The organism is Luteimonas sp. A649, assembly GCF_054072735.1.
On record NZ_JBSVRQ010000001.1, the window covers coordinates 1,797,319 to 1,853,891 of the forward strand.

Here is a 56,573-nt window from a genome sequence, read left to right on the forward strand (position 1 = left end):
TGTGCGCCGCGCCGGTCGAGTCGCTGGCGCGCACCAAGCTCTCGGCCAACTGGATGGCCGCCGCCGGCCACCCGGGCGAAGACGCGCGTTTGTTCGACGCCGTGCACGCGGTGGGCATGGAGCTGTGCCCGGAGATCGAGCTGTCGATCCCGGTCGGCAAGGACTCGCTGTCGATGCAGGCGCAGTGGCAGGCCGATGGCGTCGCCCGGAAGTCGGTGTCGCCGGTGTCGCTCGTGGTCACCGCCTTCGCGCCGGTGGCCGATGTGCGCCGGCAGCTCACCCCGCTGCTCGCGCGCCAGAGCGGCACCGAGCTGTGGCTGCTCGGCCTGGGTGCGGGCAAGCAGCGCCTGGGCGGTTCGATCCTGTCGCAGGTCCACGGCGCCTTCGGTGGCGCCTGCCCGGACCTTGATGATCCGCAGCGCCTGCGCGCCTTCTTCGAACTCATCCGCGATGCGCGCGAGGCCGGCCTGCTGCTGGCCTATCACGACCGCTCCGACGGCGGCGTTTTCGCCAGCCTCTGCGAGATGGCGTTCTGCTCGCGCGTCGGCCTCGACATCGACCTCGATACCTGGGGCGACGACCGCACCGAGAACGTGTTCCGCACGCTCTTCAATGAAGAGCTGGGCGCGGTGGTGCAGATCGCAGCCGATGATCGCGTCGAGTTCGTCGACCTGGTGGAGCGCCATGGCCTGGTCGAGTGCGCGCAGCGCATCGCGCGGCCGACCACCGCGTCGTCGGTGCGCGTGCTCGCCGATGGCGAAGTGATGGCCGAGTGGGCCTGGGAAGACCTCATGGGCGCCTGGTGGTCGGTGAGCCACGCCATGCAGCGCCAGCGCGACAATCCCGACTGCGCCGACGCCGAGCGTGATGCCGCGCTGCGCTTCGATGCGGCCGGCCTGCGGCCCGAGCTCACGTTCGACCCGTCCGACGACATCGCCGCGCCCTACGTCGCCAAGGGCGCCGCACCGCGCGTGGCGGTGCTGCGCGAGCAAGGCGTCAACGGCCAGGTGGAGATGGCGGCCGCGTTCACGCTGGCCGGTTTCGAGGCGGTCGACGTGCACATGAGCGACCTGGTCGCCGGCCGCGCGACGCTCGACGACTTTGCGGGCTTTGCCGCCTGCGGCGGTTTCAGCTACGGCGACGTGCTTGGCGCCGGCCGCGGCTGGGCGACATCGATCCTCGAGCGCGAAGCGCTGCGCAGCATGTTTGAACGCTTCTTCGGCCGCGGCGACAGCTTCGCCCTGGGCGTGTGCAACGGCTGCCAGATGATGTCGCAGCTCAAGGAGATCATCCCCGGCGCCACCCACTGGCCCCGGTTCCAGCGCAACCTCAGCGAGCAGTTCGAGGCGCGCCTGGGCATGCTGGAAGTGGTGGAATCACCGTCGCTGTTCCTGCGCGGCATGGCCGGCTCGCGGATCCCGGTGGTGGTTTCGCATGGCGAGGGCCGGGCGGAATTCACCGGCGACGCCGACCACGCTGCCGCCCGCGTGGCGTTGCGCTACGTCGACGGAGGCGGTCGCCCGGCGACCGCCTACCCCGCCAATCCCAACGGTTCGGACTCCGCCGTCGCCGGACTCACCAGCGACGACGGCCGGGTGACGCTGCTGATGCCGCATCCCGAACGCACCCTGGCCACGGCCAACTTCAGCTGGGCGCCGGCGGCGTGGGCAGTCGCCTCGCCCTGGCTCAGGATGTTCCGCAACGCGCGGGTGGCCGTCGGCTGAGGGCCGGTCGACCCGTCAGAGCACGCCCAGGAACTGCTGGGCCACCGCCTTGATGCCCACGCCCGGAGGAAGTGCGCAACTCATCGCGGGATAGATGAAGTTGGCGCCCTCGTTGTCTTCCACCGACCAGACGACATCGATGTCGTCGTTGGCGGCCAGGATGACGGACTTCGGCATGTAGACGGGGTCGGCCAGGTTGCTCCGCCCGTCCACCAGCGTGCAATTGACGGTAGCAGGCGCGTCCGAGGTGTTGACCAGTATCGCGCCCACGAGGTAGCTGGACTCCGCGGCTCCGAACCGCCCTTCCAGGGCGCAGGTGATGAAGGTGACCGAGTCGCCTTCGTTCTGCACTGCGAGCGGACGCTTCCGGACCACGCCGTCGAACACGGGCAGGGCGCTCTGGCAGGCGCCGGTGGCCAATGTGATGCGATCGTCTCCCACGGTACCGGCGATTGCGGTGGCGGGCAGTGCCAGGGCGATGGTCAGGGATATCAGGGCTTTGAACATGTCGTTACCTCGGATGGGGGGCGCGAAGCATTCCGCACACTGCGGGTCAACGCGCCAGGCGGGAGCAAGCGGACAGGGCGAGGGCGCCCAGCCAGCCGGTGGCCGTGTCGCCCTGGCGTGACCTGCTAAAGTCCACGACCCACGCACGCTCGACAGATCTGCCATGAATACCGTGAGTGAGCAGGCCAGCCCGGAGCGCACCACCGACGAAGCCATCGTCACGACCCTGCTTGAAAAGGGCCGCCTGAAGGACGCCGACCTCGGCCGCGCCCGGCGCCTGCAGGACGAAACCGGCGGCAGCCTGCTGTCCCTGCTGGGCCGCCTTGGCCTGGTGTCCGAACGCGATCACGCCGAAGCCTGCGCCGCGGTGCTCGACCTCCCGCTGGTCAGCGCCAAGGACCTGCCGGAGATGCCGCCGGAAGGCACGCCGCTGACCGCGCGCTTCATGACCCAGTTCCACGTGGTGCCGGTGGCCGAGGGAGACGGCCACGTCGACGTCCTGGCCGCGGATCCGCAGGACCCTTACGCGCTCGAAGCCGTGCGCCTGGCGACCGGCAAGGACGTGCGAGCCAGCGTGGCGCTGCGCTCGGAGATTGCCGGCCTGGTCGAGCGCTGGTACGGCCAGGGCCGCAGCGCGATGGGCGCCATCATCGAGACCGCGGAAGGTGACGGCGGCGACATGGACGACGTCGAGCACCTGCGCGACCTCGCCAGCGAAGCGCCGGTGATCCGGCTGGTGAACCTGGTCATCCAGCGCGCGGTCGAGCTGCGCGCGTCCGACATCCACGTCGAGCCCTTCGAGAACCGGTTGAAAGTCCGCTACCGCGTCGATGGCGTGCTGGAAGAAGGCGAAAGCCCGCCGACCAACCTCACCGCCGCCGTGATCAGCCGCATCAAGATCATGGCCAAGCTCAACATCGCCGAGCGCCGCCTGCCGCAGGACGGCCGCATCATGCTGCGCGTACAGGGCAAGGAGCTCGACCTGCGCGTGTCCACCGTGCCCACCGCGCACGGCGAGAGCGTGGTCATGCGCCTGCTCGACCGCGAGACCGTGGTGTTCGACTTCCACCGCCTGGGCTTCACCGACGAATTCCTGCCGCGCTTCCACCAGGTGCTGCAGCAGCCGCACGGCATCCTGCTGGTCACCGGCCCCACCGGCTCGGGCAAGACCACGACGCTGTACACCGCGCTGTCCAAGCTCAACCAGCCGACGGTGAAGATCATCACCGTCGAGGACCCGGTCGAGTACCAGATCGAGGGCATCAACCAGATCCAGGCCAAGCCGCAGATCGGCCTGGACTTCGCCAATGCCCTGCGCAGCATCGTGCGCCAGGACCCGGACATCATCATGATCGGCGAGATGCGCGACCTCGAGACCGCGCGCATCGCGATCCAGTCCGCACTCACCGGCCATCTGGTGCTGTCCACGCTGCACACCAACAACGCCGCCGGCGGCATCACCCGCATGCTCGACATGGGGGTGGAGGACTACCTGCTGACCTCCACCATCAACGGCATCCTCGCCCAGCGCCTGGTGCGCAAGCTGGAACCGACCCACGCCGAGCGCTATCCGGCATCGCCGGAAGAGATCGCGAAGTTCGACCTGCGGCGCTTCCAGCCCGAAGGCGATCTCTTCCTGTACCGCCCGCGCGGCTCGGCGATCGCGCCCACCGGCTACCTCGGCCGCACCACCATCGTCGAGTTCCTGGTGATGGACGACGCCCTGCGCCGCGCGGTCATGCGCCACGCCGGCATGGGCGAGATCGAACAGCTCGCACGCGACGCCGGCATGCAGACGATGTACGAGGACGGCATCCGAAAGGCACTCGCCGGGCAGACGACGATCGAGGAAGTGCTGCGCGTCACCGAGGACGCCTGAGCATGCCGGTGTACCGCTACAAGGCGCTCAACAGCCGCGGCGAGACGCTCGACGGCCAGATGGAAGCCACCAGCGACGCCGAAGTGGTGCTGCGCCTGCAGGAGCAGGGCCACCTGCCGGTGGAGGCGAAGCTGGCCAGCGAAGGCGACGGCGAAGGCGCGCTCAAGGCGCTGTTCAAGCCCAAGGCCTTTTCGGGCGAGCGCCTGGTGCAGTTCACCCAGCAGCTGGCGACGCTGCTCGGTGCCGGCCAGCCGCTGGACCGCGCGCTGACCATCCTGCTCGACCTGCCGGAAGACGACGCCGCGCGGCGCACGATCCACGACATCCGCGACCAGGTGCGCGGCGGCACGGCGCTGTCGACCGCGCTGGAGCGCCAGCACGGGACGTTCTCGCGCCTGTACATCAACATGATCCGCGCCGGCGAGGCCGGGGGCAGCCTGCAGGACACCCTGCAGCGCCTGGCCGACTACCTGGAACGCTCGCGCGCGCTGCGCGGCCGGGTGCTGAACGCGCTCATCTACCCGGTGATCCTGGTGGTGATGGTGGGCCTGGCGCTGCTGTTCCTGCTTGGCTACGTGGTGCCGCAGTTCGGCGTGATGTACGAGAGCCTGGACGCGGAGCTGCCCTTCTTCACCAAGGTGGTGCTCGGCCTGGGCGACTTCGTGCGTGACTGGTGGTTCGTGATGTTGGCGGTCCCCGCGCTGGCCGCGCTGTGGTTCGACCGCCGCCTGCGCAATCCGGCGTTCCGCGCCCGCTTCGACGAGTGGCTGCTCGAGCGCAGGTTCGTCGGCGGCCTGGTGGCCCGGATCGAGACGGCGCGGCTGATGCGCACCCTGGGCACGCTGCTGAAGAACGGCGTGCCCCTGATCGCGGCCCTGGGCATCGGCCGCAACGTGCTGGGGAACCGCGCGCTCGCCGCCGATGTCGAAGCAGCGGGCGAGGAGGTCAAGAACGGCGTCGCGCTGTCCACCGCGCTCGCGCGCGGCAAGCGTTTCCCGCGGCTGGCGCTGCAGATGGTCCAGGTCGGCGAGGAATCGGGCGCCCTGGACACGATGCTGCTCAAGACCGCCGACACCTTCGAGGCCGAGACCGGACAGGCGCTGGACCGCATGCTGGCCGCCCTGGTCCCCGTGATCACCCTGCTGCTGGCGGTGGTGGTCATGGTGGTGATCCTGGCGGTGCTGGTGCCGATCTACGACCTCACCAATGTCATAGGCTAGGGGCCTGCCCGCGCGCCGGGCGTCCCATTCCCATCCAGAACAGGCAGGACTCCATGCACAAGCGTTCCCTTACCCGTTCCCCGCGTCCGTCCGGCCAGGGCGGCTTCAGCCTCATCGAGATCATCGTCGTGGTGGTGCTCATGGGCGGCATCGTGGCCTTTGCGGCCTCGCGCATCATCGGCGGCGGCGACCGCGCCAAGGTGCGGCTGGCCGAAGCCCAGGTGCAGACCCTGGCGGAGAAGGTCAGCCAGTTCGAGATGGACACCGGCACGCTGCCCAATGCGCTGTCGGAGCTGGTGAACTCACCCGGCGGCGTCGGCGGGTGGCTGGGCCCGTATGCCCGGTCGGCCGATCTCAACGATCCCTGGAACACGCCCTTCGAATACCGCATGCCGGGCGACAGCGGTCCCTACGACATCGTCAGCTACGGCGCCGACCGCAAGCCAGGCGGCGAAAGCGTCAACGCGGACATCCGCTACGAGTAAGAGATGCCCTGGATGAACGCCGGGCGCGGCGCGGTGGGCCGTTCCCGCGGCTTCTCACTGCTGGAAGTGTTGCTGGTGATGGTGCTGATCGCCGCCACCGGCGTGCTGGCCGCCGGCGTGGTGGGCGGCGGCTTCGCACGGATGGAGCTGCGCAGCCATGTGAGCGACATCGCGACGCAGCTGCGTTTCACGCGCGCCCGCGCGCTCGCCACCGGCGTGCCGCAGACCTTCAGCATCGACCCCGCCGGGCGCGTGTGGCAGGGCGCCGACGACAGCAGCGGCGAGGTGCCGGATTCGCTGCGCATCCACTTCACCGGCGCGCGCGAAGTGCAGCCGGCGCAGGGCGTGGGCGCGATCGTGTTCTTTGGCGATGGCGCCTCCACCGGTGGCCGGGTGCAGCTCAGCCGCGGCGAGGCGGCCTTCGACATCGATGTCGCCTGGCTGACCGGCAGCGTGAGCGTGCACCGGGCGGAGCCTGTGCGATGAGGCCGGCCGGGACCCCCTTGGCGCGCGGGCGCCAGCACGGTTACACCTTGATCGAGGTGCTGGTGGCGTTTGCCGTGCTGGCGCTCGCCCTGACCTTCCTGCTGGGCACGCTGTCGGGTGCGACGCGCCAGGTGCGCTGGTCGTCGGACGCCGGGCGCGCGGCGCTGCACGCGCAATCGCTCCTGGCCGACGTCGGCGTGGGCGAGGCGCTGCAGCCCGGGCGCGAGGAGGGCGAACTCGAGGACGGCCGCTACCGCTGGCAGCTCGAGGTCGCGCCGTACACGGATCCGCTCCTGCCCGGCAATGCCCCGCAGGATCCGTTCGCGGCCCAGCTCCTGCAGCTGCGCCTGGAACTGGCCTGGGGTGAAGGCACGCGCGCGCAGCGCCTGGTGCTGGACTCCCTGCGCCTGGTGCAGCCCGAGCCGGGGGCCGAGCCGTGAGCCGCGCCGTAAACCGCGCCCGCGCCGCCGGCTTCACCCTGATCGAAGTGTTGCTGGCCACCGCGCTGCTGGCCAGCGGCCTCGCCCTGGGCTTCGCCACCCTGCGCGCGGCCACCGCCACCGCCGAGCGTGGCGAGGCGATGGCGGCGCGCACCGAGCGCATGCGTGCGGTGGAAGGCTTCCTGCGGCGGCGGCTGGCCGCGGCGCAGGCCATTTCCTTCGCCCAGAACGAGGACACCGGCGGCGCATTGCGGTTCATCGGCGAGCCTGACCGCATCCGCTTCGTGGCGGACCTGCCGAGCTATCTCGGCCGCGGCGGCCCGCACCTGCACGACATCGCCGTGTATGGCCAGGGCAGCGAGACCGCCCTTGCGGTGTCGTTCTCGATGGTGCTGTCGGGCGAGACCATCGAGGAAGACCAGCCGCGCGCGCCGGAACCGCTGGTCGAAGGCCTGACCGGCCTGCGCATCCAGTACCGCGGACTCGACGAAGAGTCCGGGCTGAGCGATTGGCTGGACGAGTGGGACGCCTACGACACGCTGCCGCTGCAGGTGTCGATCGAGATCGAAAGCGACGACGGCGCCACCTGGCCACCGCTGATCGTGGCGTTGCCGCAGGCGGGCATCACGCCGCAGCTCGGCAGTGGGCGTTCGCGCCTTGGCCCGGCCGCGCGGCCGGGCATCCGCCCGGGACAGCGTCCGGGGCAGCGCGGCGACGGCGGTCGCGGCCGCGGCCGCCTGACCGACCCCGAGGCACGGCGGCGATGAGGGCGCAGCGGGGCGCGGCCCTGATCCTGGTGATGTGGATGGTCGCGCTGCTGACCGCGCTGATCGGCGCCTATGCGGCCAGCGCACGCATCGAGTACATGCAGGGGCGTGGCCTGCACGGCGCGGTGGTGGCCGAGTCGGCCGCGCGTGCCGGGCTGGAGTACGCGCTGGTGCGGGTGCAGGCGCACGAGCCCGAATTCGCCTGGCTGCCCGACGGTCGTCCTTATCGCTGGACGTTCGGCGCCGCCGAGGTCGAGATCCGGATCGTCGACGAGTCGGGCAAGATCGACATCAACACCGCCGACGCAGCGCTGCTGTCGTCGCTGTTCCGGGTGCTCGGCGCCGAGGGCGATCGCGCGGACGCCATCGCGGGCGCGATCGTGGACTGGCGCGATGCCGATGATCTCACCCAGGCGTCGGGCGGCGCCGAGACTCCGCAGTACCGCCAGGCCGGCATGCCCTACGGCGCCAAGAACGCGCCGTTCGAAACGGTGGCCGAACTCGAGCAGGTGCTGGGCATGGATCGCGCGCTGTTCGAGTCGGTGGCCGGGTATTTGACCGTTTTCAGCGGCCTGCCGCAGCCCGACCAGCGTTTCGCCGGTGGCCCGGTGCTGCAGGCGCTGGGCGTTGACCCGCAGATGGCCCTGCTGCAGCGCGAAGGCGGACCGGGACTGTCGCAGGATGTCGTGGGCGGCGGCACCGGCACGTATAGTATCGACAGCCGCGCGCGGCTCGCTGATGGCCGCCAGGCCGTGCTGCGTGCGGTGGTTCGCGCGGGTGGAGGCGGGTTGCCCGGTTCGGCATACCTGCCACTGCAATGGGAAGAAGGAGCCACACCGCGCTGATGGCCGTCGTAGAAGACACCGCTGGAGCAACGCCGCGTCGCCAGGCCCTTGGTCGCCTGGGCGGTTCGCTGCGTCCGCGCATGTCCGCCTCCTGGCGCTGGTGGATGCAGGCGCTTGCGACCTGGCTGCCCCTGCGCCTGCGCGAACTGTTCGGCCTTGCCCGCGAACGCCTGCTGCTGCAGGTGGACGGCGACCGATTGCGCCTGGCCATCGACGGCAGCGGCGGCACGCGTGCGCTGGGCGACCTTCCGCTGCCGCCGGCCGACGGCGTGGGCGATCCCCTGGCCGCCTTGCTGGCGCAGCGCGTTGCCCGGCTTCCGCGCTGGCTGTTGCTGCCGGCGGGCACGGCCCTGCGCCGCACCATGCCGCTGCCGGCCGCCGCGGGTGATCGCCTGCACGAAGTGCTGGGCTTCGAAATCGAACGCCAGACACCGTTTCCCGCCGCCGACGTCGAATACGACGCGCGCCTGCTCGGCCACCGCGCCGACGGTCAGATCAACGCCGAACTGGTGGTGGTGCCGCGCCACGCGCTCGAAGCGCAGCTGGCGGCGCTCGGGCCGCTGGCCACCACGCTGACCGGGGTCGACGTCGCGGCCGGCGAGGGCGAAGGCCTGGGCGTCAATCTGCTTCCCGGGGCGCGCCGCCATCGTCGCGTCGATCCCTGGATGAGCTGGAACCTGGCGCTCGGCCTGGTGGCGGTGGTCGCCATCGCCGCGGGGCTGTGGCAGGTCCTGGACAACCGCCGCGCCGCCGCCGACGCCTTCGAGGCCGAGGTCGGACAGGCCGCCACCCGTGCCCGCGGCGCGTCGACGCAGCGCCAGGCGCTGGTCGACCTGGTGGAGGGCATGGCCTTCCTGGAATCCGCGCGCGCCGCGCGGCCGACCACGGTCGAGGTGATGGACGAACTGTCGAGGCGCCTGCCCGATACGACCTATCTCGAAAAGCTTTCGATCGAGGACACGCGGATCCTGCTGATCGGCCTGAGCAACGAGGCGCCCTCGCTGGTGCAGCGCCTGGAAGGGTCGCCACTGTGGCGTTCGCCGGCGCTTGCCGGCGCCCTGCAACCCGATCCGCGCAGCGGCCGCGACCGTTTCACCCTGACCGCCGAACTGGTGGTCGCGTCGGCCCCCGCCACCCAGGACCGGGAGGCCGCCCGTGCGCGAAATCCCTGACCGCGACCGCTGGCTGGCGCTGGCGATCCTTGCCGGCGTGCTCGCCGTCGCCTACCTGGTGCTGGTGCATCCCTGGTGGACGGCGCCGATGCTCGAGGTCGGCGAGCGCATCGACGGCCTGCAGGAGCGTGACCTGCGCGTGCGCATGGAACTCGCCCAGGCGCCGCACGTGGAAGCGCGGCTGGCCGAGGTGCAGGACGTGGCCGCGCGCGTGCCGGGCTTCATGGAGGAGCGCAGCACCGAGCTCGCCACTGCCGCACTCATCGCACGCCTGGAGACGGCCGTGCTCGAGGCCAGTCCCGGCAATCGCAGCTGCGCCATCCGCAACCGTTCGCCGATGACCGAGCCGCGCCAGGGGCGCTTCCCGCGCGCGGTGGTGCAGGTGCGCCTGCACTGCGGCAATCCGGAGCTGGCCGCGGTGCTGCACTCGCTGGAGAGCGGCTCGCCGCGCCTGTTCGTCGACAACCTCAACGTGCTCGCGCCGCGACAGGTCTTCGGCCGGGGTGGCGTTGGCGCCCAGGGTGCCGGCCTGGACATCACCTTCGATCTGTACGGCTACCTGCGGGCGGTCCCGGCGGCACCGGCGACAGGAGGCGGCAATGCGCGCTGAGGCACCGGGCGCACGCACCTGGCTGCTCGGCGCCGTCGCGCTGTGGGCGCTGGCGACCTGGATGCTGGGCCTGTTCGGGCTCGGCGGCCGCATCGACCGCCTGCCGCCGGATCCGGCGCTGGTGCAGGCGCTGCCCGCCGTCCCGCAGCCCGTCGACGCCCGACTGGGTCCGCTGGCGCAGTACTCCGAGTTCGGCGACCGGCCGCTGTTCACCACTGACCGCCGTCCGCAGCCCTTCGTGATCAATCCCGAGGACGAGTCGGCGCCGGCCGAGTTCGAGTACGTGCTCACCAGCGTGCTGCGGACGCCGGGGCTCGAGGTCGCGATCGTGCAGCCCACCGGCGGCGGCGAGTCCGTGCGCCTCAAGGTCGGCGAGGCCGCCGAAGCGGCTCCCGGCTGGCACCTGGTGTCGCTGACGCCGCGCAGCGCCGTGTTCGACGGCCCGGCGGGACAGCGCACGCTGGAGCTGCGCGTGTTCGACGGCGTCGGCGGCGAAGCCCCCACGGTCATGGCGGTGTCCACGCCGCGGCAGGCCGGGCGTGGACAGCCCCCCCAGGGCCAAGGCGCGCCGCCGGACCAGGCTGCGCCCGAACCCGCCCGCACGGGCACCGGCGAGCGCCCCGTGGTGGTGACCACGTCCAGTTCGCCCGCGCCCACCGAGGTCGAAGTTCCCGCGCCGGGGCAGCCCGCACCGGACGCGGACGCACCCGTCGCCACGCCGGACGAGCAGGTCGATGCCATCCGCCAGCGCATCGAAGCGCGGCGGGCACGGCTGCGCGAGCAGGCCCAGCAAGGCCAGTAGCCGGCCCATGGATTCCCTAGAATGCCCAAGATGATCCCGACCACGACCCTCAAGACGGCGTTCGCCGCACTCCTCGCCACCCTGCTGGTCGCCTGCGCCTCGGTGCCGTCGCCCGAAGTGCGGCGCGACGCGCGCATGCCCGCGCCGGTGATCCAGGTCGACGGCGTCCCGCGCGCCGCGCAGGTCGCCGACGGCATCGTCGCGGAGCCGCTTGCCGAGGGCCCGCGCGCGCAGCTGCACCGTGGCGACGGCCGGGTGATCAACGAATCGCTGGCGGCCTCGCCGCCGCCCAACCTCGCCGGCACCACGGGCGAGGCCACGTTCAACTTCGAAGGCGAATCGCTGCACGCCGTGGTCAAGGTGATCCTGGGCGACATGCTCGGCCAGAACTACGTGATCGCACCGGGCGTGCAGGGCACCGTCACCCTGGCCACGCCGAAGACGGTCAGCCCGGCGCAGGCCCTGGGCCTGCTGGAGATGGTGCTGGGCTGGAACAACGCCCGCATGGTCTATGCCGACGGCCGCTACAACATCCTGCCCGCCGATGGTGCCGTCGCCAGCGGTGCGGTGCCCGCGCGCACCGGTACCGCCGCCGGCGCGCGCGGTTTCGAGACCCGCGTGGTGCCGCTGAAGTACATCTCGGCGGTGGAGATGGAGAAGGTGCTGCTGCCGTACGCGCGCCCCAACGCCATCGTCAACGTCGATGCCGGGCGCAACGTCATCACCGTGGCTGGCAGCCGGCAGGAGCTGCAGAACTACCTGCGCACGATCGAGATCTTCGACGTCGACTGGCTGTCGGGCATGTCGGTGGGCGTGTTCCCGCTGGTGGCGGGACGCGCGCCGGACGTGGTCGCGAGCCTGGAGACGGTGTTCGGCGAAGCCAGCAACTCGCCGGTGGCGGGCATGTTCCGCTTCATGCCGCTGGAGGGCGCGAACGCGGTCCTGGTGATCACCCCGCAGCCTGCCTACCTCGACCAGATCGAACAGTGGATCTCGCGCATCGACGGCGCCGGCGGCGGCGTGCAGCTGTTCTCCTACGAGCTGAAGTTCGTCACCGCCAAGGATCTCGCCGAGCGTCTGTCCGAGGTGTATGGCAGCCGCGGTGGCGGTGGCTCGGACGGCGGACGGCGCGGCGGTGCTTCGCTGATGCCAGGCCTGGAGCCCACCGAAATCAGCGACGGCGGCATGGATGGATCCAGCAGCGCGGGCATCGGCCGCGGGGCATCCTCCGGCGGGCTCGGCAGCGGCGGATCGCTGTCGCTGGGCGAGCGCCAGGGCGGCAATACCGCGGTCACGCTCGAGGTCGATGGCAACCAGGTCGGCATTTCGGCGGTCGACGAAACCAACACCCTGCTGGTGCGTTCCACCGGCCAGGCCTGGCGCTCGATCCGCGAGGTCATCGACCGCCTGGACGTGATGCCGTTGCAGGTGCACATCGAAGCTCAGGTGGTGCAGGTCACGCTGAGCGGCGACCTGGCGTATGGCGTGAGCTGGTTCCTCGAGAAGGGCATGACCGACAACGGCTTCCCGGTGTTTCCGGCGCCTGGCGCGGGCGGCCCGAGCCGCTGGAGCACGCTGGGCGGCAGCATCGGCGGCATCGGCGGTCCGGGCGCGGTCTGGAGCCTGGTGAAGAACGACGCCGCGGCGATCATCAACGCGCTCGACCAGGTCAGCGACGTGCAGATGCTGCAGACGCCGTCGGTGCTGGTGCGCAACAACTACGAGGCCACGCTCAACGTCGGCGACCGCATTCCGATCTCGTCGGTCACGGTGAACTCGGGCTTCGGCGGGGACAGCTCCTACAGCCAGGTGCAGTACCTTGACACCGGCACCATCCTGAAAGTGCGCCCGCGCGTGACCCGCGACGGCACGGTGTTCCTCGACATCGTGCAGGAAGTCAGCAGCCCGCAGGGCGAGCCGGACGACAACGGTAACGTGCGCATCAACACCAACCGACTGAAGACGAACGCAGTGGTGCAGAGCGGCGACACCGTGTTCCTCGCCGGCCTGATCGCCGACGCGACCAGCCGCGGTTCCAAGGGCCTGCCGGGCCTGAGCCGGATTCCGGTCATCGGCGGACTGTTCGGCCAGCAGACGTCGAACACCACGCGCAGCGAAATCGTGGTGCTGATCACCCCGACCCTGGTCCGCAACCAGCAGGACGCACGCGACCTCACCGACGAGTACGGCCGCCGCTTCCGCGCGCTGGAGCCGCTGCACGGGACCACCGACTGAGCATGGCCGGCAGGGAGGGCGCGGGCGTGCCCGAACTCCCGATCCTGCTGCTGCCGGTTGCGGTCGACGACGATGCGCTCGACGCCTGCCTGGCGGCGCTGGACGCCGGCACCCCGGCGGGCACGCGGATCTGGTTGGCCGACGACGCCCAGGCGGGTCCGCGCGCGCTGGCGATCATCGAACGCTGGCTTGCCAGCACACCGCTGCGCGCCGAGTACACGCGCAGGCAGCGGAGGCTGGGCGAGGTCGCCCATCTGGATGAAGCCCTGTCCGCCTGCGGCGACGCCGACGTGATCGTGCTCGCGCCCGACGCCGTGCCCGCGCCGGGCTGGGCGCGGCAGCTCGCGGCCTGCGCCGCGCGCGACGGCGCCATCGCCACCGCCACGCCCTGGAGCAACGCCGGCGAGACCGCGGCCTGGCCGGACTGCGGCGAGGTCTCGGCCCAGCCCGACAATGGCGTCCTCGCGCGCCTCGGACGCGCAGCCGAAGGCATGCCGCCGGTGCACCCTGAGCTTCCCGCCGCGATCGACCATGCCGTGTACATCCGTGGCCGCGCGCGCGCCAAGGCCGGCGGACTGGACGCGGCCAGCTACGTGTCCTGGTATGCGGCGCTGATCGACCTGTCCTTGCGAATGGCCGGATTGGGCTGGCGCAATGTGCTGTGCGAGACCGCCTTCGTGGCCCGCGGCGGCGAGGGCGGTCCCGCCGACGGCGACCTGGACGCGCTGGCGGCACGGTGGCCGGGCTGGCAACCGCGGCTCGCGGAATTCCTGATGCACGATCCTGTCAGGGACCGGCGCCAGGAACTGACGCGCCGCCTCGCCGACGTCGACCCGCCTTCGCAGCACGAGCTGTTCGCGCCGTGAACGCCGCGCCTGTCGCCGTGGTGGTGGTCACGCACGAAAGCGGGTCGAGCATCGACGCCTGCCTGTCGCGCCTGCGCGCGGCGGCCGGCGTCGCCGAAATCCGCGTCGTCGACAATGCCTCCGGCGACGGCACTCTTGCCGTCGTCCAGCGCCATGCGCTGGCCGACGCGCGCCTGCGCTTCATCGCCAACCCCGACAACCCGGGCTTCGCCACCGCCTGCAATCAGGGCGCGGCCGATAGCGCTGCGCCGTGGCTGGCCTTCGTCAATCCCGACTGCATGGTGGACGCGGATACCTTCGAACGCCTGCTGGGCCATGCGCAGGCCGTTGGCGGCGAACTGCTGCTCGGCGCCGACCTGGTGGACGAGGGTGGCGTGCGCGACGGCGCCGCGAGGCGCAACGATCCCGATTTCGCGGCCATGCTGCGCGGGCCGCTGCGTGCCGGACGCGGGCGTCCGCTGGACGTGGCGCTGGACAGTGATGCTGCGCTGCAGCCGGTGGATGCGGTGTCGGGCGCGCTGATGCTGCTGCCGCGCGCCCTGTTCGCGCGCATTGGCGGCTTCGATACCGGCTACCGCCTGCACGCCGAGGACCTCGACCTCTGCCGCCGCGTGCGCTTGGCCGGCGCGACGGTGGCGGTCGCCAACGACGTGCGCGTGCTGCACCTGCGCGGCGTGTCCTCGCGCGCGCGCCCGTTCTTCGTGGAATGGCACAAGCACCGCGGCCTGTGGCGCTACTTCCGCCGCTTCGAAGCGCCTTCGCGCGGCCCGCTGGTACGTGCAGGCGTCTGGATCGCGGTGTGGGCGCACTGGCTTTCACGCCTGCCGCGCATACTGCGGGAGTCCGCACGCAACGGCGCGCCATGATCCATTCGCTGCTCGACACCGACCTCTACAAGTTCACGATGATGCAGGCGGTGCTGCACCGCTATCCCGCGGCGCACGCCAGCTACCGCTTCCGCTGCCGCACGCCCGGCGTGGACCTGGCGCGTCATATCGATGTGATCTCCGACGCCATCGACGCGCTGTGCGCGCTGCGGCTCACGGACGCCGAGCTCGACTACCTGCGCGGCCTGCGCTTCATCAAGCCGGATTTCGTCGACTTCCTCGGCCTGTTCCGCCTGGACAGGAAGTACGTGCGCCTGGAGCGCTCGGACGACGAGCAGGGCGGCATCTCGCTGACCCTGTCGGGCCCCTGGCTGCATACGATCCTGTTCGAGGTGCCGCTGCTGGCGATCATCAGCGAAGCCTGGTCGGTGGGCGAGCACGGACCCGCCGACGAGGCCGAAGGCCTGCGGCGGCTGCGCGCCAAGATCGACCGCATCGACGCCGGCGTGGGCTACGAGGACTGCCGGATCACCGATTTCGGCACCCGGCGCCGCTACTCGCAGGCCTGGCAGGACAGGCTCGTGCCCGAGCTGGCGAACGGACTGGGCGCGCGCTTCGCGGGCACCAGCAACGTCGACCTCGCCCGTCGCCACGGCATGGTGCCGCAGGGCACGATGGCGCACGAATGGCTGCAGGCGCACCAGGCGCTGGGCCCGCGCCTGCGCGACTCGCAAAAGGCCGCGTTCGAGGCCTGGGCGCAGGAATACCGCGGCGACCTGGGCATCGCGCTCACCGACGTGATCGGCATGGACGCCTTCCTGCGCGACTTCGACCTGTACTTCTGCAAGCTGTTCGACGGCGTGCGCCACGACTCCGGCGACCCCATGCAGTGGGGTGAGCGCATGCTCGCGCACCTCGAAGCGCTGCGCATCGATGCGCACACCAAGACCCTGGTCTTCAGCGACGGACTCGACATCGAAGAAGTAATGCGCCTGCATGCGCATTTCCGCGGCCGCTGCCGGATGTCGTTCGGCATCGGCACCAATCTCACCAACGATGTCGGGCCGAAGCCGCTGCAGATCGTGCTGAAGATGGTGTCCTGCAACGGCCAGCCCGTGGCCAAGCTCAGCGACTCGCCGGGCAAGACCATGGTCGATGACGAAGGCTACCTGCGCTACCTGCGGCAGGTGTTCGAGGTGCCTGAACCGGGCGGTTGAGGCGACCGCTCAGGGCGCGACGACGACTTCGGCCGCCTGCGCCATGCTGCCGTCCTCGGGCGTGACCACCAGCTTGCCATTGCCGATGGACGTCACGTGCGCCGGACCGACCAGGCGCGTGCCCAGCGAGAACTCCGCCACTTGCTGCCATGCGCCGTCGACCTGGCGCAGCACGTAGCCGTTGCGATCGTAGTAGTTGGCCATGCCTTCGCAGCCTTCCATGGTGTAGAGCAGCAGCGCCTCTTCCCCGGGCGCGCCATCGAGGTCGAGCATGAACAGGCGCTCGCCTTCCGGATAGGCGCCGCAGCCGCGCTCTTCGCCTGTGGCATCGACGATGCGCCGGGCGGCGTCGCGCAGCTCCGGCGTGGCCGGGCGCGCGTCGGCGCGGACCCGCAGCAGTGCATCGCCGCTGAAATCGAAGTACTGCGTGTCTTCGGCGTCGCTGCCGGCAGTCGTTGCGACCTCGTCCGTCGCCGGTTCGGCGGGTGCGATCGCATCGCCGGTGCCGGCGATGTAATCCGTTCCCGTGCCGGGCGGCGCAACGTCCTGCGCCTCCGATGCATCCGGCGCGGTGGAAGGCGTGCACGCGGCAAGGAGTGCGGCAAGGACGGCCAGGGTCATGGACTTCATCATGGTGTTCCGGAGACGGGCCGAAAGCCCTGTGCCGGAACCATACCTGCCGGGCGTGATGCGCGTGGCAAGCCTATGTCGTGACGCATTTGAACAGCGAAGCGTAGAAGCCGCTATTGGTGAGCGAGGTGCGCACCACGTCGCCGTCCTTTTTCACATCGACGAACTTCTCGATCTCGCCGCCACCCACGTAGTTCACGGTTTCCGGCGAGTAGTAATGCACGGTCCCCCGCGAATGCTGACCCGTCCCGCGATAGGCGTCGTGCGTCCGCGCGTATGCGAAATCCACGACGGCATAGAGATAGTAGCGTCCGGGCTTGAGGTCGGTGAACTGGAAACGGCCCTTGTCGTTGGCGAACGTGGCGATGCTGGTCTTGAGCAGCTCCTCGGACTGCAACACCGCCTCGCCGCGGCGCGCCTTCTTCCGCAGGCGGACCAGCTCTTCCAGGTACGGCGTGACCGGGAGCAGGAGGATCGGGACGTTCGATGCGCGCGTGCCGGTCCGGGTCCCGGTCCAGCAGGCAGTTCCCTGGATCGTGGAGTTGCCCGGTTCCAGCGCGTGGAGCGCCGCGGCCTTGTCAAAGCGGATGCCAGGCTCGATCACGCGCTCCTGCCGCGCGTCGGCGACGCCGGGCGATACCCTGACCTGCGCATGCGCGACGCCCACGCAGGCAGCGCACGCAGAGATGGTGGCGATTGCGAAGAGTATCCCTGCGTTCATCGGTCATCCTTGGGCTGGCAGACGCGCAGGATGCTTGTCGCCGACTGGGGTGTCAGTCGGTCCGAGGCGCGTTTGGCAGTCGGGTACTTCCGACAGCGCGTTTATCGCCAGCGATTGATATCTTCGCGCAGGGTCCTGGCGGCCGTCGCTGCAGCGCTGGCGAAATCATCCCCTTCTGCATAGAGGATGGCCCGCGAGGAACTCACGAGGACCCCATTGCCGCCGGCATCCCTGGCATGCCGCATCACGGCTTCGAGGTCGCCGCCCTGCGCACCGATGCCCGGCACCAGCAGCGGCATGTCACCCACGATCGCGCGTACCTCGCGCAGCTGCTCGGGCCACGTCGCACCGACCACCAGCGCCACGTTGCCGTTCCCGTTCCACTCCGCCGCGGCCTTCGCGGCCACGTGCTGGTACAGCGGCCGCCCATCGACCACGAGATCCTGCAGATCGCCCGCGCCCGGATTGGAGGTGCGGCAGAGCACGACCACGCCACGATCGGCGCGCGCGAGGTAGGGCTGCAGCGAGTCACCGCCCAGATAGGGATTCACGGTCACAGCATCGGCGCCGTAGCGGTCGAACGCCTCCGCCGCGTAGCGCTGCGCGGTCGAACCGATGTCGCCACGCTTGGCATCGAGGATCACCGGCACACCGGGATGCGTCGAATGGATATGCGCGATCAGCCGCTCCAGCGCGCCCTCCGCGCCCAGCGCCGCGAAGTGCGCGATCTGCGGCTTGAACGCACACGCGAACTCCGCCGTGGCATCGACGATGTCGCGGCAGAAGCCGAACACCGCGTCCGGATCACCCGCGAACTGTGCCGGAAACTTCGCCGGCTCCGGATCCAGCCCGACACAGACCAGCGACCCGGACGTGGCCCAGCGCTGGCGAAGCTGCTGCATGAAATGCATCGAAGAGCTCCTTTTGCCACGGATTTGCGCGGATGAACGCGGATAGAGCGAAAGCTTTTTTGCCACGGATTTGCGCGGATTGGCGCGGATAAGAACAGGAGCAACTCAGGCATTTCGGCACTGCCTGCGATCTTGCGCCCGGAAGCGCTCTTCGCCCCGGCCTGATCCGCGTAGATCCGTGGCCAAAACCGCTCTTTACTTCAAGGCCTTGAAGCGCAAACGCTTCGGACCCGCGTCGTCGCCCATGCGACGGCGCTTGTCTTCTTCGTATTCCCGATAGTTGCCCTGGAAGAACTCCACGTGCGAATCGCCCTCGAACGCCAGGATGTGGGTCGCGATGCGGTCCAGGAACCAGCGGTCATGGCTGATCACGAAGGTGTTGCCCGGGAACTCGAGCAGCGCGTCTTCAAGCGCGCGCAGGGTTTCGATGTCGAGGTCGTTGGACGGTTCGTCGAGCAGCAGCACGTTGCCGCCCTGCAGCAGGGTCTTGGCCATGTGCAGGCGTCCGCGCTCACCGCCCGACAGCGTGCCCACCAGCTTCTGCTGGTCCTGGCCCTTGAAGTTGAAGCGGCCGATATAGGCGCGCGACTGGATCTCGATGCCGTTGATGTTGAGGATGTCCAGGCCGCCAGCGACTTCCTGGAACACGTTGTGGTTGCCGGTCAGCGCGTCGCGGCTCTGGTCGACGTAGGCGAGCTTCACCGTCGGACCGATGTCGATCGAGCCCGAGTCCGGCTGCTCCTGCCCGGTGATCATCTTGAACAGCGTCGACTTGCCGGCGCCGTTGGGGCCGATGATGCCGACGATCGCGCCGGCCGGCACCATGAAGCTCAGGTCGTCGATCAGCAGGCGGTCGCCGAACTTCTTCGAGACGTTCTTGAACTCGATCACCTTCGCGCCCAGGCGCTCGCCCGGCGGGATGAAGATCTCGTTGGTCTCGTTGCGCTTCTGGTAATCGACGGCCTGCAGCTCATCGATGCGGGCCAGGCGCGCCTTGCCCTTGGAGCGGCCGCCCTTGGCGTTCTGCCGCGCCCATTCGAGCTCCTTCTGGATCGCCTTCTGGCGCGCCTTCTCCTGCGAATCCTCGCGCTTGAGACGATCGTCCTTCTGCATCAGCCAGTCGGTGTAGTTGCCCTTCCACGGAATGCCCCGGCCGCGGTCGAGTTCGAGGATCCACTCGGCGGCGTTGTCGAGGAAGTAGCGGTCATGCGTGACCGCCACCACGGTGCCGGTGTAGCGCGCGAGGAACTGCTCCAGCCACTCGACCGACTCGGCGTCGAGGTGGTTGGTGGGTTCGTCGAGCAGCAGCATGTCGGGCTTCTGCAGCAGCAGGCGGCACAGCGCCACGCGGCGCTTCTCGCCGCCCGACAGCTTGCCGATCACGGCGTCCCACGGCGGCAGGCGCAGCGCGTCGGCGGCCACTTCCAACTGGTTTTCCAGCGTGTGCGCGTCGCCGGCGGCGAGGATCGCCTCCAGGCGCTCCTGCTCCTTGGCCAAGGCGTCGAAGTCCGCGCCTTCTTCGGCATAGGCGTTGTAGACCTCGTCCAGGCGCTTCTGCGCCTGCAGTACTTCGCCCACGCCTTCCTCGACGGCCTCGCGCACGGTGTGCTCCGGATCCAGCTCCGGTTCCTGCGCCAGGTAGCCGACCTTGATGCCGGCCTGCGGGCGCGCTTCGCCGCTGAAGTCGGTGTCGACGCCCGCCATGATTCGCAGCACCGTCGACTTGCCGGAGCCGTTCAGGCCGAGCAGGCCGATCTTGGCGCCCGGGAAGAACGACAGCGAGATGTCCTTGATGATCTGGCGCTTGGGCGGAACGGTCTTGCTGACGCCGTTCATGGTGTAGATGTATTGCGACATGGGGGCTCCGGTGCGACATCCGCCGCCACCCGGGCGGTGCACGGGCGGGAACGGGTGGATGGGGATGCGCCAATTATAGGGCCCGCGGCCGCCTGCCCAGTAGGGCTGTTGTTCAGGCGCGGCGAACGATAGTCGGCTTCGAGCCCACCGCCGGAGATGACCCGATGCAGCCCTTCAGGACCCTTGGACTTGCCGCCCTCGCGCTGGCGCTGGGCGTTGCCTTCGCGGCCCCGGCCGAAGCGCGGGACCACAACCGCCGCGGCCATGACCGCAGCCACTCCAGCCAGGACTGGCGCCGCGGCCACGACCGGCGGGCAGACCATCGCCGTGATCACCGCCGCGGCGACCGCAAGCATGACCGTCGCCAGGACCGCCGGTACGACCGCCCCGACACCCGCGTGGTCTACGTTCCCCGCCCGGTGGTCGTCCACCACCCGAGCGCCTACCGCGGCCCGCCGCCGTGGGCCCGCGGCCGCCACTACGGCTATGGCGGCTACGCGCCGACCTACGTGGTGAACGACTACCGCCCCTACGGCCTGCACCATCCGCCGCGCGGCCACCACTGGCGCCGCAGCGACGCCGGCGACTTCCTGCTGGTGGCCATCGCCACCGGGATCATCGCCGACGTGATCCTGGGTCGCTGAGACCCCACATCCGGCGGCCCCCCCCCCGGCCCGCCGGCGCTCCGGGAATGGGGCTTCGGATGGGCCTGAGCGTTCCGCCAGGCGGGCATCGAGCGGTCTGGGCCGGGCTACAATGCCGGTCTTCCCGGCCCCTGGAGCGAACATGTTCCCGCGCGACGCACGTATCGAAGGTTACGACCCTGAACTGGCCGCGGCGATCGCCGCAGAGAACCAGCGCCAGGAGGATCACGTCGAGCTGATCGCCAGCGAGAACTACGCCAGCCCCCGCGTCATGGAGGCCCAGGGCACCCAGCTGACCAACAAGTACGCCGAGGGCTATCCCGGCAAGCGCTATTACGGCGGCTGCGAGTTCGTCGACGTCGCCGAACAGCTGGCCATCGACCGCGTGAAGCAGCTCTTCGGAGCCGACTATGCGAACGTCCAGCCGCATTCCGGCTCGCAGGCCAACCAGGCCGTGTACCTGGCCCTGCTGCAGCCGGGCGACACCATCCTCGGCATGTCGCTGGCCCACGGCGGCCACCTGACCCACGGCGCCAAGGTCAACGTCAGCGGCAAGCTGTTCAAGGCCGTGCAGTACGGCGTGAACGACGAAGGCCTGATCGATTACGACGAAGTCGAGCGCCTGGCGGTGGAGCACAAGCCGAAGATGGTCGTGGCCGGTTTCTCCGCCTATTCCCAGGAGATCGACTGGTCGCGCTTCCGCGCCATTGCCGACAAGGTCGGCGCGTACCTGTTCGTCGACATGGCCCACGTCGCCGGCCTGGTGGCCGCGGGCGTGTACCCGAACCCGGTGCCGCACGCGCACATCGTGACCTCCACCACCCACAAGACCCTGCGCGGTCCCCGCGGTGGCATCATCGTCGCCAGCCGCAAGGCGATGGGCGAGGGCGCCGACGACATCGTCAAGAAGCTGCAGTCGATCGTGTTCCCCGGCATCCAGGGCGGCCCGCTGATGCACGTGATCGCGGCCAAGGCCGTGGCCTTCAAGGAAGCGCTGGAGCCCGAGTTCAAGGCCTACCAGCAGCAGGTGGTCAAGAACGCGCAGGCGATGGCGAAGGTGATCATCGACCGCGGCTACAAGGTCGTGTCCGGTGGCACCCAGAACCACCTGATCCTGGTTGACATGATCGGCAAGGGCGTGACCGGCAAGGCCGCCGAAGAGGCGCTGGGCCGCGCGCACATCACCGTCAACAAGAACGCCGTGCCCAACGATCCGCAGAAGCCCTTCATCACGTCGGGCCTGCGCATCGGCACCCCGGCGGTGACCACGCGCGGATACAGCGAAGCCGACTGCATCGCGCTCGCCGGCTGGATGTGCGACGTGCTCGACGCTCCGGACGACGAGGCCGTCATCGCCCGCGTGCGCGAGCAGGTGACGAAGCAGTGCAGGGACTTGCCCGTCTACGGCTGATCCCGTCCTTTCCAGGAGTCGCGTCGCCGCCCCATGCACTGCCCATTCTGCCAGCACGTGGACACCCGGGTCATCGATTCGCGCGTCAGCGACGATGGCGCGACCATCCGCCGCCGGCGCGAGTGCGAAGCCTGCGGCGAGCGCTTCTCCACGATGGAGACCATCGAGCTCAAGCTGCCGGCGATCATCAAGTCCGATGGCCGCCGCGAGCACTTCGACGCCCGCAAGCTGCGGCAGAGCTTCGACCGCGCGCTGCACAAGCGGCTGGCGTCGGAGGAGCAGATCGAGGCCGCGGTGCGCGCGGTGATCCACCAGCTGCGCATGACCACCGAGCGCGAATTGCCTTCGCGCCGGGTGGGTGAGTTCGTGATGGCCGAGCTGCGCAAGCTCGACCACGTCGCCTACGTGCGCTTCGCCTCGGTGTACCGCGCGTTCCAGGACGTGGCCGACTTCCGCGAGGAGCTCGACCGCCTGGAGCGCGACTTGCCGGGCGAAGGCCAGCTGCCCCTGCTTGGCGGGGGTGAGGTCGTTCCCTTCGATTCGCGCTCCGGCAAGGGCCGGAAGCGCTGAGCCCGGTGTACGCCGGCGAACCCGGGCGCTATCCGCGGCCGAAGGCAGGCGAGGCGCTGCGCCGCGCCCTGGTGCTGTCCAGCGTGGCCGCGCGTGCGGGGCTGGAGGCGCGCGCCGACGCGGCCGAGGCGCGCGACATGCACCCGCGCATCCTCGACTGGCTGCATGCCACCGGGCTGGAGCAGTCGCTGGAGCCTGATGAAACAACGCTGCTTGCGACCCCGCTGGGCGAGCTCGACGCTGACCTCGCGCTCGATGCCGGCTGGCGCGCCGAGGGTGCCTACGTGCTGGCCTGGGCGCTGGGGCGCCACGCGCCGCTGCCGCACGATCGCCTGGTCGACCCCGACGACATCGCCTGGCCGCTGGGGTTCCTCGACCTCCGCGCGCTGGAGCGTGAAAGCGAAGCCGAGCTGCGCGGCGAGCGCGAGATCGACACCTTCCTTGCCCGCCAGCTGGCGGTGCACTGGCGCCTGCGCGAGTACGCGCAGCGGCCGGGCCCGATGAATTTCGCCGCGGTGGTCGCCAACGGCGGCTGGGCGCGGCTGGACATCGACCAGGGCGCCCTGGTCGACGATGACCTCGCCATCGACGGCAGCCGCATCGACCGCGTCGACGACGCCCGCCTCGAGCGCTGCACCAGCATCGCCGGCGAGCGCCACCGCGCGGCGAGCTGGCTTGCCGGCGCCGATCCCGTCTACTCCAACGTGGAAAACATCACCTGATGCAGGGCTATTCCGAAACCGACCACGTGATGATGGCGCGCGCGCTGCGCCTGGCCGAGCGTGGCGCTTGGACCACGCGTCCCAACCCGATGGTCGGCTGCGTGCTCGTGCGCGACGGCGAGGTGGTGGGCGAAGGCTGGCACCGGCGCCCCGGCGGGCCGCACGCCGAGGTGCTGGCGATCGAAGCCGCCGGCGACAACGCGCGCGGCGCCACCGCCTACGTGACCCTCGAGCCCTGCGCCCATACCGGCCGCACCGGCCCCTGCGCGGATGCGCTGATCGCGGCCGGCGTCTCGCGCGTGGTCGCGGCGATGCGCGACCCGTTCCCGCAGGTCGACGGCAGCGGCTTCGACCGCCTGCGCGCGGCCGGGATCGAGGTCGCGCACGGCCTGATGGATGCGCAGGCCCAAGCTCTGAATCGCGGCTACGTCTCGCGCCTGGTGCGCGGGCGGCCGTGGCTGCGCGTGAAGCTGGCGATGAGCCTCGACGGGCACACCGCGCTGGAGAGCGGGGAGTCGAAGTGGATCAGCGGCGAAGCCTCGCGTCGCGACGTCATGCGCTGGCGCGCCCGCAGCGGCGCCCTGCTGACCGGCTCCGGCACGATCATGGCCGACGACCCGCAGCTGACCGTGCGCCTGGAGGATGACGCCGAGTTCGCGCCGCCGCTGCGCGTGGTGCTCGACCCCGGCCTGGCCACCATTGCCCGTGGTCGCGTGCGCGAGGGCGATGCGCCGACCCTGTACGTGCACGCCGCCAACGCCAAGCCGCCGCGCGAATTCGGCTGCGAGCGCGTGGCCGTGCCGGCCGTCGGCAACGCGCTGGACCTCGCCGCCGTGCTGCGCCTGCTGGCCGAGCGCGGCATCAACGAGGTCCAGCTGGAGGCGGGTGCCACGCTTGCCGGTGCGTTCATGCGCGCGGGCCTGGTGGACGAAGTGCTGCTGTACATGGCGCCGGTGCTGCTGGGCGCGCAGGCGCGGCCGCTGTTCGCCGGACTGCAGATCCAGGACATGACTCAGCGCATGCGGATGCGCGTGGAAGAGACCGTCAGCGTCGGTGACGACCTGCGCCTGCGCCTGGTCCCGCTGCCCCCGGTGGTCGATGCCCAAGCCGGCGCGGCGGGGTAGGGCGCCATGTTCACCGGAATCATCGAGGCCGTCGGCCGCATGGCGGGACGAGAAGCGCGCGGCGGCGACGCCCGCCTGCGCATCGCAGTGGGCGGGCTGCCCTTCGACGACGCACGGCTGGGCGAGAGCATCGCGGTCAACGGCGTCTGCCTGACCGTGGTCGCCTTCGACGGCGGCCACTTCGAGGCCGATGCCTCCAACGAAACCCTCGCCCTGACCACGCTCGGCGCGCTGGCCAAAGGCGCGCCGCTGAACCTCGAGCGCGCGATGCGCCCCACCGATCGCCTCGGTGGCCACATCGTCAGCGGCCATGTCGACGGCGTCGGCCGCGTGCTCGACGTGCGCGAGGATGCGCGCGCGCAGCGCTGGCGCTTCGCCATGCCACAGGCCCTGGCGAAGTACGTCGCGCAGAAGGGGTCGATCTGCGTGGATGGCGTCAGCCTGACCGTCAATGCCGCCGAAGCCGAAGCCTTCGAGGTCGCACTGGTGCCGCATACGGTGTCCCACACCGCGTTCTCCGCGACGCGCGTGGGTGACCCGGTCAATCTCGAAGTCGACCTCATCGCGCGTTATCTCGAGCGCCTGCAAAGCGCGCCTTGAAACGCCAGGAGCCCCAACCACCGCTGTTCGTGGGAGCGGCTATAGCCGCGATCAAACCATCATGCAGAGCGATCGCGGCTATAGCCGCTCCCACAGGTGCCAGCAGCCGCTCCACAGGCGCCAGCCGCCGCTCCCACAGGCACCAGTTCGCCGCCGGCCCCAGGCCCGCACTCCGTAATCCAACCCAGGTCGCAGTCCCATGCCTTTCGCCCCCATCCCCGAACTGCTCGAAGAGCTCCGCGCCGGCCGCATGGTCGTCATCGTCGACGACGAAGACCGCGAGAACGAAGGCGACCTGATCATGGCCGCCGAGCTCGTGCGCCCGGCCGACATCAATTTCATGGTCACCCACGCCCGCGGCCTGGTCTGCCTGTCGCTGACCCGCGAACGCTGCGCGCAGCTGGGCCTGCCGCCGATGGTCCAGTCCAACACCTCGTCGCACCACACCAACTTCACGGTCAGCATCGAGGCAGCCGAGGGTGTCACCACCGGCATCTCGGCCTACGACCGCGCGCACACGATCCGCACCGCGGTGCGCCCGAACGCGGCGCCGTCCGACCTCGCCCAGCCCGGTCACATCTTTCCGCTGACCGCGCAGCCGGGCGGCGTGCTCGCGCGCGCCGGGCACACCGAGGCGGCGGCCGACCTGGCCCTGCTCGCCGGGCTGGAGCCGGCCGGCGTGCTGGTGGAAATCCTCAACCCCGACGGCACCATGGCGCGCCGCCCGGAGCTGGAAGTGTTCGCGCGCGAGCACGGGCTCAAGATGGGTTCGATCGAAGCGCTGATCCGCCATCGCCTCGAGACCGAGCACACGGTGGAGCGCGTGGACAGCCGCGACATCGAAACCGAGCACGGCCCCTTCCGCCTGCACGCCTATCACGACCGCCTCGGCCATGCGTTGCACTTCGCGCTGGTCCGCGGCGAGCCCGATGCCGATACGCCGACATTGGTGCGCGTGCAGGTGCGCAATGCGCTGGCCGACGTGCTGCGCTGGCGCCGCCCCGATTTCGGCCCCGCGGTGGGTGACGTGCTGGCCGCGATCGCCGCCGAAGGCCGCGGCGCGCTGGTGCTGCTCGACGGCGGGCAGACGCCGGATGCGCTGCTGGAGCGCCTGCGCGCGGCGGATTCGCTGCCCGCCGGCGATGCCGCGCCCCCCGACGCGCGGGGCGGTGCGCTGGTGGAATGGCGCCGCAACGGCGCCGGCAGCCAGATCCTGGCCGATATCGGCCTGGGCAAGCTGCGCGTGCTCGGCACCGCCCGCAAGCAGGTTGGCCTGGCCGGCTTCGGGCTTGAGGTCGTGGAATACCTCGAGCCCTTGGCGTAGCGCGCGGCCAACCGACACTCCCGCAAGCTTCGCCCTTCAGTCATCTTCCCCCGCCCGGCGGGGAAGAGGGTCGGACGGTCATCTGAGAACGGCTAGAATGCGGGCCTTCCCAAGGAACACGCCATGACGCATTTCGAAGGTGACCTGCGGGCGCCGCAAGGCGCGCGCTTCGCGATCATCGCCAGCCGCTGGAACCCGCGCATCGTCGACGCCCTGGTGGGCGCGGCGCGTGCCACGTTCGAGGGCAATGGCGTGGCCGCCGATGCCGTCGACGTCGTGCGCGTGCCCGGTGCCTGGGAGATCCCCATGGTCGCCGCCCGCCTCGCGCGCAGCGGCAGCCATGCCGCGATCATCGCGCTGGGCTGCGTGGTGCGCGGCGATACCCGCCACTTCGAACACGTCGCCGACAGCTGCGCCGAGGGCCTGGCGCAGGTCCAGCTCGCGCATGGCGTGCCGGTGGCCAACGGCGTGCTCGCCGTCGACGACATGGTAGACGCCGAGAATCGCGCAGGCGGCAGCCACGGCAACAAGGGCGAGGAGTGCGCGCTGGTGGCGATCGAAATGGCCAACCTGCTGGGGAAGCTGTCGTGAAGCCGCAGCGTGGCGGCGGCGGCCGCAATGCCGGCATCGACACCGTGGCGCGCTCGCGCTCGCGCCGTCGTGCGCTGCAGGCGGTGTACGCGATGCAGCTCTCGGGCGTGGACGCGCGCAACGCCATCGCCCAGTTCGCGCACGAACAGGCGCATGAAGTCGCCGACCTCGAGTACTTCGAGGACCTGGTGCGCGGCGTGGAGACCCATCGCCGCGACCTGGATGCCGCCCTGCAGCCCTTCCTCGACCGCACCATCGCCGAGGTCGACCCGATCGAGCGCGCGATGCTGCGGATCGCCGCCTACGAGCTTCGCCACCGCATCGACGTGCCCTACCGGGTGGTGATCGACGAGGCCCTGAAGACCGTCAAGCGCTTCGGTTCGGAGCACGGCCACACCTACGTCAATGGCGTGCTCGACCACGCCGCCGCCGCGTGGCGCGCGACCGAAGTGCAGGCGTCGCGCGGCTGAGCCCGCGGCCGCCACCATGGCCGAATTCACGCTGATCGACCTGATCCGCGCGCGCGCCACGCAGGCGCGCGACGACGTCGTGCTGGGCATCGGCGACGATGCCGCGCTGCTGCAGCCGCCGCCCGGCATGCAGCTGGTGGTGGCGATGGACACGCTCAACGACGGCGTGCATTTCCCCCCGGGCACGGAGGCCGCGCACGTCGGCTGGAAGGCGCTGGCGGTGAACCTGTCCGACCTCGCCGCCATGGGCGCCGAGCCCGCCTGGTGCACGCTGTCGCTGTCGCTGCCCGACGGCGATCCGGCCTGGGTAGCGGGTTTCCTCGACGGATTCCTGGCGCTCGCCGCGCTGTACGACGTCGCCCTGGTTGGTGGTGACACCACGCGCGGGCCGCTGTCGATATCGGTGACCGTGCACGGCTTCGTCGATCCCGGGCGCGCGCTGCGTCGCGACGGCGCGCGGGTGGGCGATGGCGTGTGGGTCAGCGGCACCCTGGGCGGCGCGGCGGCCGCGCTGGAACAGTGGCGCGCGGGCGATGCGATCGATCCGGCGCTGCGTGAGCGTCTGGAGCGCCCGCGTCCGCGGATCGCGCTCGGTCGTGCGCTCGGTGGCGTGGCGACCGCCTGCATCGACATCTCCGATGGCGTGTTCGCCGACCTCGGCCATGTCTGTGTCGCCAGTGGCGTGGGCGTGCGGCTGGAGGTCGATGCGCTACCCGGGCACGAAGCGCTGCGCCCGCACATGGACGAGGACGCCGCGCGCGCCCTGCAGGCCGCGGGCGGCGACGACTACGAGCTCTGCTTCACCGCACCCGGTGGCGCCGACGCCACCGTGCGCGCGGCGGCAGACGCGGCCGCGACCGGGGTCCAGGTCACGCGCGTCGGCACGGTGGTGGCGGGGCAGGGCATACATGCCCTGGATCGCGACGGCCGGCCGTGGCTGTCCGCCCGCCCGGGCCACGAGCACTTCAATCCCTGATTCTCAGGCGTCGTCGACGCGGAACGCGTCGCGATGCCAGGTGAAGTGGGGCGCTTCGGGGTCGCCGGTGGCGTCGACCACGTCGAAGCGGCAGAAGTCCTCGGCCAGCGCCGGGTGCTGCAGCAGGAACAGCTGTGCCGCGCGCACGATGCGCCGGCGCTTGCCGAAGTCGACCGATTCCGCGCCACCGCCGTAATCGGCGCTGGCGCGATAGCGCACTTCCACGAAGACCAGGGTGTCGCCGTCGCGCATCACCAGGTCGAGCTCGCCGAGCCGATAGCCGGCATTGGCCGCCACGTCACCCAGCCCGGCGCGCAGCAGGTGCGTGCGCGCCGCGGCCTCCACGCCGGCGCCGCGGCGCCGGGCTTCGCTCAACGCGCGGCGCCCGCGAGCGGCACCACGTAGCCACCGCTGAAGGTCGACCAGGCCGGCGTGCGCAGCACGTGGCCGTCGGTGCCCATGCGCAGCACGCCGCTGGCGCTGGAGACCGAAGCCTCGGGGCTGCTGGCAAGGTGGCCAAGATAGGCCGACAGCAGCCAGGCGTCGTAGCCGAAGGCGAACAGTCGCGCGGCTGGCCCGCGCGCGGTGGGCAGCGCGTCGGCCACGCCGCGCGCCGGCGGCAGGCCCGGGACGCCGGACACCGACCAGGCATCGTTGGGGAAGGCGATGCCGTCGAGCGCAGCGTCGTCTTCGGCGTTGCCCGTGCCCGACAGCAGCTGCGACGTCGCCACCCGCGGCCGTCCGGACAGGCCGGCCGCCGACACCTGGGCGGCCGCCAGCCGCGCCTGCGGGCCACGCAGCGCCATGAACACGGCGTCCACGCCGCCCTCGCGCTGCAGCGCGGCCTGCATCGGCCCGATCAGGTCGGGCGGATCGTCGCCGACCACCGCAAGCTGCTGCACCACGCTGCCGCCCAGTTCCTGCAGGCGCGCGGTGAGCGCATCGATGCTGCGTCGCGCGCTGTCGTCGCCGGAGCTCAGCACCAGCACCCTCAGCGCGCTGCGCGCGGCAAGGAAATCGGCCGCCGCCACGCCTTCATCCTCGGGGGCGAGCGCGTAGCTGGCGCTGTTCACCGGCGGCGTGCCGGCGCGGTTGAGGGCCAGCACCGGCACCGTGGCCGTGGTCTGCGCGAACACCGCATCGACCTCGTCCCGGCCCAGCGGCCCGACCACCTGGCCCGCGCCTTCGGCCACCGCGCGCTGGTAGGCCTCCACCGCGCCCCAGGCCGTGCCCCTGGTGTCGTAAAACTCCAGGTCCGGACGACGGCGATGTTCGCCGTAATAGCCGGCCAGCAGGCCGTCGCGCACGGGGCCCGCGGCGGTGGCCAGGTTGCCGGTCAGCGGCAGCAGCACGGCCAGCTTGAGCGGCGGGCGGTAGCCGTCGCGCTCGGCGGGCGGGCGGTCGCCGGCGTCGAACTGCCAGTGGCCGGCCTCGGCCGGCGCCGGCGCCGCGTCGGGCGCGTCGGCGGGGCGCGTCACCTGCACGGTCGAACAGCCGGCAAGCGCCAGCGCGGCTAGGGTGGCGGCAAGGGCCTGCTTCCAGGGATGGCGCATCAAGGCGTTCCGGCTGCGAGAATGCCCGGATTCTACCGTCACCCCCGCAAGGACACGATGCAGCCCGCCGCCGGAACCCTCCACGTCGTCGCGACGCCCATCGGCAATCTCGCCGACCTGTCGCCGCGCGCGCTGGATACGCTGCGCGCCGTCGATGCCATCTGCGCCGAAGACACGCGGCATACGCGGCACCTGCTGGCGCACTTCGGCATCGAAAAGCCGCTGCTGGCGCTGCACGAGCACAACGAGGCCGAGGTGGCCGGGCGGCTGGTCGTGCGCCTGGCTGCGGGCGACTCGCTGGCCCTGGTGTCCGACGCCGGCACGCCGCTGGTCAGCGACCCCGGTTTCCGCCTGGTGCGCGCCGCGCGCGAGGCCGGCATCCGCGTCAGCCCGGTGCCCGGCCCGAGCGCGATCATCGCCGCGCTCAGCGTGGCCGGGCTTCCCAGCGACCGCTTTGCCTTCGAAGGCTTCCTGCCTGCGAAGGCCGGCGCGCGCCGCGAGCGCCTGGCTGTGCTGGCGGGGGATACGCGCACGCTGGTGTTCTACGAGTCCTCGCACCGCATCGTCGAATCGCTGGCCGATTTCCGCGCCGTGTTCGGCGACGGCCGCCGCGCCGTGCTGGCGCGCGAGTTGACCAAGCTTTTCGAGACCGTGCTCGACGGCACGCTCGCCGACCTGCATGCCGCGGTCGAAGCGGATGCCAACCAGCGCAAGGGCGAGTTCGTGCTGCTGGTGGAAGGCGTGGGCGACGATGGTGAAGCGAAGGTGGTGCAAGGCCGGCTGCTGTACGCCAAGCTCGCCGCCCACTTGCCGCCATCGACCGCGGCAAAGCTCGCCGCGGAACTCAGTGGCGCCCCGAGGAAAGCCTTGTACGGCGGCTGACCGCGCCGACCCTTCCCCCGCCTGCGGGGAAGAAAGCGCGCGATAGGTCGGATCGCCCCGTGCGACAATGCCCACGGCGGAGTCGGCCAGACAGTCGCGTCATCGGCCCATTTCGATGGGTTGGTGCCGAGGAAAGTCCGGGCTCCACAGGGCACGGTGCCAGGTAACGCCTGGGCGGCGCGAGCCGACGGAAAGTGCAACAGAGAGCAGACCGCCGAACGGTTCTTCGGAATGCGTGGCAAGGGTGAAACGGTGCGGTAAGAGCGCACCGCGAGTCTGGCAACAGACCGGCACGGCAAACCCCACCGGGAGCAAGACCAAATAGGGACCTAATGGCGCGGCCCGCGTCGGGTCCGGGTAGGTTGCTTGAGCGTATCGGCGACGATGCGCCTAGAGGAATGACTGTCCACGACAGAACCCGGCTTATCGGCCGGCTCCGCCACCTTCCTCATAAAAAATTGCGCACGGCCCTGGGGAGAGAGAGGGGGCCGTGCGCAAGACTCACTTGGTTTGACGGGCTTTCGTGCCCTTGGCCACAGTCTCGCGCGCGGCTCCCCGGCATGCGTTGCCAAGGCTGCGCACCGGGTTTGCCGAAGTTGCTGTTTCGGCGGCGGCTTCAGCCGCCGTTGGGGCGCAGCCGCGCCACGCCGATGTCGGTCCGGTTTTCGGTCACCACCGGCAGCACGATGTGGCGGCGGTCCGCGCTGACCTGGAATCCTCCCCCCAGGAGCAGCCGCAGCCCGCGCAGCGTGGCCAGGTGCGTGACCTCGCCATCACGCAGCGAGTGCGCCTGGAGGTCTGCGACACCGGAGCCGTCACCCTTCGACTGCAGGGACCACACGGCATCGCCGACCACCTGCCACGGCTCCTCGATGGGCAGCGGCGCGTCGCGCAGCGGGCGCAGGTCGTTTTCCGAATACAGCAACACGCGGCCCTGGCTGCCGGCTTCGGCCAGCAGCAGGACCGGGCGCCCGTCCACCGCTGCGCGCTCGACCCGGAACGCCGGAAGCCGGGTCGGCTTGCCGCTGCAACCGGAGGCATCGGCGGACCGCCGGCATGTGTGCAGGTACCAGCCGGCATCGCTCCAGCCGGCGTACCAGATCGAGCGATCGTCGCTGGCGTAGATGGCGTTGCGCAGCGATGCGCTGGCCTCGGCCACGCGCTGCGACAGGCCCCGGTCGAGGTCGAATTCGTGCAGCTCGTGACGGCCCTGCACGCGCAGCACGTACAGCACGCGGCGGCCATCGGCCGACAGCACCGGTGATTCCACCAGTCCGGCCTCGTGCCGGGTGAGCCGGGTGGCCTGGTCCGCGCTGCGGTCCAGGAGCCAGAGCTGCGAGCTGCCATCGCGGTCGCTTGCGAACACCACGCGGGTGTCGTCGGCCGACATCGCGGCAGAGAAGTCGCGCCCCGAAGACGGTGCCAGCAGCCTCCTCGGGCCGCCGTCAAGCGGATGCTCGGCGAGCGCGGAACGCCAGGCCTCGATCTGGAAGGCGAGGTGCCAGTCACGGCCGGCGACATCGGGCGAGGAAGCGTCGGCGATGCCCAGCGCGGTGATGCGGCCGTCGGCCAGTTCCAGCGCATACAGCGCGCGAGGGCCTTCGTGGTTGGACGAGAACACCAGCCCCGAGCCGTCGGGCAGCCAGTCGAAGCCGTGGATCTCCGAACGCAGCGTGGTCAGCCGCGTCACCGCGCCGCCGCCGATCGCCACCGAATACAGGTCCGACGTGGGATTGGTGCTGCCACGGAAGGCGATCCGCGTGCCATCCGGCGAGAACCGCGGATAGAGATCGGCGGCGGTTTCCAGGTCTCCGTATTCGAACGGTTCCCGTGCCCAGCCCTCGCCCCGTCGCAGCAGGGTGACGCGCGTGTCCGCGGCGCTCCCGGGGATGATCGCGGAGTAGGCGATCTGGTCGGCGTCGGCCGGGTTCCAGTCCAGGTACACGACGCTGCGCGCGGGACATTCGCCGACGGTCTGCTGGCCGCCACCGTCGATGCTGGTGATCCGGATCTCGCAGCGCGTGCCGTCGTCCGCGCGCCAGACATAGGCGATTTCGCGGCCGTCGGGCGACCACGCCGGGCGCTCGGCGTGATCGCCTCCGGCCAGCGTGATCGCCTCCGTGCCGTGCATCGACTGCAGGAACAGGCCGGGTGCGTCCCCAAGCCGGTCGCGACGGCTGTAGACCAGCCAGTCACCGCCCGGGTTGAAGCGCGGATGGTCTTCGCTGCCCGGGGCGAACGTGACCCGGCGCGCCGGTCCGGCCGTAATCCCGGTGTTCGCGGCGGCCGGCGTCGGCACCTCGGCATCCCCACGCCACGGGCCGGTCGCGAACAACGCGGCGGCTGTCAGGGCTGCCGCCGCGACGCCCAAGAGCGGCAGCCAGCGTTGCACACCGGCTCGCGGTCTCGCATTGCCCGTCCGTGCATGCAGGCCGCCGGGGATCCCGTCTGCAGCGATCGCGTCCGTCGTCGGCGCTGTCGCCCCAGCCTCGACCGCGGCCGCAGTCGGAGCTGAGTCCGACAGGGGAGCTGCCACGCCTGCCGCCATCGCCTCGGCGTCCGCGCCGTGTCCGGCTGCGTCCTGCACGGGCTCGACCACCTCGGCGATGGCCAGCCATTCCACCGGCGCGATCAGGCGATAGCCGATCCGCGGGATGGTCTCGATATAGCTGGGCCGCTCGAGGTCGTCGCCGAACGCGCGGCGCAGCGCGGTGATCGCATGCCCCACCACGCCCGGCGTGACGTGCACGCTGCCCCAGACCGCGTCGAGCAGTTCGTCGCGTGAAACCGTCACGCCCGGCTCGCGGGCAAGCGCCAGCAGCACGGCCACGGCCTTGGGCTTCAGTCGCGTGGTGTTTCCGCCGGATTCCACCTGCAGCGCACCGGCGTCGACGTGGAATGCGCCGATGCGAAGTTGCTGCCGATGGAGACCGTCGCGGCTGCGGTCGTCTGCGGCTCGGGACAAGGATCACCTGTGGTCCGCGGCGGCGAACCCGCCGGGCGCAAGCGCGGGCGGGCTGCGCGGAGCGCCGCGGAGCGTCATATGGCGGCACAGTGTAGCGCCGCGTAGCTGGCGGGCAGCTTTACGGCGCCTGTTCAGGCGGCTTCGGAGAGGTCCTGCCGGAAGCGGGTCGCGGTGAGGCCGACGCACTTCTTGAACGACCGTGCGAACGCGAACCGGCTTTCATAGCCGACGCTGGCCGCGACTTCCGAGATCGCCAGGTCGCTGTTGGCGATCAGGTCCTTGGCCAGTTCCATCCGCGTCTGGATCACCAGGTCGTGCGGGGTGATCCCGAACACGTCGCGGAAGCTGCGCAGGAAGTGCGACTTCGAGTAGCGCGCCGCCGCGGCGAGGCTGTCGAGATCGCTGCCCTCGAATGGCGAGTTGAGGATCCGGTTGCGGGCACTGAGCAGCCGCTGCACGGTCTGCCGGCGGTGGCCTTCGGTGCGGCCGCTGGCGCGCGCCACCCAGCCACGGGTGGGCGCCTGGGCATCGCGCGCAGCCTGCAGGACGCCCCCCAGCACAATGTCCAGCGCCGCCCTCGGGGCAGCCTCATTGGCCTGGCGTGCGAGCGCGACCACGGCGCGCACCAGGGCGCGATCCATCGGCATGACGGAAGGAAACAGCAGCGGGCCGGGACCCCGGTGCACGCCCACGCCGCGCAGGATCGCGGTGACCGCGGGCGGCGGCAGCGCCAGGGCCACCCAGTCCGCGCCGTCACGACCCACCCCGCGCACGGCGGTGCCGGCCGGCAGGGCCAGGAACTGGCGGCGCCGCACCCGGTAGGGTCCATCCGGACTGCCCACTTCCACGCTGCCGCGCAGCACGCACCACAGCGAGGGGGCTCCCGCCGCGACCAGGACATGGCTGCCACGGGCGGAGCCGCGTACGCAATGCACGCCATCGGCGCTGGTCAGGTCGATGCCACTGCCCTGTCCGGCACGCCAGAACTTCACTTCCACCACGTCTTGCCCCCTGTCGCTGAAGTACGTGCCCAAGGCTGCGGCTCCGCGTGCCCGAAGTCGCGAAGCCGCGCGGACGTTTCGACTTCCGGCAGGACGTATCGATGACGTTTCGACGAAACCCCGCATGGGCGCTGGCCTGGAGCGCATCTGGTGGCCTCGTGGACGCGCGCCACGGTCGCGTCGCCGGCGGGTGGCGGGGCCTCTCAAAAGCTCATGAACGGCCGGTGACAAATGCCCCGGATCGGGCCGGATGGCGATTTCGGGCACGCCGAAGCGACAGCGCGAGCACCCGGGGACGGCAGCCCCTCCCTAATGTCGACCGGTCGGCTTTCTTAACGACGCTTTAACTGTTCGCACTCATCAACCAAAGATTTTTGGAGTACTCATGAAGACAAGTTTGCTGCGGGACGCCATCCGCACGTCGCTGCTCGCTGGCGCGACCCTGGCGGTCTCGCTGCCCGCGTTCGCGCAGGACGCCACGGACACTGCCTCCGCCACGACGCTTGATCGCATCGAGGTCACCGGTTCGCGTATCCGCCAGGTCGACATGGAGACGGCGCAGCCGGTGCTGACCATCAGCCGCGCCGACATCGAGGGCCAGGGCTTCCGCACGGTCGCCGACATCCTCCAGAACATGACCGCCGCCGGTTCCCCGGCGATCAGCCGCTCCGAGGCCCTCGCCTCCGGTGAAGCGGTCGGCGGCCAGTACATCGACCTGCGCAACCTCGGCGCCAACCGTACGCTGGTGCTGGTGAACGGCAAGCGCCTGGGCATCACCACCGACGGCCTGCAGGACGTGTCCTCGATCCCGTCGGTCATGGTCGACCGCATCGAGATCCTGAAGGACGGCGCGTCGTCGATCTACGGCTCCGACGCGATGGCCGGCGTGGTCAACATCATCACCCGCAAGAACTTCGACGGCGCCGAGGCCAATGCCTATTACGGCCAGTTCGGCGATGGCGACGGCGCGAAGGAAAGCTACGACTTCATCATGGGCATGTCCGGTGACCGCGGCTCGCTCACCCTTGCCGCCGAATACCACAAGGAAGACGGCGTCTGGGCCCGCGACCGCTGGTTCAGCCGTGACTCCTACCCGGGCTTCCCGCAGCACAGCCTCAGCCCGGTCGGCCAGTGGGGCAACTACAACGCCAACAGCGGCCTGATCAAGCGCAACCCCGATGGCACGCCGCAGCTTGACGACAAGGGCAAGACCATCCCGATGGATGCCGCCTGGTACGCCCCCAACCGCGGTGGCGACACCATCGGTTCGGACGCGTTCCACCCGCAGACCGACGACGACATGAGCAACGCCGCGCAGCAGATGCACGTGCTGACGCCCCTGGAGCGCCGCTCGCTGTACGTCAATGGCCAGTACGACCTGACCGACAACGTCCGCTTCTCGACCGACATCGGCTACAACAATCGCGTCGCCAACTCGCAGATCGCGGGCTACCCGGTGCAGTCGACCGCGCTCGGCGCGGCGATGTCCGCCGACAGCTACTTCAACCCGCTCGATGACGGCCGCGCCGTCGACTGGCGCCGCCGCGGCTGGGAAAACCCGCGCACCACCGAATCCGAGCTCACCACCTGGCGCTTCACGGCGGGCCTGGACGGCGCGTTCCAGGTCGGTGACCGCTACTTCGACTGGGATGCCGGCTACCTGTACAACAAGAACGAGCTGACCAAGATCAGCAACGGCAACTTCTACATCCCCAACGTCCGCAATGCCGTGGGTCCGTCGTTCATGGACGACGCCGGCAACGTGGTCTGCGGCACCCCGGGCGCAGTGATCGCCGGCTGCACGCCGTGGAACCCCTTTGCGGGCTTCGGCACCGGCGCGGTCGCCAACTCGCTCGACGACGAAGCCGTGCGCGCCTACCTGTTCAAGCAGGAGCACGCGCTGGGCGAAACCGAGACCACCAGCTACTTCGCCAACCTTGCGGGTTCCATCGTGACCCTGCCGGCCGGTGACCTCGGCTTCGCGGTGGGCTACGAGTACCGCAAGGAGCAGGGCGGTTACACCCCGGACGCGATCTCGCAGTCGGGCGACTCGACCAACCTGGCCGCCGGTCCGACCTACGGCGAGTACGACGTCGACGAGTTCTACGTCGAGCTGAACGTGCCGGTCCTGGCCGACATGGCGTTCGCGCAGGAGCTGAGCTTCAACGTCGCCAGCCGCTACTCGGACTTCAGCACCTTCGGTGACACCACCAACAACAAGTTCGGCGTGAAGTGGCGTCCGATGAACGACCTGCTGGTCCGCGGCACCTGGGCCGAGGGCTTCCGCGCGCCGACGATCTCCGACCTGTACGGCGGCGGCTCGCAGACCTTCACCACCGGCTTCCGCGATCCCTGCGACAGCGAATACGGTACCGCGGCCGGCTCGCAGCGCTGCCTGCAGGACGTGGCGGCGGACTACCGCCAGCTGCAGCAGGGCTTCACCCCGACCGACGGTCCCGCGGCGCAGACGCCGGTGCCGTTCACCAGCGGCTCCAACGCGCTGCTGTCGCCGGAAACCTCCGAGTCCAAGACGATCGGCCTGGTCTACAGCCCGTCGTACGTGGAAGGCCTGAGCCTGACGCTCGACTGGTGGAACATCACCATCGAGAACACCCTGGTGTCCGACAGCCCGAACCAGATGCTCAGCGACTGCTACATCGCGCTGATCGAGTCGCGCTGCTCGGGCTTCACTCGTGACGCGAACACCGGCATCGTCAACGACCTCACCTATGGCCTGCGCAACGCCGGCTACCAGGAGACGGAAGGCTTCGACTTCGACGTGGCCTACCGCGTGCAGACGGGTTACGGCAACTTCGGCGCGACCTGGCAGAACACCTACGTCAGCAAGAACAACCTGAAGACCACCAACGAGGCCACCACGCCGGAGTCGGTGTACGTGAGCTTCGGCGGCAACTTCCGCCTGCGCTCGAACCTGAACCTGAACTGGGAGCAGGGCGCGTACTCGGCGAACTGGGGCATGCGCTACTACTCCTCGATGAAGGAAGAGTGCTACTTCGATTCGATCTGCAACATCCCGGACTACGCGGCGCCTGACACCCAGGGCCAGAACGTCCCGATGAACCAGACCGGCTCGAACACCTTCCACGACGTCCAGTTCGCGGTGAAGACCCCGTGGAACGCGACCGTGGCGGTGGGTGCCAACAACGTGTTCAACCACTACGCGGCGCCGGCGTTCGACCAGCCGAACTCGAACTTCGCCTACTACGGCGGCTTCGACCTTGGCCGCTTCGTGTTCATGAAGTACCAGCAGCGCTTCTGATCGGCGCTGGGGTGACACCGGCCGGGGTCCCGCAAGGGGCCCCGGCTTTTTTGTGCGCGCAGGCACGGTTCAGGTGAAGACCACGTGGTGGTTCTCAAAATTTGAGACTAAACAGCAGCTTGTGGATAAAGCTTGAACAAGTCTCTGAAGTGTTGCGCAAGTCATTGACCTGCCTGATGAAAATTCCCGCTGCCAGTTGTTGACAAGGGTGTGGAGCACTCCTAAGGTGGCGTTGCGTGGGAAGACCGGGAATATCGTGGTTTTTCCTAGCAATGAAGCCCGCCGCAGACGGGTATGGAGTGGGTAGGCGCAAGTGTTGCAGGGCGAGCACGCCATCACGATCGACGACAAGGGACGGCTGGCGATTCCGACCAGCTACCGGGACATCGTCGCGTCCGAATTCGGCAATCGGCTGGTGATCACCTACAACCCCTTCGAGAAGGGCTCGCTCTACATCTACCCGTACGCCGCCTGGGAACAGGTGCGCGATGGCGTCAACAAGCTGCCCAAGGTCAAGAAGGCCCATCGCGCCCTGCAGCTGAAGCTGGTTGGTGCGGCGACGGTGGTCGAGCCCGACGGCAACGGCCGCGTCTCGATCCCGGCCAGCCACCGCAACGCCATCGGCATTGAAAAGAAGGCCGTGCTGCTGGGGATGGGCGACAAGTTCGAACTCTGGAGCGAACAGGCACATCGCACGCAGATCGAGACGCCGCTGGGCGACGACGATTTCGGCGACGAACTGGACGGGCTGCAGTTGTGACCGCGGGTGCCGCGGATGCCCGCTCCGCGCACCTTCCGGTCTTGTTCAAGCAGGTCATGGAAGGGCTGCTCGTGCGTGGGGACGGAACCTACCTGGATGGCACCTTCGGCCGCGGCGGCCACGCGCGCGGCGTGCTGGAGGCGCTTGGGAGCGGAGGCCGGCTGCTGGTCATGGACAAGGATCCCGAAGCGATCGCCGTTGCCGAACAGGAGTTCGGGGCCGATCCGCGCGTGTCGATCCGCCGCGGCAGCTTCGCCGACCTCGGCCACTGGGACGCAGTCAGCGACGGCCTGGACGGCGTGCTGTTCGACCTCGGCGTGTCCTCGCCCCAGCTCGACGTCGCCGCGCGCGGCTTCAGCTTCGGCAAGGACGGCCCGCTGGACATGCGCATGGATCCCGATTCCGGCGAAAGCGCCGCCGACTGGCTTGCGCGCGCCTCCGCCGACGAGATCGCCGACGTGCTCTGGACCTATGGCGAGGAGCGCATGAGCCGCCGCATCGCCCGCACGATCGTCGAGCGCCGCGCCCAGGCGCCGATCACGCGCACCTCCGAGCTGGCCGAGCTCATCGCCTCGGTGATGCCGCGGCCGAAGCCCGGCCGCCACGAGATCCACCCGGCCACGCGCTCCTTCCAGGGCATCCGCATCCACATCAACCGCGAACTGGCCGACCTGGAAGCCGGCCTTGAAGCTGCCCAGGCCGCCCTGCGCCCGGGCGGCCGCCTGGCGGTGATCAGCTTCCACTCGCTGGAAGACCGCATCGCCAAGCGTTTCATCGCCGCCCGCGCCAAGCCGCCGGCCGGCAACCGTCGCCTGCCCGAGGCCGCGCCCTTCGTACCCACGCTGCGCGACGTCGGCGGCGCGATCCGGGCCGGCTCCGACGAGCTGGCCGGCAATCCGCGCGCGCGCAGCGCCGTGCTGCGCGTGGCCGAAAAGTTGGAGGCGCGACCATGACCCGCTTCCTGGTCGTCGTGCTGCTGATCGCCAACGTGCTCGCCGCGATCGGCGTCGTGCACGCGCGCCACCAGCACCGCCAGCTGTTCGTGGAGCTGACCCGCCTGGTCGACGAGCGCGACGAGCTCAACATCGACTTCGGCCGCCTGCAGATCGAGCAGGCGACCTGGGCCGAGGCCAACCGCATCGACCATGTCGCGCGCATGCGCCTGGGCATGAAGTTCCCGGAAGCCGGGGACATCGTGGTGGTGCGGCCATGAAGTTCCGTCGCGACCGCAACGGCACCGTGCGCCCCCGCGGCCGCGCGCAGTTCGACCTGCGCGGCCGGCTGAAGCTGGTGGTGGGCGTTCTGGGCGTCTGCGGCGTCGTGCTGGTGGCGCGCGCGGTCGACCTGCAGCTGATCGACAACGCCTACTACCAGCAGAAGGCCGACTCGCGCTTCCTGCGTGAGATCCCGATCCCGACCTCGCGCGGCATGATCACCGACCGCAACGGGGAGCCGCTGGCGGTGTCGTCGCCGGTGGACAGCGTCTGGGGCAATCCCCAGGAGCTGCTCAAAACGCCCGAGCGCCTGCCGCAGCTGGCCGAGGCCCTGGGCGTGCCGCTGGACCATCTGGAGCGCCGCCTGGCGCAGCGTGCGGACAAGGAGTTCGTCTACCTCAAGCGCCGCATCAATCCCAGCGAAGCGCAGCAGATCCTCGCGCACAAGGTCCCGGGCGTGTTCTCGCAGCGCGAGTTTCGCCGCTTCTATCCGCAGGGCGAGGCGCTGGCGCACGTGCTCGGCTTCACCAACATCGACGATGCCGGCCAGGAAGGCGTGGAGCTCGCGTTCGACGAATGGCTGAGCGGCATCCCGGGCGCGCAGAAGGTGATCCGCGACCGCCGCGGCCGCATCGTCGAGAACGTCGACCTGGTGCGCGCCGCACAGCCGGGCAAGGACCTCACGCTCAGCATCGACCGCCGCATCCAGTACCTCGCGCACCGCGAGCTGCGCGCCACGCTGCAGCGCACCGGCGCGGTCGCGGGATCCGCCGTGGTGCTCGACATCGCCACCGGCGAGATCCTCGCCATGGCCAACCTGCCCACGTTCAATCCCAACGCGGTCACCGGCGAGCACCGCGATGCGCGCCGCAACCGTGCGGTCACCGACCTGATCGAGCCCGGTTCAACGATCAAGCCGATCACCGTGGCCGCCGGGCTCGAGGCCGGCGTGATCACCGTGAACACGATCTTCGACACCAACCCGGGCTGGATTCCCAACGGGCGCTACCGCACCACCGACCACCGCAATTTGGGCGTGCTCGACACCACGGGCGTGATCACCAAGAGCTCCAACATCGGCACCTCGATGATCGTGCAGAAGCTGGACAACCAGTACTTCCACGATTTCCTGTCGCGGCTGGGCTACGGCAAGAGCACCGGCAGCGGCTTTCCGGGCGAAGCGTCGGGCCTGCTGCAGCCGGCCGCCAGCTGGAGCGGCACCACCAAGCAGACGATGAGCTACGGCTATGGACTGTCGGCGACGCCGCTGCAGATCGCCCATTCCTACGCCACCCTCGCCAACCACGGCCGGGCGGTGCAGCCGACCCTGGTCAAGGGCCAGCATTCGGAATCGCGACAGGTGATCTCCGCCGAGATCGCCGACACCGTGCTGCGCATGATGCAGACGGTCACCGAGCCCGGTGGCACCGCCATCCAGGCGGCGATTCCCGGCTACCACGTCGCCGGCAAGACCGGCACCGCGCGCAAGGCATCCGGCGGCGGCTACTCGCGCCGCTATGTCTCCTTCTTCGCCGGCGTGGTGCCGGTGGAGAACCCGCGCTTCGCGATGGTGGTGGTGATCGACGATCCGGATCCGGCCAAGGGCATCTATGGCGGCCTGGTGTCGGCGCCGGTGTTCCAGACCACGATGGACGGCGCGCTGCGCCTGATGGACGTGCCGCCCGACGACATCGAGACCTGGCTGGCCGAGCAGGCGAAGCAGCAGGCGAAGGAACGCGCACGCAACGCGCCGCGCGTTGCGGTTGCCCCCGCGGCAGGATCCACGCGTGCCTCCGCAGGCGCAGCCGTATCCACGCCTCCGCCGTCGGGAGGTGGCCAGTGAGCCGCCAGATGGCGCTTCGCGAGCTGCTGCCGGACGTAGCCGACGTGCCGGCCGGGCTCGAAGTTTCGGGCCTGGTGCTCGACAGCCGCGCGGTGCGTCCGGGCGACGGCTTTGTCGCGATCGGCGGCTTCGGCACGCACGGCCTGCACTTCGCCGAGCGCGCGCTGGCCGACGGCGCCGCGGCGGTGATGTATGAGCCGCCTGTGCCCGCCGACGTGCCGGCGCCTCCGCCGGGCGCCATCGCAGTGCCCGGTCTGCGCGCGCGCATGGGCACCATGGCCGACGAATTCCACGGCCGCCCGTCGGCGGCGATGGCGACGGTCGCGGTCACCGGCACCAACGGCAAGACCTCCACCGTGCAGCTGCTCGCCCAGGCCTGGGAGCTGCTCGGCCGCCGCGCCGCCACCATCGGCACGCTGGGCGCCGGCCTGCACGGCGACGTGCGCCCAACCGGCTTCACCACGCCGCTGGTGCTGCAGGTGCACGCGCTGCTCGCCGAGCTACGCGACGCCGGCGCGCATGCGGTGGCGATGGAAACCAGTTCGCACGCGCTCGACCAGGGCCGCGTGGACGCGGTGCACTTCCAGGTCGGCGTGTTCACCAACCTCACCCGCGACCATCTCGATTACCACGGCGACATGGCCACCTACGGTGCCGCCAAGGAACGCCTGTTCTCGGTGCCGGGCCTGGTTGCGGCGGTGGTGAACATCGACGACGGCTTCGGCCGTGAACTCTTCGCGCGCCTGCCCGATGGCCTTCAGCGTATTGGCACGAGCGCGCGGGACGCCGATGCCGCGGCCGTCGCTGCGTCGGCCATCGTGCTCGATGGCGCGGGGATCGGGTTCGACCTGCGCGTCGGCCGCGAGTTGCATCCGGTGCGCTCGCCGCTGCTTGGCCGTTTCAACATCGAGAACCTGCTGGCCGTCGCCGGCGTGCTGCATGCGCAGGGCATCGGCGCGGCGGACATCGCCCGCGTGCTCGGCCAGCTGCAGCCCATCGCCGGTCGCATGAACCGCCTTGGCGGCCACGACGGCCAGCCGCTGGTGGTGGTCGACTATGCGCACACGCCCGACGCACTCGAGCAGGCGCTGGCGAGCGTGCGCGCGCATGCCGCCGGGCGCATCACCTGCGTCTTCGGCTGCGGCGGCGAGCGCGACCGCGGCAAGCGCCCCGAAATGGCGGCCGCGGCGGAACAGGGCGCCGATGCCGTGGTGGTCACCGACGACAATCCGCGCGGCGAAGACGGCAACGCCATCGTCGCCGACATCCTGGCCGGCTTCAGCGATCCCGCCACCGTGACCGTCGAGCGCGATCGTGCCACCGCGATCGAACGTGCTGTTGGCGCCGCCGGCCCCGGCGACATCGTGCTGGTCGCAGGCAAGGGCCACGAGCCCTACCAGGAGATCGACGGCGTGCGTCATCCCTTCGACGATCGCGACGTGGCGCAGCGCGCGCTGGGAGCGCGGGCATGAAGGCACTCGTGCTCTCGCGCATCGCCCAGGCCTGCAACGGCCGCCTGCAGGGCGCGGACCGCGAGGTCGACGCGATCGTGACCGACAGCCGCACGCTGTCGGCCGGCAGCCGTGCACCGCTGTTCGTGGCGATCGCTGGCGAGAACTTCGACGGCCACGAACACGTGGTCGCGGCGGCGTCCAAGGGCGCAGCGGCTGCCCTGGTCTCGCGCCCGCTCGATGCCGCGCTGCCGCAGGTGGTGGTCGGCGATACCGTCGAAGCCCTGGGCTCGCTGGCCGCGGCGCTGCAGGCCTTGCGCGTCGATCAGGACGTGGTCGCGATCACCGGCAGCAACGGCAAGACCAGCGTCAAGGAGCTGGTGCTTTCGATCCTGCGCCGCGTTGCCACGGTGACTGCCAGCCCCGGCAACCGCAACAACGAGATCGGCCTGCCGCTGGCGATCATCGATGCCGACGACGACGCGCGCTTCGCCGTGTACGAAATGGGCGCGGGCAAGCCCGGTGACATCGCCTACCTGGCCGCCATCGCGCGTCCGCGCGTGGCCCTGGTCAACAACATCGCGCCGGCGCACCTGGAGCGCATGGGCAGCCTGGCCAACGTCGCCGATACCAAGGCCGCGATCTACGACGCGCTGCCCGCGGACGGCACCGCGGTGATCAACGCCGACGATGCCTTCGAATCCTTCTTCGCCGAGCGCGCGCACGGCCGGCGCCTGTTGCGCTTCGGCTTTGGCGCCCGCGCCGACGTGACCGCGCGCGACATCGCCCTGCATGAGGACGGCAGCGAGTTCACCCTGGTCACGCCCGCCGGCGAGGTCGCCGTGTCGCTGTCGCTGCCCGGTCGCCACAACGTCGCCAACGCCATGGCCGCAGCCGCGCTGGCGCTCGCCTGCAATGCGCCGCTCGCGGCCATCGCCGAAGGCCTCACCGGCGCGCGTCCGGTGGAAGGCCGCCTGGTGCGCCACCGCCTGCCGGGCGGCGCGTGGCTGGTGGACGACAGCTACAACGCGAATCCCGGCTCGCTCGCCGCGGCCATCGACACCCTCGCGACATCGCGCGGTGGCGGCTGGCTGGTGCTGGGCGACATGCGCGAGCTGGGCGTGGATGCCGTCGCGCTGCACGAAGCCGCGGGACGTCGCGCCCGCGAAACCGGCGTGGTGCGGGTATTCGCGCTGGGTGAGCTCGCGGCGAAGGCGGCCGAATCGTTTGGCGCGGGCGGGGAGGTCTTCGCCACGCACGAGGAACTCGCCGCCGCGGTGCGGGCCGCCCTTGTGGGAGCGGCTAAAGCCGCGATTGGCGCCGCCGACGTCGCGGCTGTAGCCGCTCCCACAGGGGCTGTTCCCACAGGGGCCGGGCCCACGGTGCTGGTCAAGGGGTCGCGCGGCAGCGCGATGGATCGCGTGGTCCGCACGCTGCTGGAAGGAGTCGATACCGATGCTGCTTGAACTCACGCGCTGGCTGGAGCAGCTCGAAGGCCTGTTCGGCCTGTTCGGCTACCTCACCTTCCGCGGCATCCTTGCGGCGCTTACCGCACTCTTCCTGTCGCTGTGGTGGGGCCCCGCGGTGATCCGCAAGCTCGCCCAGTACAAGGGCGGCCAGCCGATCCGCCAGGACGGCCCGCAGACGCACTTCTCCAAGGCCGGCACGCCGACCATGGGCGGTGGCCTGATCCTGCTCACCGTGCTCGCATCGACCCTGCTCTGGGGCGACCTGCGCAACCGCTATGTCTGGGTGGTGTTGCTGGTGATGGTGGCCTTCGGTGCCATCGGCTGGTGGGACGACTGGATCAAGATCGTGAAGCGCGATCCCAACGGCATGCGCTCGCGCACGAAGTACCTGCTGCAGTCGATCTTCGGCCTCGCCGCCGGCCTGTTCCTGCTTTACACCGCCGACACCCCGGCGGCGACCACGTTCTACATCCCCTTCTTCAAGGCCGTGGCGCTGCCGCTGGCCGGTCTTTCCTTCGTGGTGATCGCCTACTTCTGGATCGTCGGCTTCTCCAACGCCGTCAACCTGACCGACGGCCTCGACGGCCTGGCGATCATGCCCACGGTGCTGGTGGCCTGCGCGCTCGGCGTGTTCGCCTATGCCTCCGGCCACGCGCAGTTCGCCGAATACCTGCAGATCCCGCGCGTGCCCGGCGCAGGCGAACTGGTGATCATCTGCGCCGCGATCGCAGGGGCAGGGCTGGGCTTCCTGTGGTTCAACACCTATCCGGCGATGGTGTTCATGGGCGACATCGGTGCGCTGGCGCTGGGCGCCGTGCTCGGCACGGTCGCGGTGATCGTGCGCCAGGAGCTGGTGCTGGTGGTGATGGGCGGCATCTTCGTCATCGAAACGCTCTCGGTGATCATCCAGGTGGCGTCGTTCAAGCTCACCGGCAAGCGCGTGTTCCGCATGGCACCGATCCACCACCACTTCGAACTGAAGGGCTGGCCGGAGCCGCGCGTGATCGTCCGCTTCTGGATCATCTCGGTGATCCTGGTCCTCGTCGGCCTCGCCACCTTGAAGGTGCGCTGATGGACCGGACCCACGACCGCAGCAGCCAGGCCGTCCGCCTCGAGTCCATCGGCGGGCACTTCGACCCGTGGATGCTCGGCGCCGTGATCGCGCTGGCGGCGCTAGGCATCGTGATGGTGGCCTCGAGCTCGATCGCGGTGGGCGAGGAGCTCGGCGTCGGCCCGTACTACTTCCTGGTCCGCCACGTGGTGTTCATGGCGCTGGGCGCGGGCCTGGCGTTCTGGGTGATGCGCACCGAACTCAAGACCATCGAGCGCTTCGACCGCGCGCTGCTGGTCGCCTGCTTCGTGGCCCTGCTGCTGGTGTTCGTGCCGGGCATCGGCCACACCGTCAACGGCGCGCAGCGCTGGATCAACCTGGGCGTGTCGAACTTCCAGGCGGTCGAGGCGGTGAAGGTGATGTACATCGTGTGGCTCGCCAGCTACCTGGTGCGCTTCCGCGACGAGGTCAACGCGACCTGGGGCGCGATGCTCAAGCCCATCGGCGTGGCCATCGTGCTGATGGTGCTGCTGGCGTTCCAGCCCGACTTCGGTTCGCTGGCGCTGCTGCTTGCGATCACCGCCGGCATGCTGGTGCTGGGCGGCGTGCACCTGCCACGCATGGCGGCGCCGGTGCTGGCGCTGCTGCCGGTGCTGGCGCTGGTGGCGATCGCCGAGCCCTACCGCATGCGCCGCCTGACGTCCTTCATGGATCCCTTCGCCGATCCCTTCAACAGCGGCTACCAGCTGGCCAACGCGCTGATGGCGGTGGGCCGCGGCGAGTTCTGGGGCGTGGGCCTGGGCGCGTCGATCCAGAAGCTCAACTACCTGCCCGAGGCGCATACCGATTTCATCCTCGCGGTGATCGCGGAGGAGCTCGGCTTCGTCGGCGTGTGCCTGGTGATCGGCCTGTACGCGCTGCTGGTTGGTCGTGCGTTCCTGGTTGGCCTGCGCTGCGTGGAGACGCGCCGCCACTTCGCCGGCTACATCGCTTTCGGCATCGCGCTGTGGCTGAGCCTGCAGGCGCTGGTGTCGATCGGCGTGAACCTCGGCCTGCTGCCCACCAAGGGCCTGACCCTGCCACTGGTGTCCTCGGGCGGGTCCAGCGTGATGATGACCTGCGTTGCCGTGGGCCTGCTGCTGCGCGTGTCCTACGAACTCGACCGCACCCAGCGCCAGGTCGCGCGCCTGCGCGGCGAAGCCGCCGCGCCCGCCGCCACTGCATCGCCGCCGCCACCGACCGCGCAGCCGGTGCCTTCGCTGGCCGCGCGCGGCACGGCGCGCCTGCGCCAGCGCATCGAACCCAGGCTCAACCCGGGAGCGCAGGCATGATCCAGCGCCTCCACGACACCCACGGCGTGGCGATGGTCGACTTCGCGCGGCGGCATTCGCGCGTGCACTTCATCGGCATCGGCGGCACCGGCATGAGCGGCATCGCCGAGGTGCTGTGCACGCTGGGCTACCAGGTGTCGGGCTCCGACACCGCCGACAGCGCGGTCACCCGTCGCCTGGCGAGCCTCGGCGCCACCGTGCACCGCGGCCACGCGGCCGCCAACGTGCTCGGCACCGACTGCGTGGTGATTTCCAGCGCCATCCAGCCCGACAACCCGGAGCTGATGGAAGCGCGCGCGCAGCGCATCCCCGTGGTGCCGCGCGCGGAGATGCTGGCCGAACTGATGCGCTTCCGCCGCGGCGTCGCCGTCGCCGGCACCCACGGCAAGACCACCACCACCTCGCTGCTCGCCAGCGTGCTGGCCGAAGGCGGGCTCGACCCGACCTTCGTGATCGGCGGCAAGCTGCTGGCCGCAGGTGCCAACGCGCGCCTGGGCGGCGGCGACTGGCTGGTGGCCGAGGCCGATGAAAGCGACGGCAGTTTCCTGCGCCTGAACCCGCTGGTGGCCATCGTCACCAACATCGACGTCGACCATCTCGAGAACTACGGCGGCGATTTCGCGCGCGTGCAGCAGGCCTTCTCCGAGTTCCTGCACCGGCTGCCGTTCTACGGCCTGGCCGTGCTGTGCATCGACGATCCCGAGGTCGCGGCCCTGGCCGGCGCCGTCTCGCGCCACGTCATGACCTATGGCTTCCACGCCGATGCCGACGTCCGCGCCGACAACGTGCGCCAGGACGGTCCGACCATGTACTTCGACCTGGTGCTGCCCGATGCCTCGGCCACGCCGATGGAGCTGGCGCTGCCTGGCCGCCACAACGTGCAGAACGCGCTGGCCGCGGCCGCCGTCGCCTGGCAGCTGGGCGTGAAGCCCGAAGCGATCCGCACGGCCTTGGCGAAGTTCGAGGGCATCGGCCGCCGCTTCAACCGCCTGGCCGAACTCACCACCGCGCGCGGCGCCACCGTGCAGCTGGTCGACGATTACGGCCACCATCCGCGCGAACTCGCCGCGGTGTTCGAAGCCGCCCGCGGCGGCTGGCCGGAGCGCCGCCTGGTGGTGGCCTTCCAGCCGCACCGCTACAGCCGCACCCGCGACCTGCTCGACGACTTCGCCGGCGTGCTGTCCGATGTCGACGCCCTGGTGCTGACCGAGGTCTATCCCGCCGGCGAGCAGCCGCTGGCCGGCGCCGATGCCCGCGCCCTGGCGCGTGCCATCCGTGCCCGCGGCCGCATCGACCCGGTCGTGGTCAACAGCCCCGGCGACCTGCGCGCGGTGCTGCCCGACATCCTCGAAGACGGCGACCTGCTGCTGGTGATGGGCGCCGGCGACATCGGCCAGGTGGCGCAGAACCTGGTGGCCGAAGGCTTCCCGCAGGAAGGGGAGGACGCATGAGCGATCGCCTGCCCCCGCTGCGCATGACCGACCCCGCCGCCTTCGGGCGCGTGGCCGTGCTCATGGGCGGCGACACCAGCGAGCGGGAAGTGTCGCTGGACTCCGGTGCCGGCGTGCTCGAGGCCCTGCGCGCGCGTGGCGTCGACGCGACCTCAGTGGACGGCGTGCCGGCGATGCTCGAGGCGCTCCAGGCCGGTCGCTTCGACCGCGTGTTCAACATCCTCCACGGCGGCGTCGGTGAGAACGGCGTGCTGCAGGGCCTGCTTGCCGCGCTGCGCGTGCCGTACACCGGCTCCGACGTGCTCGGCTGCGCGCTCACCCTCGACAAGATCCGCACCAAGCAGGTCTGGCTGTCCGAAGGGCTGCCCACGCCGCGCTACGAGCGCCTGCCCAAGGGCGCCGACCTGACTGCCGCCGCGCGGCGCCTTGGCCTGCCGGTGTTCGTGAAGCCGTCCAGCGAAGGTTCCAGCGTCGGCGTGTTCCGCGTGCTGGCCGAGACCGACCTTGCGCCCGCGGTCGAATTCGCCGCGGGCTACGACGGCGAACTGCTGATGGAGCAGATGGTGCGCGGTGACGAACTCACCGTCGGTATCCTCGGCGATGTCGCGCTGCCGTCGATCCGGATCGTTCCCGCCGGCGAGTGGTACGACTACCACGCCAAGTACGTCGCCGGCGACACGCAGTACCTCTGCCCGGGGCTCGAGGGCGAGGACGAAGCCACGATCCGCGCCCTCGCGCTGCACGCATTCCGCGCCGCCGGCTGCAGCGGCTGGGGCCGCGTGGACGTGATGCGTGACCGCGAGCGCGGCTTGCAGCTGATCGAAATCAACACCGCGCCGGGCATGACCAGCCATTCGCTGGTGCCCAAGGCCGCCGGCCAGCTTGGCTGCGACTACGCCGAACTGTGCTGGCGCGTGCTGGAGCAGACGCTGTGAACGCGCTCGCCCGCATCATCGCCTGGGCCCTGGCGGTGGCGCTGATCGCGTTGCCGGTGGTGTCCGTGCTGCAAGGCTGGATCGGCGCCGAGCGCTGGCCGCTGCGCACGCTGCGCATCAACGACAACCTGCAGCAGGTCGACCCCGATGCGGTGCGCGCGGCGGTGCTGCCCTACGCGCAGCAAGGCTTCTTCGCCGTGCGCCTGGATGATGCGCGCGAGGCCGTGGCCGTGCTGCCCTGGGTCGAGCAGGCCGAGGTCGGCAAGCGCTGGCCCGACGTGCTTGAAGTACGCGTGCAGGAACACCGTCCCTTCGCGCGCTGGGGCGACGACCACGTGTTGTCGCAGCAGGGCCGCGTGTTCCCCGCCGAGGGCATCGAGGTACCCAATGGCCTGCCGCTGCTGCACGGTCCCGACGCCCGCGCCGGCGACGTGGTCGAGCTGTACAACGACGCGCGCGAGCAGTTCGCGCCGGCCGGCTACGGCGTGCGCGCGCTGCTGCTCGACAGCCGCGGCAGCTGGGCCCTGGTCCTGTCCAACGGCACCGAGGTGGTGATCGGCAGCCACCAGGTGCGCACCCGCATGGCCCGTTTCGCACGCCAGCTGCCGCAGCTCCTGGCCCAGCGCCAGCTGCCGCTGTCGCGCGCGGACCTCCGATACACGAATGGCTTCGCCCTGACCTGGGCCGAGGAACGCAACACATGAACCGCAAAGGCGACAAGGCCCTCATCGTCGGCCTCGACATCGGCACCTCCAAGGTGGTGGCCCTGGTCGGCGAGTATTCGCCGGGCAACCCGATCGAGGTGATCGGCATCGGCAGCCACGAATCGCGCGGCCTCAAGCGCGGCGTGGTCGTCGACATCGAGTCCACCGTGCAGTCGATCCAGCGCGCGATCGAGGAGGCCGAGCTGATGGCCGGCTGCGACATCCGCTCGGTCTACGCTTCGATCTCGGGCAGCCACGTGCAGTGCAAGAACTCGCCGGGCATCGTCCCGATCCGCGACGGCGAAGTGACCTGGAGCGATCTCGACCGCGTGCTCGACGCCGCCAAGGCGGTAGCGATCCCGGCTGACCAGAAGATCCTGCATGCGATCCCGCGCGAGTACGTGCTCGACGATTCGCAGGAAGGCATCCGCAACCCGGTCGGCATGACAGGCGTGCGCCTGGAGGTGCATGCGCACCTGGTGGTCTGCGCGCAGTCGGCCGCGGCCAACATCTCCAAGTGCGTGCAGCGCTGCGACCTGCAGATCGACGACCTGGTGCTGTCCTCGCTGGCTTCCAGCACCGCGGTGCTCACCAGCGACGAGCGCGAGCTGGGCGTGGTGATGGTCGACATCGGCGCCGGCACCACCGATCTGGCGGTGTTCGTGCAGGGCGCGATCTGCCACACCTCCAGCCTGCCGATCGCCGGCGACAAGGTCACCGAGGACATCGCGCACATGCTGCGCACGCCCACGCCCGAAGCCGAGCAGATCAAGGTCCGCTACGCCTGTGCGCTGGCGCAGCTGGCGACCAGCGAAGAATCGATCCAGGTCCCGAGCGTCGGCGACCGTCCGCCGCGTCGCTTGCCGCGCCAGTCGCTGGCCCAGGCCGTGCAGGCCCGTTACGAGGAGATCTTCGAGATGGTGCAGGCCGAACTGCGCCGCTCGGGCTTCGAGCAGCACGTGCGCGCCGGCATGGTGCTCACCGGCGGCGCCGCGAAGATGGAAGGCGTGGTCGAACTGGCCGAGGAAATGCTGCAGATGCCGGTGCGCGTGGGCATCCCACAGCACGTCACAGGCCTGGGGGAAGTGGTGAACAACCCCGTCCACGCGACCGGCGTCGGCCTGCTGCTGATGGGCAGCCAGATCGAGCATCCGCGGCGCCCGGTGCTGCCCACGGGGCGCGCCGGCAGCCTGCTCAAGAAGCTCAAGACCTGGTTCAACGGGGAGTTCTGATCATGCGCGCGCACATCCAGTACCTGGAGCGACCCCGAGCGCTTTTGTGGGAGCGGCCTTGGCCGCGATGGCAGGCAAGGCGACGACGAAAACGATTGGCAACACGCAACACCACCAACAACTAGAAAACACCAGCACCACATAACGACATCAGAGGACTACGGACATGGCGCACTTTGAACTGGTAGAAAAGATGGCTCCCAACGCCGTCATCAAGGTCATCGGCGTGGGCGGCGGCGGTGGCAACGCCGTCAACCACATGGTCAACAGCAGCGTGGACGGCGTGGAATTCATCACCGCCAACACCGACTCGCAGGCGATCAAGAACTGCGGCTCCAAGCTGCAGCTGCAGCTCGGCACCAGCGTCACCAAGGGCCTGGGCGCGGGCGCCAACCCCGAGGTCGGCCGCCAGGCCGCGCTCGAGGACCGCGACCAGATCATGGAAGCGCTGCAGGGCGCGGACATGGTCTTCATCACCGCCGGCATGGGCGGCGGCACCGGCACCGGTGCGGCACCCGTGGTGGCGCAGCTGGCCAAGGAGATGGGCATCCTGACCGTCGCCGTGGTCACCAAGCCGTTCCCGTTCGAAGGCCGCCGCCGCATGCAGGTGGCGCTGAAGGGCATCGAGGAACTGTCGGCCAACTGCGACTCGCTGATCACCATCCCCAACGAGAAGCTGATCACCGTGCTCGGCCGCAACGCCACCATGGTGCAGGCTTTCCGCGCCGCCAACGACGTGCTGCTGGGCGCCGTGCAGGGCATCGCCGACCTGATCGTGCGCCCAGGCCTGATCAACGTCGACTTCGCCGACGTGCGCACCGTGATGAGCGAGATGGGCCTGGCGATGATGGGCACCGGCACCGCCCGCGGCGACGACCGCGCGCAGGCCGCCGCCGAGTCCGCGATCCAGAACCCGCTGCTCGACGACGTCAACCTGGCCGGCGCCAACGGCATCCTGGTCAACATCACCGCCGGTCCGGACTTCACCATGGCCGAGTTCGACGAGGTCGGCCGCACCGTGGAGAACTTCGCCAGCGAGGACGCCACCATCGTCATCGGCACCGTGCTCGACCCGGACATGCAGGACGACGTGCGCGTGACCGTGGTCGCCACCGGCCTCAACCGGGCCCAGGCCCGCGGCGTGGTGCGCGATTCCGGCTACGGCCGCGACACCGCGTTCGAGCCGCAGCGCCGCCCGAACATCCAGCTGATCAACAGCGCCGGCCGCCGCGACGGCACCACCGGCATGCTGATCGAGGACGACGAGCCGCAGGCGGTGCACGCCGGTCACGGCATGGGCATGGGCCTGCGTCGCGGTTCCGCGGAAGCAGCGCCGACGACGCCGGCCGTGGCCGACTTCGGCGGCGGTGGCGATTCGGGCTACCTCGACATCCCCGCGTTCCTGCGCCGCCAGGCCGACTGATCGCAGCATCCCTCCCTCCCTCCCCCGGTGGGAGCGGCTATAGCCGCGATTGCAGCGATCGCAGCTATAGCTGCTCCCACAGGGGAGGGGGCGGTTTTTGGGGCTTCCTTCGGAAAGAGCGCTCCGTTCAGGTTCAGCGGGCCGCGTGTTAAATTGCGAACCGCTCCAATCCGCCTGCGTGCTTGATTCGCCGGGCATCCACACCCAGAGTCCGTGAATGGTCCAGCAGCGCACTATCAGGAATGTCACCCGCGCCACCGGCGTAGGGCTGCACAGCGGCGAAAAGGTGTTCATGACCCTGCGCCCGATGCCGGCCGATTCGGGCATCGTGTTCCGTCGCGTCGACGTCGAGCCGCCGGTCGAGATCCCGGCCGAGGCCACCCTGGTCACCGAAACCACGCTGTGCACGGGCCTCTCCGTCGATGGCGCCAATATCCAGACCGTCGAGCACCTGATGTCGGCGCTGGCCGGCCTTGGCATCGACAACATCATGGTGGAACTGTCCGCGGCCGAAGTGCCGATCATGGACGGCTCCTCGGGTCCGTTCGTGTTCCTGCTGCAGTCCGCCGGCATCGTCGAGCAGGACGCGCCCAAGCGCTTCATCCGCATCACGCGCCCGGTCGAGGTCCGCGACGGCGACAAGATTGCCCGCTTCGAGCCCTACGACGGCTTCCGCCTGGGCTTCACCATCGATTTCAACCATCCCGCCATCCCGACCACGCGGTCCCGCGCGGTGGTGGAGTTCTCGACCGAGAACTACATCCGCGAGGTCAGCCGCGCCCGCACCTTCGGCTTCATGCGCGACCTCGAGTACATGCGTGACCGCAACCTCGGCCTGGGCGGTTCGATGGACAACGCCATCGTGCTCGACGATTTCCGGGTGCTCAACGAGGACGGCCTGCGCTACGCCGACGAGTTCGTCCGCCACAAGATCCTCGACGCCGTCGGCGACCTGTACCTTGCCGGCCGCCCGGTCATCGGCGCCTTCGAGGGCTACAAGTCCGGCCACGCGCTCAACAACAAGCTGGTCCGCGCACTGCTTGCGCAGGCCGATGCGTGGGAAGAGGTGACCTTTCCCGAGGCCATCGCGGGCCCCGTGGTCTACGGGCAGCTCCAGCCCGCCGCCTGATCGCAGGTCGCGTCAGGCATCCCCGCATCGGGGTGTCCACAAAGCCCAATCGGGGCTGTCCACGTTCACGGCTTCTTGCCGCGAGGGTCACGCTTTAATGAAATATTAACGAAAATCGAATGGGTTTCTTCGGTTTTGTTAACGTTTGGGGGTCCTGCGGCCGTTAGGATGCCCCGTCGGCGTGAAAGCGTCGGCACGAATTCAGGAGCCGTCCTTGTCGTCGCCAGTGGGCACGCGCAGGGACGCCAAGGCAGCCCGCAGCCCTTCCGGTGCGGTTGCCGACAACGGACGTGAAGCCGCCTCGACCTGCACATGCGGGAACAGCGGCTGGGTGGTCGTCCTGACCTTGAGCTCCCGGACCTCCAGCCCGTGCGAACGGGCGGCGTCCAGGAGCGCTGGAGCGGCAAGCCGGAGGCTCGCGTTCCAGAGCGGCGAATCCACCAGGTACACCAGCTTTGCGCCATCCACGTTCGCAAGCCGCGCATGCGCGGCAAGTGAAGGAGACATGTGGGGGCGCAGGGTGCGATCCAGGGCGTCGAGCCATATGGCGCGCTGGATCGGGGAGCGGCCGGAGACATCGGCCGCAAGCGCGTCGAACGCGGCGCGCAGACCTTTGGGGGAAGCCGATTTGGCATTGCCAACAGACATGAAGATGACTTTACACCGTACGCTCCAACACTCACACGAATGGCTCATGCATTACGCCCGCCTGGGCGCGAGCCGGATCACGCACGCCGGCGGTCGCAATCCGCTCGCGGTGATCGCAGCGACGCTCGTGATCGGTGCCGCGACCGGCGCCGCCGTGCAGTCGGCCGAGGTCAACGCGCTGCGCGCGGAGATCAGCAGCCAGGACGCCCAGCTTGATGACACCCGCCGCGCGGCCCAGCGCGAGGTCAACGCCCTGGCCGCCCGCCTGGGTGAACTGCAGGCCCAGGCCAACCGCCTCAATGCGCTCGGCGACCGCCTGACGCGCGTGGCCCAGCTCGGCGACGGCGAGTTCGACTTCAACAGCCCCGTGGGCGTCGGTGGGCATGGCCCGGTCGGCGACATGGCCGCGGGCGAACTTCGCGATGGCATCACCGGCGTGGACATGGAGTTCGACGCCGCAGGCGGCCAGCTCTCGGTGCTCGAGGCGCTGCTGTTCAACCGCGAACTCGACCGCAACGCGGTGCCCTCGCGTTCCCCGGTGGCCGCCAGCTACATCACGTCGGGCTTCGGCCGCCGCGCCGATCCCTTCGGCCGCGGCGCCGCCTGGCACAAGGGCATCGATTTCAACGCCAACACCGGCGACACCGTCATGGCCGTGGCCGACGGCGTGATCAGCTATTCCGGCCGCCGCTCCGGCTACGGCAACGTGGTCGAGATCGACCACGGCAACGGCTACGTCACCCGCTATGCCCACAACTCCGCCAATGTCGTCCAGGTCGGCGACCTGGTCCGCGTGGGGCAGAAGGTCGCCCGCGCCGGCAGCACCGGCCGCAGCACCGGCGCCCACGTGCATTTCGAGGTCTGGGAGAACGGCCACGTGGTGAATCCACGCAAGTTCCTGGGCGAGCACGGTTGACCCCGGTCCAGCCTTGATAGGCGGGTCCGCGACCCCCACGCTACAATGTCGCGGCCAACTGGAAAGGGCGCCCTGCGCCCTTTTCCCGTTTTTGCCTTCCACTCATCCAACCGGTCATCCAATGCTCAATCGCTTGCTCACCAGCGTCTTCGGCAGTCGCAACGAACGCATCGTCGGTCAGTTCAACAAGGTCGTCGCCAAGGTCAACGCGCTCGAGCCGCAGATGCAGGCGCTCTCCGACGCAGAGCTCCAGGCCAAGACCCCCGAGTTCAAGCAGCGCATCGCCAACGGCGAGTCGCTCGACAAGCTCCTGCCCGAAGCCTTTGCCGTCTGCCGCGAGGCCTCCGTGCGCGTGCTGGGCATGCGCCACTACGACGTGCAGCTGGTCGGCGGCATGGTGCTGCACACCGGCAAGATCGCCGAGATGCGCACCGGCGAGGGCAAGACCCTGGTCGGCACGCTCCCGACCTACCTCAACGCGCTCGAGGGCAAGGGCGTGCACGTGGTGACGGTGAACGACTACCTCGCCCGCCGCGACTCGGCCTGGATGGGCCGCCTATACAACTGGCTCGGCCTGTCGGTCGGCGTGGTCTACCCGGGCATGCCGCACGGCGACAAGAACGCCGCCTACAACTCCGACATCACCTACGGCACCAACAACGAGTTCGGCTTCGACTACCTGCGCGACAACATGGCGCTGTC

At 70.1% G+C, this 56,573-nt stretch carries 52 protein-coding genes, 1 other RNA gene and 1 pseudogene (2 of these 54 only partly in view); 44 read left to right on the forward strand and 10 right to left on the reverse strand.

What is annotated here, in order from left to right:
* Positions 1-1,724, forward strand: partial view of a phosphoribosylformylglycinamidine synthase gene (purL, locus tag ACW5E8_RS08335; RefSeq protein WP_456964985.1) — the 3' portion only. 2,212 nt of this gene lie to the left of the window's left edge; the window shows 1,724 of its 3,936 coding nt (coding positions 2,213-3,936); its start codon lies off the left edge, out of view; the stop codon is at positions 1,722-1,724.
* Between the two features lie 15 nt (positions 1,725-1,739).
* On the opposite strand, the gene ACW5E8_RS08340 is transcribed toward purL, so the two are convergent.
* Complete coding sequence (locus ACW5E8_RS08340) at positions 1,740-2,231, reverse strand: hypothetical protein (protein WP_456964986.1); 492 nt, start codon at positions 2,229-2,231, stop codon at positions 1,740-1,742.
* Positions 2,232-2,394: 163 nt separating this feature from the next.
* Between ACW5E8_RS08340 and gspE the strand changes: the two genes are divergently transcribed.
* From gspE to pncB, 14 genes and pseudogenes are all read left to right on the forward strand, one after another.
* Positions 2,395-4,110, forward strand: a complete 1,716-nt coding sequence (gene gspE, locus ACW5E8_RS08345; protein ID WP_456964987.1) for a type II secretion system ATPase GspE — start codon at positions 2,395-2,397, stop codon at positions 4,108-4,110.
* Between the two features lie 2 nt (positions 4,111-4,112).
* Complete coding sequence (gene xpsF, locus ACW5E8_RS08350; protein WP_456964988.1) at positions 4,113-5,330, forward strand: type II secretion system protein XpsF; 1,218 nt, start codon at positions 4,113-4,115, stop codon at positions 5,328-5,330.
* Positions 5,331-5,383: 53 nt separating this feature from the next.
* Positions 5,384-5,815 (forward strand): type II secretion system major pseudopilin GspG, encoded by a 432-nt coding sequence (gspG, locus tag ACW5E8_RS08355; protein ID WP_456964989.1) that lies wholly within the window; start codon positions 5,384-5,386, stop codon positions 5,813-5,815.
* A 3-nt stretch (positions 5,816-5,818) separates the two neighbouring features.
* Positions 5,819-6,301: a type II secretion system protein XpsH gene (xpsH, locus tag ACW5E8_RS08360; RefSeq protein WP_456964990.1), complete on the forward strand. Its 483-nt coding sequence runs from the start codon at positions 5,819-5,821 to the stop codon at positions 6,299-6,301.
* Entirely contained in the window at positions 6,298-6,741 is a 444-nt protein-coding gene (xpsI, locus tag ACW5E8_RS08365; protein WP_456964991.1) for a type II secretion system protein XpsI, read from the forward strand. Before xpsH ends, xpsI begins: the two co-directional genes overlap by 4 nt.
* Positions 6,738-7,361 (forward strand): annotated as a pseudogene (locus tag ACW5E8_RS08370) (prepilin-type N-terminal cleavage/methylation domain-containing protein); the annotation flags it as partial. The gene xpsI and the pseudogene ACW5E8_RS08370, both read left to right, overlap by 4 nt.
* Positions 7,362-7,504: 143 nt before the next feature.
* On the forward strand, positions 7,505-8,353 hold the full coding sequence (locus ACW5E8_RS08375) for a general secretion pathway protein GspK (protein WP_456964992.1): 849 nt from the start codon (positions 7,505-7,507) through the stop codon (positions 8,351-8,353).
* Positions 8,353-9,525, forward strand: a complete 1,173-nt coding sequence (locus ACW5E8_RS08380) for a PilN domain-containing protein (protein WP_456964993.1) — start codon at positions 8,353-8,355, stop codon at positions 9,523-9,525. Before ACW5E8_RS08375 ends, ACW5E8_RS08380 begins: the two co-directional genes overlap by 1 nt.
* The gene (gene gspM, locus ACW5E8_RS08385; RefSeq protein WP_456964994.1) at positions 9,509-10,135 is read left to right on the forward strand and encodes a type II secretion system protein GspM; all 627 of its coding nucleotides are present in this window, start codon (positions 9,509-9,511) and stop codon (positions 10,133-10,135) included. Before ACW5E8_RS08380 ends, gspM begins: the two co-directional genes overlap by 17 nt.
* Positions 10,125-10,937 (forward strand): type II secretion system protein XpsN, encoded by an 813-nt coding sequence (locus tag ACW5E8_RS08390; RefSeq protein ID WP_456964995.1) that lies wholly within the window; start codon positions 10,125-10,127, stop codon positions 10,935-10,937. The genes gspM and ACW5E8_RS08390 overlap by 11 nt, the downstream gene beginning before the upstream one ends.
* Before the next feature lie 30 nt (positions 10,938-10,967).
* Positions 10,968-13,172, forward strand: coding sequence for a type II secretion system secretin GspD (gspD, locus tag ACW5E8_RS08395; RefSeq protein ID WP_456965278.1), 2,205 nt, complete (start codon positions 10,968-10,970; stop codon positions 13,170-13,172).
* A gap of 2 nt (positions 13,173-13,174) precedes the next feature.
* Positions 13,175-14,038: a glycosyltransferase family 2 protein gene (locus ACW5E8_RS08400; protein ID WP_456964996.1), complete on the forward strand. Its 864-nt coding sequence runs from the start codon at positions 13,175-13,177 to the stop codon at positions 14,036-14,038.
* Positions 14,035-14,904, forward strand: coding sequence for a glycosyltransferase family 2 protein (locus ACW5E8_RS08405; RefSeq protein WP_456964997.1), 870 nt, complete (start codon positions 14,035-14,037; stop codon positions 14,902-14,904). Before ACW5E8_RS08400 ends, ACW5E8_RS08405 begins: the two co-directional genes overlap by 4 nt.
* Positions 14,901-16,082 (forward strand): nicotinate phosphoribosyltransferase, encoded by a 1,182-nt coding sequence (gene pncB / locus ACW5E8_RS08410; RefSeq protein WP_456964998.1) that lies wholly within the window; start codon positions 14,901-14,903, stop codon positions 16,080-16,082. The genes ACW5E8_RS08405 and pncB overlap by 4 nt, the downstream gene beginning before the upstream one ends.
* Positions 16,083-16,091: 9 nt before the next feature.
* On the opposite strand, the gene ACW5E8_RS08415 is transcribed toward pncB, so the two are convergent.
* The 4 genes from ACW5E8_RS08415 to ettA form a co-directional block, all read right to left on the reverse strand.
* Positions 16,092-16,712 (reverse strand): hypothetical protein, encoded by a 621-nt coding sequence (locus ACW5E8_RS08415; protein WP_456964999.1) that lies wholly within the window; start codon positions 16,710-16,712, stop codon positions 16,092-16,094.
* 73 nt (positions 16,713-16,785) lie between these two features.
* Complete coding sequence (locus ACW5E8_RS08420; RefSeq protein ID WP_456965000.1) at positions 16,786-17,433, reverse strand: hypothetical protein; 648 nt, start codon at positions 17,431-17,433, stop codon at positions 16,786-16,788.
* Between the two features lie 101 nt (positions 17,434-17,534).
* Entirely contained in the window at positions 17,535-18,344 is an 810-nt protein-coding gene (pyrF, locus tag ACW5E8_RS08425; RefSeq protein WP_456965001.1) for an orotidine-5'-phosphate decarboxylase, read from the reverse strand.
* Between the two features lie 195 nt (positions 18,345-18,539).
* Complete coding sequence (gene ettA, locus ACW5E8_RS08430; RefSeq protein WP_456965002.1) at positions 18,540-20,201, reverse strand: energy-dependent translational throttle protein EttA; 1,662 nt, start codon at positions 20,199-20,201, stop codon at positions 18,540-18,542.
* A 164-nt stretch (positions 20,202-20,365) separates the two neighbouring features.
* Between ettA and ACW5E8_RS08435 the strand changes: the two genes are divergently transcribed.
* From ACW5E8_RS08435 to thiL, 10 genes are all read left to right on the forward strand, one after another.
* Positions 20,366-20,845 (forward strand): RcnB family protein, encoded by a 480-nt coding sequence (locus ACW5E8_RS08435; RefSeq protein WP_456965003.1) that lies wholly within the window; start codon positions 20,366-20,368, stop codon positions 20,843-20,845.
* A 142-nt stretch (positions 20,846-20,987) separates the two neighbouring features.
* Positions 20,988-22,256 carry a serine hydroxymethyltransferase gene (gene glyA, locus ACW5E8_RS08440; RefSeq protein ID WP_456965004.1) on the forward strand — a complete coding sequence of 423 codons (1,269 nt, stop codon included), beginning with the start codon at positions 20,988-20,990 and terminating at the stop codon, positions 22,254-22,256.
* Positions 22,257-22,289: 33 nt separating this feature from the next.
* Positions 22,290-22,826, forward strand: coding sequence for a transcriptional regulator NrdR (gene nrdR, locus ACW5E8_RS08445; RefSeq protein WP_456965005.1), 537 nt, complete (start codon positions 22,290-22,292; stop codon positions 22,824-22,826).
* A gap of 5 nt (positions 22,827-22,831) precedes the next feature.
* Complete coding sequence (locus ACW5E8_RS08450) at positions 22,832-23,548, forward strand: DUF4272 domain-containing protein (protein ID WP_456965006.1); 717 nt, start codon at positions 22,832-22,834, stop codon at positions 23,546-23,548.
* Positions 23,548-24,672, forward strand: a complete 1,125-nt coding sequence (ribD, locus tag ACW5E8_RS08455) for a bifunctional diaminohydroxyphosphoribosylaminopyrimidine deaminase/5-amino-6-(5-phosphoribosylamino)uracil reductase RibD (RefSeq protein WP_456965007.1) — start codon at positions 23,548-23,550, stop codon at positions 24,670-24,672. Before ACW5E8_RS08450 ends, ribD begins: the two co-directional genes overlap by 1 nt.
* A 6-nt stretch (positions 24,673-24,678) precedes the next feature.
* Positions 24,679-25,272: a riboflavin synthase gene (locus tag ACW5E8_RS08460; RefSeq protein WP_456965008.1), complete on the forward strand. Its 594-nt coding sequence runs from the start codon at positions 24,679-24,681 to the stop codon at positions 25,270-25,272.
* Positions 25,273-25,471: 199 nt separating this feature from the next.
* Positions 25,472-26,596 carry a 3,4-dihydroxy-2-butanone-4-phosphate synthase gene (gene ribB, locus ACW5E8_RS08465; RefSeq protein ID WP_456965009.1) on the forward strand — a complete coding sequence of 375 codons (1,125 nt, stop codon included), beginning with the start codon at positions 25,472-25,474 and terminating at the stop codon, positions 26,594-26,596.
* 123 nt (positions 26,597-26,719) lie between these two features.
* Positions 26,720-27,187, forward strand: a complete 468-nt coding sequence (gene ribH / locus ACW5E8_RS08470) for a 6,7-dimethyl-8-ribityllumazine synthase (RefSeq protein WP_456965010.1) — start codon at positions 26,720-26,722, stop codon at positions 27,185-27,187.
* On the forward strand, positions 27,184-27,657 hold the full coding sequence (nusB, locus tag ACW5E8_RS08475; protein ID WP_456965011.1) for a transcription antitermination factor NusB: 474 nt from the start codon (positions 27,184-27,186) through the stop codon (positions 27,655-27,657). Before ribH ends, nusB begins: the two co-directional genes overlap by 4 nt.
* 16 nt (positions 27,658-27,673) lie before the next feature.
* The gene (gene thiL, locus ACW5E8_RS08480) at positions 27,674-28,633 is read left to right on the forward strand and encodes a thiamine-phosphate kinase (RefSeq protein ID WP_456965012.1); all 960 of its coding nucleotides are present in this window, start codon (positions 27,674-27,676) and stop codon (positions 28,631-28,633) included.
* A gap of 3 nt (positions 28,634-28,636) precedes the next feature.
* Here the strand turns inward: thiL and ACW5E8_RS08485 are convergent, their stop codons facing one another.
* Both ACW5E8_RS08485 and ACW5E8_RS08490 read right to left on the reverse strand, forming a co-directional pair.
* Positions 28,637-29,008, reverse strand: coding sequence for a YraN family protein (locus ACW5E8_RS08485; protein WP_456965013.1), 372 nt, complete (start codon positions 29,006-29,008; stop codon positions 28,637-28,639).
* Positions 29,005-30,186: a penicillin-binding protein activator gene (locus tag ACW5E8_RS08490; protein WP_456965014.1), complete on the reverse strand. Its 1,182-nt coding sequence runs from the start codon at positions 30,184-30,186 to the stop codon at positions 29,005-29,007. The genes ACW5E8_RS08485 and ACW5E8_RS08490 overlap by 4 nt, the downstream gene beginning before the upstream one ends.
* A 57-nt stretch (positions 30,187-30,243) precedes the next feature.
* Here ACW5E8_RS08490 and rsmI point away from each other — a divergent pair, with 57 nt between their 5' ends.
* Both rsmI and rnpB read left to right on the forward strand, forming a co-directional pair.
* Positions 30,244-31,068 carry a 16S rRNA (cytidine(1402)-2'-O)-methyltransferase gene (rsmI, locus tag ACW5E8_RS08495; RefSeq protein ID WP_456965279.1) on the forward strand — a complete coding sequence of 275 codons (825 nt, stop codon included), beginning with the start codon at positions 30,244-30,246 and terminating at the stop codon, positions 31,066-31,068.
* 78 nt (positions 31,069-31,146) lie between these two features.
* Positions 31,147-31,510: RNase P RNA component class A (gene rnpB, locus ACW5E8_RS08500), an RNA gene on the forward strand.
* 174 nt (positions 31,511-31,684) lie between these two features.
* On the opposite strand, the gene ACW5E8_RS08505 is transcribed toward rnpB, so the two are convergent.
* Together ACW5E8_RS08505 and ACW5E8_RS08510 are read right to left on the reverse strand one after the other, a co-directional pair.
* The gene (locus ACW5E8_RS08505) at positions 31,685-34,033 is read right to left on the reverse strand and encodes a winged helix-turn-helix domain-containing protein (RefSeq protein ID WP_456965015.1); all 2,349 of its coding nucleotides are present in this window, start codon (positions 34,031-34,033) and stop codon (positions 31,685-31,687) included.
* Between the two features lie 131 nt (positions 34,034-34,164).
* Positions 34,165-35,067 (reverse strand): helix-turn-helix transcriptional regulator, encoded by a 903-nt coding sequence (locus tag ACW5E8_RS08510; protein ID WP_456965016.1) that lies wholly within the window; start codon positions 35,065-35,067, stop codon positions 34,165-34,167.
* Positions 35,068-35,419: 352 nt separating this feature from the next.
* Between ACW5E8_RS08510 and ACW5E8_RS08515 the strand changes: the two genes are divergently transcribed.
* The 15 genes from ACW5E8_RS08515 (at position 35,420) to lpxC (ending at position 54,307) form a co-directional block, all read left to right on the forward strand.
* On the forward strand, positions 35,420-38,314 hold the full coding sequence (locus tag ACW5E8_RS08515; protein ID WP_456965017.1) for a TonB-dependent receptor domain-containing protein: 2,895 nt from the start codon (positions 35,420-35,422) through the stop codon (positions 38,312-38,314).
* 313 nt (positions 38,315-38,627) lie between these two features.
* On the forward strand, positions 38,628-39,074 hold the full coding sequence (mraZ, locus tag ACW5E8_RS08520) for a division/cell wall cluster transcriptional repressor MraZ (protein ID WP_456965018.1): 447 nt from the start codon (positions 38,628-38,630) through the stop codon (positions 39,072-39,074).
* A complete protein-coding gene (gene rsmH / locus ACW5E8_RS08525; protein ID WP_456965019.1) occupies positions 39,071-40,027 on the forward strand; it encodes a 16S rRNA (cytosine(1402)-N(4))-methyltransferase RsmH in 957 nt (318 codons plus the stop codon). Before mraZ ends, rsmH begins: the two co-directional genes overlap by 4 nt.
* Positions 40,024-40,287 (forward strand): cell division protein FtsL, encoded by a 264-nt coding sequence (gene ftsL, locus ACW5E8_RS08530; protein WP_456965020.1) that lies wholly within the window; start codon positions 40,024-40,026, stop codon positions 40,285-40,287. Before rsmH ends, ftsL begins: the two co-directional genes overlap by 4 nt.
* Positions 40,284-42,131 (forward strand): peptidoglycan D,D-transpeptidase FtsI family protein, encoded by a 1,848-nt coding sequence (locus ACW5E8_RS08535; RefSeq protein WP_456965021.1) that lies wholly within the window; start codon positions 40,284-40,286, stop codon positions 42,129-42,131. The genes ftsL and ACW5E8_RS08535 overlap by 4 nt, the downstream gene beginning before the upstream one ends.
* Entirely contained in the window at positions 42,128-43,603 is a 1,476-nt protein-coding gene (locus ACW5E8_RS08540) for a UDP-N-acetylmuramoyl-L-alanyl-D-glutamate--2,6-diaminopimelate ligase (protein WP_456965022.1), read from the forward strand. The genes ACW5E8_RS08535 and ACW5E8_RS08540 overlap by 4 nt, the downstream gene beginning before the upstream one ends.
* Positions 43,600-45,048, forward strand: coding sequence for a UDP-N-acetylmuramoyl-tripeptide--D-alanyl-D-alanine ligase (locus ACW5E8_RS08545; protein WP_456965023.1), 1,449 nt, complete (start codon positions 43,600-43,602; stop codon positions 45,046-45,048). The genes ACW5E8_RS08540 and ACW5E8_RS08545 overlap by 4 nt, the downstream gene beginning before the upstream one ends.
* The gene (gene mraY, locus ACW5E8_RS08550) at positions 45,038-46,123 is read left to right on the forward strand and encodes a phospho-N-acetylmuramoyl-pentapeptide-transferase (protein WP_456965024.1); all 1,086 of its coding nucleotides are present in this window, start codon (positions 45,038-45,040) and stop codon (positions 46,121-46,123) included. Before ACW5E8_RS08545 ends, mraY begins: the two co-directional genes overlap by 11 nt.
* On the forward strand, positions 46,123-47,433 hold the full coding sequence (ftsW, locus tag ACW5E8_RS08555; protein ID WP_456965025.1) for a putative lipid II flippase FtsW: 1,311 nt from the start codon (positions 46,123-46,125) through the stop codon (positions 47,431-47,433). Before mraY ends, ftsW begins: the two co-directional genes overlap by 1 nt.
* Positions 47,430-48,884: a UDP-N-acetylmuramate--L-alanine ligase gene (gene murC, locus ACW5E8_RS08560; RefSeq protein WP_456965026.1), complete on the forward strand. Its 1,455-nt coding sequence runs from the start codon at positions 47,430-47,432 to the stop codon at positions 48,882-48,884. The genes ftsW and murC overlap by 4 nt, the downstream gene beginning before the upstream one ends.
* Positions 48,881-49,819 (forward strand): D-alanine--D-alanine ligase, encoded by a 939-nt coding sequence (locus tag ACW5E8_RS08565; protein WP_456965027.1) that lies wholly within the window; start codon positions 48,881-48,883, stop codon positions 49,817-49,819. Before murC ends, ACW5E8_RS08565 begins: the two co-directional genes overlap by 4 nt.
* A complete protein-coding gene (locus ACW5E8_RS08570; protein WP_456965028.1) occupies positions 49,816-50,523 on the forward strand; it encodes a cell division protein FtsQ/DivIB in 708 nt (235 codons plus the stop codon). The genes ACW5E8_RS08565 and ACW5E8_RS08570 overlap by 4 nt, the downstream gene beginning before the upstream one ends.
* The gene (ftsA, locus tag ACW5E8_RS08575) at positions 50,520-51,755 is read left to right on the forward strand and encodes a cell division protein FtsA (protein ID WP_144892558.1); all 1,236 of its coding nucleotides are present in this window, start codon (positions 50,520-50,522) and stop codon (positions 51,753-51,755) included. Before ACW5E8_RS08570 ends, ftsA begins: the two co-directional genes overlap by 4 nt.
* Before the next feature lie 166 nt (positions 51,756-51,921).
* On the forward strand, positions 51,922-53,178 hold the full coding sequence (ftsZ, locus tag ACW5E8_RS08580; RefSeq protein ID WP_456965029.1) for a cell division protein FtsZ: 1,257 nt from the start codon (positions 51,922-51,924) through the stop codon (positions 53,176-53,178).
* Between the two features lie 217 nt (positions 53,179-53,395).
* On the forward strand, positions 53,396-54,307 hold the full coding sequence (lpxC, locus tag ACW5E8_RS08585; RefSeq protein ID WP_456965030.1) for a UDP-3-O-acyl-N-acetylglucosamine deacetylase: 912 nt from the start codon (positions 53,396-53,398) through the stop codon (positions 54,305-54,307).
* A 201-nt stretch (positions 54,308-54,508) separates the two neighbouring features.
* Here the strand turns inward: lpxC and ACW5E8_RS08590 are convergent, their stop codons facing one another.
* Complete coding sequence (locus tag ACW5E8_RS08590) at positions 54,509-54,955, reverse strand: DciA family protein (RefSeq protein WP_456965031.1); 447 nt, start codon at positions 54,953-54,955, stop codon at positions 54,509-54,511.
* A gap of 46 nt (positions 54,956-55,001) precedes the next feature.
* On the opposite strand from ACW5E8_RS08590, the gene ACW5E8_RS08595 reads away from it, so the two are divergent.
* Positions 55,002-55,871 carry a M23 family metallopeptidase gene (locus tag ACW5E8_RS08595; protein WP_456965032.1) on the forward strand — a complete coding sequence of 290 codons (870 nt, stop codon included), beginning with the start codon at positions 55,002-55,004 and terminating at the stop codon, positions 55,869-55,871.
* Between the two features lie 121 nt (positions 55,872-55,992).
* Positions 55,993-56,573: the 5' end (the start) of a preprotein translocase subunit SecA gene (gene secA, locus ACW5E8_RS08600; RefSeq protein WP_456965033.1), read on the forward strand. Its footprint extends 2,155 nt past the window's final position; the window shows 581 of its 2,736 coding nt (coding positions 1-581); it begins with the start codon at positions 55,993-55,995; its stop codon lies off the right edge, out of view.

Excerpts from the sequence above, each read along its gene's own strand:
- ACW5E8_RS08340 (WP_456964986.1), bottom strand. The coding sequence starts at position 2,231 with ATGTTCAAAGCCCTGATATCCCTGACCATCGCCCTGGCACTGCCCGCC.
- gspE (WP_456964987.1), top strand. The coding sequence starts at position 2,395 with ATGAATACCGTGAGTGAGCAGGCCAGCCCGGAGCGCACCACCGACGAA.
- xpsF (WP_456964988.1), top strand. The coding sequence starts at position 4,113 with ATGCCGGTGTACCGCTACAAGGCGCTCAACAGCCGCGGCGAGACGCTC.
- gspG (WP_456964989.1), top strand. The coding sequence starts at position 5,384 with ATGCACAAGCGTTCCCTTACCCGTTCCCCGCGTCCGTCCGGCCAGGGC.
- xpsH (WP_456964990.1), top strand. The coding sequence starts at position 5,819 with ATGCCCTGGATGAACGCCGGGCGCGGCGCGGTGGGCCGTTCCCGCGGC.
- xpsI (WP_456964991.1), top strand. The coding sequence starts at position 6,298 with ATGAGGCCGGCCGGGACCCCCTTGGCGCGCGGGCGCCAGCACGGTTAC.
- ACW5E8_RS08375 (WP_456964992.1), top strand. The coding sequence starts at position 7,505 with ATGAGGGCGCAGCGGGGCGCGGCCCTGATCCTGGTGATGTGGATGGTC.
- ACW5E8_RS08380 (WP_456964993.1), top strand. The coding sequence starts at position 8,353 with ATGGCCGTCGTAGAAGACACCGCTGGAGCAACGCCGCGTCGCCAGGCC.
- ACW5E8_RS08390 (WP_456964995.1), top strand. The coding sequence starts at position 10,125 with ATGCGCGCTGAGGCACCGGGCGCACGCACCTGGCTGCTCGGCGCCGTC.
- gspD (WP_456965278.1), top strand. The coding sequence starts at position 10,968 with ATGATCCCGACCACGACCCTCAAGACGGCGTTCGCCGCACTCCTCGCC.
- ACW5E8_RS08400 (WP_456964996.1), top strand. The coding sequence starts at position 13,175 with ATGGCCGGCAGGGAGGGCGCGGGCGTGCCCGAACTCCCGATCCTGCTG.
- pncB (WP_456964998.1), top strand. The coding sequence starts at position 14,901 with ATGATCCATTCGCTGCTCGACACCGACCTCTACAAGTTCACGATGATG.
- ACW5E8_RS08415 (WP_456964999.1), bottom strand. The coding sequence starts at position 16,712 with ATGAAGTCCATGACCCTGGCCGTCCTTGCCGCACTCCTTGCCGCGTGC.
- ACW5E8_RS08420 (WP_456965000.1), bottom strand. The coding sequence starts at position 17,433 with ATGAACGCAGGGATACTCTTCGCAATCGCCACCATCTCTGCGTGCGCT.
- pyrF (WP_456965001.1), bottom strand. The coding sequence starts at position 18,344 with ATGCATTTCATGCAGCAGCTTCGCCAGCGCTGGGCCACGTCCGGGTCG.
- ettA (WP_456965002.1), bottom strand. The coding sequence starts at position 20,201 with ATGTCGCAATACATCTACACCATGAACGGCGTCAGCAAGACCGTTCCG.
- ACW5E8_RS08435 (WP_456965003.1), top strand. The coding sequence starts at position 20,366 with ATGCAGCCCTTCAGGACCCTTGGACTTGCCGCCCTCGCGCTGGCGCTG.
- glyA (WP_456965004.1), top strand. The coding sequence starts at position 20,988 with ATGTTCCCGCGCGACGCACGTATCGAAGGTTACGACCCTGAACTGGCC.
- nrdR (WP_456965005.1), top strand. The coding sequence starts at position 22,290 with ATGCACTGCCCATTCTGCCAGCACGTGGACACCCGGGTCATCGATTCG.
- ribD (WP_456965007.1), top strand. The coding sequence starts at position 23,548 with ATGCAGGGCTATTCCGAAACCGACCACGTGATGATGGCGCGCGCGCTG.
- ACW5E8_RS08460 (WP_456965008.1), top strand. The coding sequence starts at position 24,679 with ATGTTCACCGGAATCATCGAGGCCGTCGGCCGCATGGCGGGACGAGAA.
- ribB (WP_456965009.1), top strand. The coding sequence starts at position 25,472 with ATGCCTTTCGCCCCCATCCCCGAACTGCTCGAAGAGCTCCGCGCCGGC.
- ribH (WP_456965010.1), top strand. The coding sequence starts at position 26,720 with ATGACGCATTTCGAAGGTGACCTGCGGGCGCCGCAAGGCGCGCGCTTC.
- thiL (WP_456965012.1), top strand. The coding sequence starts at position 27,674 with ATGGCCGAATTCACGCTGATCGACCTGATCCGCGCGCGCGCCACGCAG.
- ACW5E8_RS08490 (WP_456965014.1), bottom strand. The coding sequence starts at position 30,186 with ATGCGCCATCCCTGGAAGCAGGCCCTTGCCGCCACCCTAGCCGCGCTG.
- rsmI (WP_456965279.1), top strand. The coding sequence starts at position 30,244 with ATGCAGCCCGCCGCCGGAACCCTCCACGTCGTCGCGACGCCCATCGGC.
- ACW5E8_RS08515 (WP_456965017.1), top strand. The coding sequence starts at position 35,420 with ATGAAGACAAGTTTGCTGCGGGACGCCATCCGCACGTCGCTGCTCGCT.
- ftsL (WP_456965020.1), top strand. The coding sequence starts at position 40,024 with ATGACCCGCTTCCTGGTCGTCGTGCTGCTGATCGCCAACGTGCTCGCC.
- ACW5E8_RS08535 (WP_456965021.1), top strand. The coding sequence starts at position 40,284 with ATGAAGTTCCGTCGCGACCGCAACGGCACCGTGCGCCCCCGCGGCCGC.
- ACW5E8_RS08545 (WP_456965023.1), top strand. The coding sequence starts at position 43,600 with ATGAAGGCACTCGTGCTCTCGCGCATCGCCCAGGCCTGCAACGGCCGC.
- mraY (WP_456965024.1), top strand. The coding sequence starts at position 45,038 with ATGCTGCTTGAACTCACGCGCTGGCTGGAGCAGCTCGAAGGCCTGTTC.
- ftsW (WP_456965025.1), top strand. The coding sequence starts at position 46,123 with ATGGACCGGACCCACGACCGCAGCAGCCAGGCCGTCCGCCTCGAGTCC.
- murC (WP_456965026.1), top strand. The coding sequence starts at position 47,430 with ATGATCCAGCGCCTCCACGACACCCACGGCGTGGCGATGGTCGACTTC.
- ACW5E8_RS08565 (WP_456965027.1), top strand. The coding sequence starts at position 48,881 with ATGAGCGATCGCCTGCCCCCGCTGCGCATGACCGACCCCGCCGCCTTC.
- ftsA (WP_144892558.1), top strand. The coding sequence starts at position 50,520 with ATGAACCGCAAAGGCGACAAGGCCCTCATCGTCGGCCTCGACATCGGC.
- ftsZ (WP_456965029.1), top strand. The coding sequence starts at position 51,922 with ATGGCGCACTTTGAACTGGTAGAAAAGATGGCTCCCAACGCCGTCATC.
- lpxC (WP_456965030.1), top strand. The coding sequence starts at position 53,396 with ATGGTCCAGCAGCGCACTATCAGGAATGTCACCCGCGCCACCGGCGTA.
- ACW5E8_RS08590 (WP_456965031.1), bottom strand. The coding sequence starts at position 54,955 with ATGTCTGTTGGCAATGCCAAATCGGCTTCCCCCAAAGGTCTGCGCGCC.
- ACW5E8_RS08595 (WP_456965032.1), top strand. The coding sequence starts at position 55,002 with ATGCATTACGCCCGCCTGGGCGCGAGCCGGATCACGCACGCCGGCGGT.